The sequence below is a fragment of the Burkholderia sp. Leaf177 genome, from assembly GCF_001424345.1.
Lineage (GTDB): Bacteria > Pseudomonadota > Gammaproteobacteria > Burkholderiales > Burkholderiaceae > Caballeronia.
In genome coordinates this window covers 1-57671 of sequence record NZ_LMPF01000004.1, presented here as the reverse complement: position 1 = coordinate 57671, position 57671 = coordinate 1, and the positions used below count along the sequence as shown (strand labels likewise).

Annotated in this window: 51 protein-coding genes and 1 tRNA gene; 23 read left to right on the top strand and 29 right to left on the bottom strand. The window is 60.1% G+C overall.

Annotation, left to right across the window (positions count from 1 at the left end):
* The first annotated feature begins 78 nt into the window (after positions 1-78).
* From ASG35_RS07095 to ASG35_RS07080, 4 genes are all read left to right on the top strand, one after another.
* Complete coding sequence (locus ASG35_RS07095; RefSeq protein WP_056354752.1) at positions 79-1071, top strand: polyprenyl synthetase family protein; 993 nt, start codon at positions 79-81, stop codon at positions 1069-1071.
* Positions 1072-1102: 31 nt separating this feature from the next.
* Positions 1103-1179: transfer RNA gene (locus ASG35_RS07090), tRNA-Pro, on the top strand.
* A 156-nt stretch (positions 1180-1335) separates the two neighbouring features.
* On the top strand, positions 1336-1707 hold the full coding sequence (locus ASG35_RS07085) for a DoxX family protein (protein WP_156393032.1): 372 nt from the start codon (positions 1336-1338) through the stop codon (positions 1705-1707).
* A 15-nt stretch (positions 1708-1722) separates the two neighbouring features.
* On the top strand, positions 1723-2232 hold the full coding sequence (locus tag ASG35_RS07080; protein ID WP_056354749.1) for a M48 metallopeptidase family protein: 510 nt from the start codon (positions 1723-1725) through the stop codon (positions 2230-2232).
* Between the two features lie 3 nt (positions 2233-2235).
* Here ASG35_RS07080 and ASG35_RS07075 read toward each other — a convergent pair whose 3' ends face one another.
* Positions 2236-3777 carry a DHA2 family efflux MFS transporter permease subunit gene (locus tag ASG35_RS07075; RefSeq protein ID WP_056354746.1) on the bottom strand — a complete coding sequence of 514 codons (1542 nt, stop codon included), beginning with the start codon at positions 3775-3777 and terminating at the stop codon, positions 2236-2238.
* Between the two features lie 151 nt (positions 3778-3928).
* Here ASG35_RS07075 and ASG35_RS07070 point away from each other — a divergent pair, with 151 nt between their 5' ends.
* The gene (locus ASG35_RS07070; RefSeq protein ID WP_056354743.1) at positions 3929-4372 is read left to right on the top strand and encodes a MarR family winged helix-turn-helix transcriptional regulator; all 444 of its coding nucleotides are present in this window, start codon (positions 3929-3931) and stop codon (positions 4370-4372) included.
* A gap of 66 nt (positions 4373-4438) precedes the next feature.
* On the top strand, positions 4439-5722 hold the full coding sequence (gene cls, locus ASG35_RS07065) for a cardiolipin synthase (RefSeq protein ID WP_056354740.1): 1284 nt from the start codon (positions 4439-4441) through the stop codon (positions 5720-5722).
* A 1-nt stretch (position 5723) separates the two neighbouring features.
* Here the strand turns inward: cls and ASG35_RS07060 are convergent, their stop codons facing one another.
* A complete protein-coding gene (locus ASG35_RS07060; RefSeq protein WP_056354737.1) occupies positions 5724-6986 on the bottom strand; it encodes a CaiB/BaiF CoA transferase family protein in 1263 nt (420 codons plus the stop codon).
* 181 nt (positions 6987-7167) lie between these two features.
* Here ASG35_RS07060 and ASG35_RS07055 point away from each other — a divergent pair, with 181 nt between their 5' ends.
* Genes ASG35_RS07055 through ASG35_RS07040 form a run of 4 tightly spaced genes read left to right on the top strand, consistent with a single transcriptional unit; the run spans position 7168 to position 9466 of the window.
* A complete protein-coding gene (locus tag ASG35_RS07055) occupies positions 7168-7554 on the top strand; it encodes a COG4315 family predicted lipoprotein (RefSeq protein WP_235527477.1) in 387 nt (128 codons plus the stop codon).
* A 60-nt stretch (positions 7555-7614) separates the two neighbouring features.
* On the top strand, positions 7615-8133 hold the full coding sequence (locus tag ASG35_RS07050; protein WP_056354731.1) for a sigma-70 family RNA polymerase sigma factor: 519 nt from the start codon (positions 7615-7617) through the stop codon (positions 8131-8133).
* Positions 8130-8924 (top strand): anti-sigma factor family protein, encoded by a 795-nt coding sequence (locus ASG35_RS07045; RefSeq protein ID WP_056354727.1) that lies wholly within the window; start codon positions 8130-8132, stop codon positions 8922-8924. Before ASG35_RS07050 ends, ASG35_RS07045 begins: the two co-directional genes overlap by 4 nt.
* Entirely contained in the window at positions 8915-9466 is a 552-nt protein-coding gene (locus tag ASG35_RS07040; protein ID WP_056354724.1) for a YbhB/YbcL family Raf kinase inhibitor-like protein, read from the top strand. The genes ASG35_RS07045 and ASG35_RS07040 overlap by 10 nt, the downstream gene beginning before the upstream one ends.
* Before the next feature lie 24 nt (positions 9467-9490).
* Here ASG35_RS07040 and ASG35_RS07035 read toward each other — a convergent pair whose 3' ends face one another.
* The 3 genes from ASG35_RS07035 to ASG35_RS07025 form a co-directional block, all read right to left on the bottom strand.
* Positions 9491-10999, bottom strand: coding sequence for a glycosyltransferase family 2 protein (locus ASG35_RS07035; RefSeq protein WP_235527476.1), 1509 nt, complete (start codon positions 10997-10999; stop codon positions 9491-9493).
* On the bottom strand, positions 10999-11601 hold the full coding sequence (locus ASG35_RS07030) for a cytochrome b (RefSeq protein WP_056354721.1): 603 nt from the start codon (positions 11599-11601) through the stop codon (positions 10999-11001). Before ASG35_RS07030 ends, ASG35_RS07035 begins: the two co-directional genes overlap by 1 nt.
* A gap of 176 nt (positions 11602-11777) precedes the next feature.
* Positions 11778-12728 carry a LysR family transcriptional regulator gene (locus ASG35_RS07025; RefSeq protein WP_056354718.1) on the bottom strand — a complete coding sequence of 317 codons (951 nt, stop codon included), beginning with the start codon at positions 12726-12728 and terminating at the stop codon, positions 11778-11780.
* 121 nt (positions 12729-12849) lie between these two features.
* Between ASG35_RS07025 and ASG35_RS07020 the strand changes: the two genes are divergently transcribed.
* From ASG35_RS07020 to yacG, 10 genes are all read left to right on the top strand, one after another.
* Complete coding sequence (locus ASG35_RS07020) at positions 12850-14202, top strand: MFS transporter (RefSeq protein WP_056354716.1); 1353 nt, start codon at positions 12850-12852, stop codon at positions 14200-14202.
* Positions 14203-15213, top strand: a complete 1011-nt coding sequence (locus ASG35_RS07015) for a hypothetical protein (RefSeq protein WP_056354711.1) — start codon at positions 14203-14205, stop codon at positions 15211-15213.
* Positions 15214-15259: 46 nt separating this feature from the next.
* The gene (locus ASG35_RS07010; protein ID WP_082508266.1) at positions 15260-16918 is read left to right on the top strand and encodes a tannase/feruloyl esterase family alpha/beta hydrolase; all 1659 of its coding nucleotides are present in this window, start codon (positions 15260-15262) and stop codon (positions 16916-16918) included.
* Positions 16919-17041: 123 nt separating this feature from the next.
* Positions 17042-18331 (top strand): HlyC/CorC family transporter, encoded by a 1290-nt coding sequence (locus ASG35_RS07005; RefSeq protein WP_056354708.1) that lies wholly within the window; start codon positions 17042-17044, stop codon positions 18329-18331.
* A gap of 204 nt (positions 18332-18535) precedes the next feature.
* A complete protein-coding gene (locus ASG35_RS07000; protein WP_156393030.1) occupies positions 18536-19750 on the top strand; it encodes an ATPase, T2SS/T4P/T4SS family in 1215 nt (404 codons plus the stop codon).
* On the top strand, positions 19750-20949 hold the full coding sequence (locus tag ASG35_RS06995; protein ID WP_056354705.1) for a type II secretion system F family protein: 1200 nt from the start codon (positions 19750-19752) through the stop codon (positions 20947-20949). Before ASG35_RS07000 ends, ASG35_RS06995 begins: the two co-directional genes overlap by 1 nt.
* Positions 20950-20988: 39 nt before the next feature.
* On the top strand, positions 20989-21879 hold the full coding sequence (locus tag ASG35_RS06990) for a prepilin peptidase (protein ID WP_056354701.1): 891 nt from the start codon (positions 20989-20991) through the stop codon (positions 21877-21879).
* A 16-nt stretch (positions 21880-21895) separates the two neighbouring features.
* On the top strand, positions 21896-22519 hold the full coding sequence (gene coaE, locus ASG35_RS06985) for a dephospho-CoA kinase (protein WP_056354696.1): 624 nt from the start codon (positions 21896-21898) through the stop codon (positions 22517-22519).
* Between the two features lie 155 nt (positions 22520-22674).
* Positions 22675-23430, top strand: coding sequence for a cell division protein ZapD (gene zapD / locus ASG35_RS06980; RefSeq protein ID WP_056354694.1), 756 nt, complete (start codon positions 22675-22677; stop codon positions 23428-23430).
* Positions 23431-23488: 58 nt separating this feature from the next.
* On the top strand, positions 23489-23677 hold the full coding sequence (yacG, locus tag ASG35_RS30680; protein ID WP_062000319.1) for a DNA gyrase inhibitor YacG: 189 nt from the start codon (positions 23489-23491) through the stop codon (positions 23675-23677).
* A 9-nt stretch (positions 23678-23686) separates the two neighbouring features.
* Here the strand turns inward: yacG and ASG35_RS06975 are convergent, their stop codons facing one another.
* From ASG35_RS06975 to secA, 4 genes are all read right to left on the bottom strand, one after another.
* A complete protein-coding gene (locus ASG35_RS06975; protein ID WP_056354693.1) occupies positions 23687-24118 on the bottom strand; it encodes an NUDIX domain-containing protein in 432 nt (143 codons plus the stop codon).
* Positions 24115-24978, bottom strand: coding sequence for an ATP-binding protein (locus ASG35_RS06970; RefSeq protein ID WP_056354690.1), 864 nt, complete (start codon positions 24976-24978; stop codon positions 24115-24117). The genes ASG35_RS06975 and ASG35_RS06970 overlap by 4 nt, the downstream gene beginning before the upstream one ends.
* Positions 24979-24992: 14 nt before the next feature.
* A complete protein-coding gene (argJ, locus tag ASG35_RS06965) occupies positions 24993-26234 on the bottom strand; it encodes a bifunctional glutamate N-acetyltransferase/amino-acid acetyltransferase ArgJ (RefSeq protein ID WP_056354687.1) in 1242 nt (413 codons plus the stop codon).
* A gap of 192 nt (positions 26235-26426) precedes the next feature.
* Entirely contained in the window at positions 26427-29234 is a 2808-nt protein-coding gene (secA, locus tag ASG35_RS06960; protein ID WP_056354684.1) for a preprotein translocase subunit SecA, read from the bottom strand.
* A gap of 263 nt (positions 29235-29497) precedes the next feature.
* Here secA and ASG35_RS06955 point away from each other — a divergent pair, with 263 nt between their 5' ends.
* Entirely contained in the window at positions 29498-29989 is a 492-nt protein-coding gene (locus ASG35_RS06955; protein WP_056354681.1) for a DciA family protein, read from the top strand.
* 48 nt (positions 29990-30037) lie between these two features.
* Here ASG35_RS06955 and lpxC read toward each other — a convergent pair whose 3' ends face one another.
* The 18 genes from lpxC to coq7 all read right to left on the bottom strand — a co-directional run bounded on the left by lpxC (position 30038) and on the right by coq7 (position 50588).
* The gene (gene lpxC, locus ASG35_RS06950) at positions 30038-30955 is read right to left on the bottom strand and encodes a UDP-3-O-acyl-N-acetylglucosamine deacetylase (RefSeq protein ID WP_056354678.1); all 918 of its coding nucleotides are present in this window, start codon (positions 30953-30955) and stop codon (positions 30038-30040) included.
* Between the two features lie 351 nt (positions 30956-31306).
* Complete coding sequence (locus tag ASG35_RS06945) at positions 31307-31810, bottom strand: peroxiredoxin (protein WP_056354675.1); 504 nt, start codon at positions 31808-31810, stop codon at positions 31307-31309.
* Positions 31811-32066: 256 nt separating this feature from the next.
* Positions 32067-33260, bottom strand: coding sequence for a cell division protein FtsZ (gene ftsZ / locus ASG35_RS06940; protein WP_056354673.1), 1194 nt, complete (start codon positions 33258-33260; stop codon positions 32067-32069).
* A gap of 96 nt (positions 33261-33356) precedes the next feature.
* Positions 33357-34589, bottom strand: coding sequence for a cell division protein FtsA (ftsA, locus tag ASG35_RS06935; protein ID WP_031360698.1), 1233 nt, complete (start codon positions 34587-34589; stop codon positions 33357-33359).
* 26 nt (positions 34590-34615) lie between these two features.
* On the bottom strand, positions 34616-35368 hold the full coding sequence (locus ASG35_RS06930) for a cell division protein FtsQ/DivIB (RefSeq protein ID WP_056354670.1): 753 nt from the start codon (positions 35366-35368) through the stop codon (positions 34616-34618).
* A gap of 24 nt (positions 35369-35392) precedes the next feature.
* On the bottom strand, positions 35393-36340 hold the full coding sequence (locus ASG35_RS06925; protein ID WP_442854815.1) for a D-alanine--D-alanine ligase: 948 nt from the start codon (positions 36338-36340) through the stop codon (positions 35393-35395).
* Positions 36341-36348: 8 nt separating this feature from the next.
* Positions 36349-37761: a UDP-N-acetylmuramate--L-alanine ligase gene (gene murC, locus ASG35_RS06920; protein WP_056354663.1), complete on the bottom strand. Its 1413-nt coding sequence runs from the start codon at positions 37759-37761 to the stop codon at positions 36349-36351.
* A complete protein-coding gene (gene murG, locus ASG35_RS06915) occupies positions 37758-38903 on the bottom strand; it encodes an undecaprenyldiphospho-muramoylpentapeptide beta-N-acetylglucosaminyltransferase (RefSeq protein ID WP_056354662.1) in 1146 nt (381 codons plus the stop codon). The genes murC and murG overlap by 4 nt, the downstream gene beginning before the upstream one ends.
* The gene (gene ftsW / locus ASG35_RS06910; protein ID WP_056354657.1) at positions 38900-40228 is read right to left on the bottom strand and encodes a putative lipid II flippase FtsW; all 1329 of its coding nucleotides are present in this window, start codon (positions 40226-40228) and stop codon (positions 38900-38902) included. The genes murG and ftsW overlap by 4 nt, the downstream gene beginning before the upstream one ends.
* A complete protein-coding gene (gene murD / locus ASG35_RS06905) occupies positions 40225-41751 on the bottom strand; it encodes a UDP-N-acetylmuramoyl-L-alanine--D-glutamate ligase (protein ID WP_056354654.1) in 1527 nt (508 codons plus the stop codon). The genes ftsW and murD overlap by 4 nt, the downstream gene beginning before the upstream one ends.
* A 29-nt stretch (positions 41752-41780) precedes the next feature.
* Positions 41781-42950: a phospho-N-acetylmuramoyl-pentapeptide-transferase gene (mraY, locus tag ASG35_RS06900; RefSeq protein ID WP_056354651.1), complete on the bottom strand. Its 1170-nt coding sequence runs from the start codon at positions 42948-42950 to the stop codon at positions 41781-41783.
* Positions 42951-42965: 15 nt separating this feature from the next.
* Positions 42966-44378, bottom strand: a complete 1413-nt coding sequence (locus tag ASG35_RS06895) for a UDP-N-acetylmuramoyl-tripeptide--D-alanyl-D-alanine ligase (protein WP_056354649.1) — start codon at positions 44376-44378, stop codon at positions 42966-42968.
* The gene (locus ASG35_RS06890) at positions 44375-45913 is read right to left on the bottom strand and encodes a UDP-N-acetylmuramoyl-L-alanyl-D-glutamate--2,6-diaminopimelate ligase (protein ID WP_056354646.1); all 1539 of its coding nucleotides are present in this window, start codon (positions 45911-45913) and stop codon (positions 44375-44377) included. Before ASG35_RS06890 ends, ASG35_RS06895 begins: the two co-directional genes overlap by 4 nt.
* Positions 45910-47769, bottom strand: coding sequence for a peptidoglycan D,D-transpeptidase FtsI family protein (locus ASG35_RS06885; RefSeq protein ID WP_056354643.1), 1860 nt, complete (start codon positions 47767-47769; stop codon positions 45910-45912). Before ASG35_RS06885 ends, ASG35_RS06890 begins: the two co-directional genes overlap by 4 nt.
* Positions 47766-48110, bottom strand: a complete 345-nt coding sequence (gene ftsL / locus ASG35_RS06880; protein WP_056354641.1) for a cell division protein FtsL — start codon at positions 48108-48110, stop codon at positions 47766-47768. Before ftsL ends, ASG35_RS06885 begins: the two co-directional genes overlap by 4 nt.
* A complete protein-coding gene (rsmH, locus tag ASG35_RS06875) occupies positions 48107-49072 on the bottom strand; it encodes a 16S rRNA (cytosine(1402)-N(4))-methyltransferase RsmH (protein WP_082508265.1) in 966 nt (321 codons plus the stop codon). The genes ftsL and rsmH overlap by 4 nt, the downstream gene beginning before the upstream one ends.
* A 16-nt stretch (positions 49073-49088) precedes the next feature.
* Complete coding sequence (gene mraZ / locus ASG35_RS06870) at positions 49089-49517, bottom strand: division/cell wall cluster transcriptional repressor MraZ (protein WP_056354633.1); 429 nt, start codon at positions 49515-49517, stop codon at positions 49089-49091.
* Positions 49518-49928: 411 nt separating this feature from the next.
* Complete coding sequence (gene coq7 / locus ASG35_RS06865; RefSeq protein ID WP_056354631.1) at positions 49929-50588, bottom strand: 2-polyprenyl-3-methyl-6-methoxy-1,4-benzoquinone monooxygenase; 660 nt, start codon at positions 50586-50588, stop codon at positions 49929-49931.
* A 311-nt stretch (positions 50589-50899) separates the two neighbouring features.
* On the opposite strand from coq7, the gene ASG35_RS06860 reads away from it, so the two are divergent.
* Positions 50900-52054: a porin gene (locus ASG35_RS06860; RefSeq protein ID WP_056354628.1), complete on the top strand. Its 1155-nt coding sequence runs from the start codon at positions 50900-50902 to the stop codon at positions 52052-52054.
* Between the two features lie 156 nt (positions 52055-52210).
* On the opposite strand, the gene ASG35_RS06855 is transcribed toward ASG35_RS06860, so the two are convergent.
* Together ASG35_RS06855 and ASG35_RS06850 are read right to left on the bottom strand one after the other, a co-directional pair.
* The gene (locus ASG35_RS06855; RefSeq protein ID WP_056354625.1) at positions 52211-53884 is read right to left on the bottom strand and encodes a long-chain fatty acid--CoA ligase; all 1674 of its coding nucleotides are present in this window, start codon (positions 53882-53884) and stop codon (positions 52211-52213) included.
* Between the two features lie 156 nt (positions 53885-54040).
* Positions 54041-56122 carry a molybdopterin-containing oxidoreductase family protein gene (locus ASG35_RS06850; protein ID WP_056354623.1) on the bottom strand — a complete coding sequence of 694 codons (2082 nt, stop codon included), beginning with the start codon at positions 56120-56122 and terminating at the stop codon, positions 54041-54043.
* Between the two features lie 167 nt (positions 56123-56289).
* On the opposite strand from ASG35_RS06850, the gene ASG35_RS06845 reads away from it, so the two are divergent.
* Positions 56290-57483, top strand: a complete 1194-nt coding sequence (locus tag ASG35_RS06845) for a M20 aminoacylase family protein (RefSeq protein WP_056354619.1) — start codon at positions 56290-56292, stop codon at positions 57481-57483.
* Positions 57484-57671 lie beyond the last annotated feature (188 nt).

Sequence of the window (57671 nt, the reverse complement as noted above, 5' to 3'; positions counted from 1 at the left end):
GCCAAGGCGGGACGTCTATTAGAGGCGTCGATCGGCCGATTCGCCTTATAATTCGCGGCACTACCCTAATTGCCGATCATGTCGTCCACAGCCACTTCCTCCCCAAACGCCGCCAACGTGCTCGAGCCTATCGCCGAGGACATGCAGCAGGTCAATCGCGTCATCCGGCAGCGCCTGGCATCCGAAGTGATGCTGATCAACCAGATTTCCGAGTACATCATCGGGGCCGGCGGCAAACGGCTTCGTCCTGCGCTGCTGCTGCTGGTGTCGGGCGCTCTCGGAGACACAACCAGTCACCGGCACGAACTGGCCGCGGTCGTCGAGTTCATCCATACGGCGACCTTGCTGCATGACGACGTCGTCGACGAATCCGATCTCCGGCGCGGCCGCAAGACCGCGAACGCGCTGTTCGGCAATGCGGCGAGCGTGCTGGTCGGCGACTTCCTGTACTCGCGTTCGTTCGAGATGATGGTCGGCGTAGGCAAGATGCGCGTGATGGAAATCCTGTCGGTCGCGACCAATGTGATTTCCGAAGGCGAAGTGCTGCAACTGCTGAACATGCACGATCCGGATGTGGACGAAGCACGTTACATGCAGGTGATCCGCTACAAGACGGCGAAGCTTTTCGAGGCGGCGGCCCAACTCGGCGCCGTTCTTTCCGGATCAGATGCCAAGACGGAAGCCGCGGCTGCGGAATTCGGCCGGCGCATTGGCACGGCTTTCCAGATCATGGACGACTGGCTCGACTACACGGGCACGGCGGAATCCATGGGCAAAAATGCCGGCGACGATCTGCGCGAAGGCAAGCCCACTTTGCCGCTCATCTATTTGATGGAGCATGGAACCGCGGAACAGGCAGCGCTTGCACGGGAAGCCATCGAGCAAGGCGGAACCGATAAATTCGATACCATTTTCGAAGCCATCACCACGTCCGGCGCGCTTGATCACACGCTGAAATGCGCGCGTCAGGAAGCACAGGCGGCCGCGAACGCAATTTCTTCGTTTCCAGATTCCATTTTCAAAGAGAGCCTGCTAGAATTATGTTCTTACTCAACGGCGAGACAGTCCTGAAAAGGAAACGAACCGTTTCTGAGTGAACATTCGGGGTGTAGCTTAGCCTGGTAGAGCGCTACGTTCGGGACGTAGAGGCCGGAGGTTCGAATCCTCTCACCCCGACCAGAATTGATCAAAAAACCGCCCAGCTTGCTGGGCGGTTTTTTGTTTTGGGGCCGGTTTTTGCGTGCTGATTTCGCGTATTCGGGTGATTCCCTCTCTGCTCTTTCCTGCTTTCCTACCGGGTATGTCATGGGTTTATCGAGCATTGCACTGCCGTCAATGTCTATTACGCGACGCCTCGCGCTTGCGTTCGTGTTCCTCTGGTTCGCAATCGGCGGCGTCTGTCATTTCTTCTTCATGCCGCTGTTCGTGCAGATCGTGCCGTCGTTTGTGCCTGCGCCCATTCTCGCCGTGATTGTCAGCGGGATCTTCGAATTGCTCGGCGCCGCCGGAATCACGATCAGACGCACTCGCCATATGGCCGGAATCGGACTCGCGCTGTTGACCATCGCGGTGACGCCGGCCAACGTTTTCATGCTCCAGCATGCCGAGCGTTTTCCCGATATTCCCGTGTGGGCGCTCGTCGCTCGCTTGCCGCTTCAGCTTGCGTTGATCGCGTGTATCTTGTGGAGCACGCGTCGCACTCACTAAGTCATTGGTATCGCCATGCTTCCTCTCAAATACCTGAGCGCGTATCCGGAAACGCTTCAGGACAAGGTCCGCAAGCTCATTGCGGATGACAAACTCGGCATGTATCTGGCTGATCGATATCCGCTTCGGCATGCGGTGCAATCCGATCGCGCACTGTACGAATATACGACCGACCTGAAGCAGGAATTTCTTCGCGTGGCGCCGGCTATCGACAAAGTCATGTACGACGCCAAGCTCGATGTGCTGCGTCATGCGCTCGGCCTTCATACGGCGATATCGCGGGTGCAAGGCGGCAAGCTGAAAGCGAAGAAGGAGATTCGCGTGGCGTCGCTGTTCAAGGAAACGCCGCCGGAATTCTTGCGCATGATCGTCGTGCACGAACTCGCACATCTGAAGGAAAGCGATCACAACAAGGCGTTTTATCGGCTGTGCGAATTCATGCAGCCGGGGTATCACCAGATCGAGTTCGATCTGCGTGTGTACCTGACGCAGCGCGATATCGCGCGCGATTCGTCTATCGAGTAGTTCTTAATCGGCGGCCGCGTGCACGAGGGTTTCGCCCGGAACCGGACGCGCGGGACGGATGAGCATCACAAGCGGCACGACCAGCAAGGTCGCGACGAACATCAGCTTGAAGTCGTTCAGGTACGCAATCATCTGCGCCTGCTGGTTGATCGTCTGGTCCATGAGGGCGAGGCTCATCTGCGATCCGCTTTCGAGCATGGGTTGCATCGATGGATTGAAGACGTTCACGTTCGCCGCGAGATCCGCGTGCGCGACCTGCGTGCCGCGCGTCATCATGGTTTGCACAATCGAAATACCGATACTGCTGCCAATATTGCGCATCAGGCTGTAGGTCGCGGTGCCATCGGCGCGAAGTTCGGGCGTCAAGGTCGAGAACGTCAGCGCGCTCAGCGGCACGAAAACGAAACCGAGGCCAAAGCCCTGGATCACGCCCGGCCACACGATGTCGGACACCGACAGCACCAGCGTGTATTGCATCATCTGCCATAACGCGAATGCCGAGATCAGAAAACCGGCGAGCAGCAGAAGCCGTGCATCGGTGCGACGCAGCATGCGGCCCGCGATCAACATGGCGAACATCGTGCCCGCGCCGCTCGGAGCAGTGACGAGGCCAGTGGTCGCGACGGGATAGTTCATCAGGTTCTGCAGCATCGGCGGTAAAAGCGCGCGCGTGGCGTACATCACCGCGCCGATCACGAAGATGAAAAACACGCCGGTCGCGAAATTGCGGTCCTTCAAAAGCTCGTACTTGAAGAACGAGCGCTTGCCGGCCGTCGCCGTGTGCGCCAGGAAAAAGATGAAACTCAGCGCCGCGAGGATCGCCTCAATGCGTATTTCCAACGATCCAAACCAGTCGAGCTGTTCGCCGCGATCGAGCATCGCCTGGAATGCGCCGATCGCCAGGCCTAGAGTCGCGAAGCCGAATGCATCGAATTTCACGCCGTGCTTCGCGGCCCGCGCCGGCAGGAAAGTGAACACGCCAAACAACGCAAACGCGCCAATAGGCACATTGATGAAAAACACCCAACGCCAGTTATAGCTGTCGGTGAGCCATCCGCCGAGCGTTGGCCCGAGAATCGGCCCGACCATCACGCCCATGCCCCAGACGGCCATCGCCTGGCCTTGCTTTTCGCGCGGGTTGATATCGAGCAGGATGGATTGCGAAAGCGGCACGAGCGACGCGCCGAAAATGCCCTGCAGCAAACGCGACGCAACAATCTGCGCAAGCGTTTCCGACAGCCCGCACAACGCGGACGCAAGCGTGAAACCGCCGATCGATATGATCAGCAAGCGCTTTGTGCTGAGGCGATCGGAGAGCCAGCCGGTGAGCGGCGTGGCAATGGCGGCGGCAACAATGTAGGACGTCAGCACCCACGTGATCTCGTCCTGCGACGCCGACAGCGTGCCCTGCATATGCGGCAACGCAACGTTGGCGATGGTGCTGTCGAGCGTCTGGATCAGCGTGGCAAGCATGATCGAAACGGTCAGCATTGGCCGGTTGAGCGGCGCGGCTGCGGCGCTCAACGGCATTGATTCTGAGGACATTCAGGCGCCGGATGAGTGAATTTAATAGTAAGCATGCTTATTATAAACATGCTAACGATCGTCACAAGATGTCAATAACCCGGATAAACCCGTACGTCGCGGTACGTCTTCATTCACGGTAATTACGTGCATCTTTCGTATAATCCGTTGCATGGAAACGCATCTCGACAAGCGCTTTGGATTTCTGATTTCGGACGTGGGGCGCCTGTGCAGCAAGCGCTTCGACGAACTCGCGAAATCGTCCCTCGACCTCACGCGGGCACAATGCCGCGCGCTCGCGTATCTGTCCCATTTCGGCGATGTCAATCAGGCGCGCCTGGCCGATCTGCTCGAAGTCGCGCCCATATCGGCGGGCCGTTTGCTCGACCGCATGGAAGAAGGCGGCTGGATTGAACGCTTTTCCAATCCCGATGACCGCCGCGAACGCACGGTGCGTATGACCGCCAAAGCCGAAGGCGCGCTCGGCCGTGCGCGGCGAGTCGGCGATTCGGTTGCAACCGAAGCACTCGCCGGTCTCGACGCCGAAGAACGCGCGCAACTGATCTCCTTGCTGCGCCGCGTGCGCGTCAATCTCAGCACGATCGTGGACGAATAATCGCAGAAGGTCCGGCTCTTGCTACGAGGCGTGTCGAATCCCGCGCCGCCCTCTTTCGGATCCCACATGCTCCTTTTGGCCATACCGCTTACGGTTCTGATCACGCTGATTGTCGTGGTCATCCTGGCGAATTTCGTAAGCGGCGAGAAGAAGGTCGAACACAACATCGACCGGCTGTACGCAAGCGACGACCCGCAATTCATCCGCTCGATGAGCCTTCTGCTCGGGCCTCCGGTGACATCGGGGAACCGGTATCGCGTGCTGCTCAATGGCGACGAAATCTTTCCATCGATGCTCGAAGGCATCCGCTCCGCGAAAGAAACGATCACGTTCGAGACGTTCATCTACTGGTCGGGCGAGATCGGCGCGCAGTTTGCAGCGGCGTTATCGGAGAAAGCGCGGTCGGGCGTGGCCGTGCATGTCCTGCTCGACTGGGTCGGCTGCAAGAAGATGGACCACAAGTATCTGGAGCAATTGCGCCAAAGCGGCGCCGAGGTCATCCAGTATCACAAGCCGCATTGGACCGGACTTGGCCGCATGAACAACCGGACGCACCGGAAGCTGCTGATCATCGACGGACGTGTCGGATTCACTGGCGGCGTGGGAATTGCCGAGGAATGGACGGGCCACGCGCAAGACGAGAAGCATTGGCGCGATACCCATTTCCGCGTGGAAGGACCGGTTGTCGGGCACATGCAGGCCGTGTTCATGGACAACTGGATCAAGGCGACCGGCAACGTGCTGCACGGTCCGAAATATTTTCCCGATGTCAAACCGCTGCCCGAAGGCGAAGCGAGCAATGGCGTTGCGCACATGTTCAGCAGTTCGCCAACGCACGGCGCGGACGACATGGAGCTCATGTACCTGATGGCGATCACGGCGGCGTCCGAGCGGATCGATCTGGCGAGCGCTTATTTCGTGCCGGACGGTCTCGCGATCAACGCGCTGGTGGAAGCCGCCCGGCGCGGTGTGAAGGTGCGGATCGTGACGCCGGGCAAGCACATCGATACCCACACGGTGCGCGAAGCGTCACGCGCATGCTGGGGCGATCTGCTGGCGGCGGGCATCGAAATCCACGAATATCAGCCGACCATGTTTCACTGCAAGCTGCTGGTGGTGGATGAATATCTGGTATCGGTGGGATCGACGAATTTCGACAGCCGTTCGTTCAAGCTCAACGACGAAGCCAATCTCAACATCTACGATCGCGAGTTTGCAAGGCAGCAAAGCGCGATCTTCGACGCCGATATCAAAAAGTCGCAGCAAGTCACGTATCAGGACTGGCTGAATCGGCCCGCGCTGGAAAAGCTGATCGAGAAAGCCGTGCCTTTGCTCGACTGGCAGCTTTAAGCTATTCGCCGATCACGCCTGCCTTCAGAAGTTCGTCGATCCGGGCATCGGTCAGACCGAGGACATCGCGCAAAACAGTGTTCGTGTGTTCGCCGAGCATCGGCGGCGCCTGGTTATATTCAACCGGCGTAGCCGATAAACGCAGCGGACTCGCGACCGTCGGCGCCACGCCCGCAACCGGATGCGCAATTTCGCGCGTCGCTTGGCGATACACAGCCTGATCCGAACCAAACGCCTGCTCGATATCGTTGATCGGCCCGCATGGCACGCCGCACGCTTCGAGCGCCGAAACCCACGCATCGCGCGTGCGGGTCATGAACACGGCCGCCAGTTGCGGCAACAGTTCCGCGCGGTTCACGCTGCGCCCGCTGTTGGTGGCGAAGCGTGAATCGATAGCCAGTTCCGGCACGTTCATCGCCGTGCAGAGCGCACGGAACTGGCCGTCGTTGCCGCACGCGACGATCACGTGTCCGTCGCTCGCCGCGAACGTCTGATACGGCACGATATTCGGATGTGCATTGCCCATGCGCTTGGGCGCAACGCCGGTGGTGAGGTAGTTCATCGACTGATTGGCGAGCATGGCGAGCTGGGCGTCGAGCAACGCAATGTCGAGATGCTGGCCAAGGCCGCTCTTTTCGCGCTCCATCAAGGCCGCGAGAATGCCGGTGGTCGCATACATGCCGGCCATCAGGTCGGTCACGGCCACGCCGACTTTTTCCGGACCGCCGCCGGCCACGCTGTCGGGTTCGCCCGTGATGCTCATCAGGCCGCCCATGCCCTGGATCAGGAAGTCGTATCCCGCGCGTTGCGACAGCGGGCCATTTTGCCCAAATCCGGTTATCGAGCAATACACCAGTCGCGGATTCAGTTCCGAAAGACTCGTGTAATCCAGACCATATTTCTTCAGGCCGCCAACCTTGAAGTTCTCGACGACGACATCGCAGGATTTCGCGAACTCGCGGATGAGCGCGGCGCCTTCGGGCGAACTCATATCGATGGCAACCGACTGCTTGTTGCGATTCGCGCAGAGAAAATAGGCGCTCTCGGAGGTGTCGCGGCCATCGGCGTCGCGCAGGAACGGCGGGCCCCACGAGCGGGTATCGTCGCCCGTTCCCGGACGTTCGATCTTGAACACTTCCGCGCCGAGATCCGCGAGATTTTGCGTGCACCACGGCCCGGCCAGTACTCGCGATAGATCGAGCACACGGGTTCCATCGAGTGGACGCTTTCTCTCAGCCGACGACTTCTTGCTGTCCTGCACCATTGCACCTCGCCTTGTTTTCAGAGTTACGAGAACGTGTCGATTGTAGCGACGTCCGCGAATCACCCCACGGAAGAAGAAAACCCGGACGACCTTCGCAAACTGGACCAGAATATTCGCAGCCCGCCGGAATATTGCGCGGGCGGCGTTCGTTTATCCCGTAGACCGACAAATGGAAGAGACAATGAAAACGCGAAACCCGATGCTCGCCGCGGCGCTGGCCGCCACTTTCAGCCTGACCGCCCTGACCTCCTTAGCCGTCCACGCCGCGCCGCCCATGGCCGCAAACGGCATGTACACCGACTCGAAGGGCATGACGCTCTATACCTTCGACAAAGACACGGCTTCCGGTCCAAGCGCCTGCTCGGGCGGCTGCGCGCAGGCCTGGCCGGCGGCAATGGCCGATACGTCGGACAAGGCCCAAGGCGACTGGAGCGTCGTATCCACCGCCGACGGCGGCAAACAATGGGCTTACAAGGGCAAGCGCGTGTACACGTTCGCGAAAGACACCAAGGCGGGCGACGCCAAGGGGGAGAACTTCAAGGACGTCTGGCACACCGTGAAGCAATAAGGCAGGGACTGGCGCGAGTGAGACCACACATCGAAACTGATTATGTGAAGAGCCAGTGCGTTGAGCTTCGATACTGATCTCGTCGGGATTCTCCCGCAGTTGCGGCGTTATGCGCGCGCGCTGACGGGAGACCGCGCCTGGGCCGATGACCTCGTGCAGGACGTCACCGAGCGCGCCCTCGGCCGCTCGGGCGCGTTTCGCGTGGGCAGCAATCTGCGCGCGTGGCTGTTCACGATCATGCGCAATCTTTATATCGATCAATTGCGTGGCCGGCGCGATATTGCAGTCGACGATGAAACCGCGCCCTGGCGCCAGATGGCCGCGCCCGTTGGCGAAGTGGATGGACTCGTGCTGCGCGACGTGCAGCGCGCGTTATATTGCCTGCCTGTCGAGCAACGCGAAGTCATGCTGCTCGTCTGCGTGGAGGATATGAGTTATCAAGAGGCATCGGCGGTGCTGAACGTGCCGCCCGGGACGGTGATGTCGCGCCTGTCCCGCGCACGCGAACACATGCGCGTGATGCTCGGAGAGGAACCTGGCCGCAAATCGGCATCGTTGAAAATCGTGAGTGGCACATGACGAAACCCGAAAATCCGGATCGCCCGGAATCGAGCGCTTCAGCCGATGAGCTGCGGGCGCTGTCGGCGTTTATCGACGATGAAACAACGGACGCCGAGCGCACCGAAACCGCAGCGCGCATTGCCCGCGATCCGGCAAGCGCGGCGACGGTGGCGGCGTATCGCGCGCAGGACAACGCGTTGCGCGCACTCTTTGCCGGGACGCCGGATCAAGAACCGCAAGTGGTTGTGGTGCGGCCGCGGCGGCGTTATCTGATGGCGGCGAGCTGGCTGGTCGTGGGTATTGCGTGCGGATTCCTGATGCACATGATGTTGCCGATGATCGATCGCGACCGGCCCGCGCCCGTTTTCGCGCAGCGCGCGGATATTGCCTATGCCGTGTACGCGCCCGAGCAGCGGCACGCGGTCGAAGTCGCGGCGTCGCAGGAAGATCATCTGGTCACGTGGCTTTCGAAGCGGCTGAACCGGTCGCTGACCATTCCATCGCTGCACGAATACGGCTTCGAACTCGTCGGCGGCCGATTGCTGCCGGGCGAAGACGGACCGGCCGCGCAGTTCATGTATCAGAACGCCAGCGGCGAGCGGCTCACGCTTTACATGACAAGCAGCACGGGCAAACGACGCGAGGAATACGCGATTCGCATGCTGCGCGACGGCGCGCGGCGCACGTTCTACTGGACCACCGAGCAAGCGGGTTATGCGCTGTCGGGCCAGATTGGCGAGGCGAAGCTGCGCGCAATCACCTTCGATACATGCGCCGCGTTAGGCGGCGATCCTAAAAAATGGCAATGAAATTTCAGAAGATTCACGCGTTTGCGATGTGTGCGGCACTTGGCCTGAGCGCCGCCGCGCTCGCCGACGAACGCTTCACCCTCACTTCCCCCACGCTCTCCGATAACGCCACCCTCGATTCCCGTCACGCTGCGAGCGCGCAGGATTGCGGTGGCAAGAACGTCTCGTTGCCACTCGCCTGGAGCAACGTTCCTACGGGGACGAAGAGCTTCGCCGTGACCATCTACGATCCCGATGGCGCCAAGGGACTTGGCATTGTGCATTGGGTTATGTATGGAATCCCGGCTTCCGTGACCATGCTGGCAGAAGGCGGCCCGCCACCGGCGGGGAGTATCGGCGGGATTAACCGGACGGGGAAGGATGGCTATTACGGACCGTGTCCGCCGCGCGGCGATGCACCTCATCACTACGTGGTGCAAGCCTACGCGCTCGATATTGCCGGAGAGACGATGCCCGCCGCGCTCACCCGCGACACGTTGATTGCCGCGATGAAGGATCACGTGCTGGCGTCGTCGAGCATGGTGGTTCGGTACGCGCGTTGATCGGCGGGTTGATCAACTTGGAGTTCACGCTTCGTCGGCCGCGGCGAGTCCCGCTCGTGTCTGCACGCCCCACGCACGCGAGCGTCCCAGGAAATCGACCCAGCCAAGCGCCGCGCCCGTGTGGCGCAACAACTGGAACGTGAACGGCTCGACCATCGCCGATACAACCGCCATCCACAAGCTCGACCCGGCTGTGTCGCCGGTCCATCGGCGGTACAAATGCACGGTCCACAAGTGGAACGCGAAATCCAGCAGGATCTTCGCGCCGATCACGCTGAAAATCGGCAGGACCACCGCGCCACGCCGCTCCACGATAAACCCGATCAGCAGCGCAAACGCCGTCAGGCCATAGATGGGCTGCAGGGTATCGAACGCCTTGACGGGCAGCATCAACAGGCCGAGCTTGCCGTATCGGCGATTGCCGGTCATGTCGCGATTCCAGTACTGCGTCTGCAGGAAACCCGCAAACCAGCGGCGGCGCTGACGCATGAACCCGCTGAGCGAACTCGGCGCGTCCGTGATTGCGTGCGCGTTGCCGACCACGCGAACGTCCCAGTCGAGGCCGTGATCGACCGCGTGACGGCGCAACCGATGGATCAGCTCGTAATCCTCGACCAGACATTCGGCATCGAAACCGCCAACGGCGACCAGCGCATCGCGTCGAAACGATGCAAACGCGCCCGAGATCAAAAGCAGGCTGTCGGCGCGCATCCAGGCAAAACGCGAGATGAAATTGCGGATGTATTCGTAGGTCTGGAACCACTGGAAAAACCGCCCGCTCAACGTCTTGCTGCACACCGGCACCAGAATGCCCGCCGCCGCCACGAGATTCGGACGTGCCGCGAAGGCGCTGCGCATGGCGAGAATGGCGTCGTCGGCGAGGCGTGTATCGGCGTCGCAGGTCATCACAATCGGCGTGCCGATCTTTTCGATAGCCGCGTTCAGCGCCCGCGCTTTTCCGCCGTGCGCGACACGCAGCCAATATAGATTGGGATATAGCGTCGATGCCGCGCTCAACTCGCCTTCAACCTGCTTGATCAAACCGAAACGCTGCGTGAGAAGCTCGGCGGTGGCGTCGGTGGAACCGTCGTCCGCGATCACGATTTGCGCCGCGCTGTGCGTCTGGCCGAGCAACTTGGCAAGCGTGTTCGGCAATACGGCGGCTTCATTATGTGAAGCCACGATCACGCCAAGACCCGGCAAACCGTGTTCGAGTTGCTGACGGTCGAGCGGCTTGGGCCGCTTTACCAGCGTCCACGACTTGGCGCCGACGAACATCAGCAACAGTGTGTCGTAGACCACGTAAGCGATACCCGTCGACCAGGCAACCACGCCATGCAGAAAGAACGCGCGGGCGAAAAGCACTAGCCACAGTACGATCACGCTGCCATGAATCAGCACGCTTGCGAGCGTCACCGGACGCGGAGCGATGCGCGGCGATGCCTTCGCGAGCGCGGCTTCGAGCGGAGTTTGCGCCGATCGGGTCGCGTGTTTTGGCGCGAGCGCCGGCTCGGTCTCGAGCTCCATATCCATTACGGCACCATCCGCGAAATGACCGACTTCCGGTCGATCCATTGATGTTTGAGCGCGCCGCCAACATGCATTGCGAACAACGCGTACAGCGCGTAACCGAGCCACGCGTGCAATGCACCGAAGCGATCGTGCAGCGTTTCCTTCAACGCCGGATCGAGATTCATCACATAACCCACGCGCGGCCACGGAATCACGCCGAACAGATGCATGGGATGCGTGGCCGCGCCGCTCCACGCCGAATCGTGCAGCCAGCCGGACAACGGCAGGCCGATCATCAACAGGTACAAAAGGAAATGCGCGATATGCGCGGCGACGTGCTCCCACTTCGGAAACGTCCTCGGCAACGGCGGCGGCCGATGCGACACGCGCCACAAAATGCGCAGCAACACGAGCCCGAGGACCGTGATGCCGATTGACTTGTGGGTATCGACGATCGGCCGTATCCAGTTTTCCGGAAACGATTCCGCCGTCAGTCCCAGCACGACGTTGCAGATGATCAGCAATGCAACGAGCCAGTGCAGGACCATCGCGGTGCGCGTATAGCGCAGCGGCGTCTCGGCTTCTGGCGGTTGTCGCGTCGCGTTGGCGGCTTGCGTGGACATTGAAACTCCGTGCGGGAAATGAGGTGGATCGAGCTTTTTTGCGGTGGTCCACTACGTCTAGCGTTGCAGACCGACACACATCAAACGCGCCATCGCGCCCGTTTATTCCACCAATTCTGAGGGAAAACGCGGAGTTGCGTTCGTGCCCGATTTGATGAAAAGCCTTCCGTAATATTTCACTGCGTTTCAGCGCCGTATTCTTTCAGCACGAAATCAAGGACAGCCTGCGAAAACCGCGCCGCCGCCGGGTTCGCCGATTCCCGGTGCGTAACGAGATGAAGCGGCGCCGAAAACGCTTCGTCGCCAGCGACAGCGCAATACACGACGCTTTCCTGCTGGTATCGCTGCATGGATGCCGGCACGAGCGTGATGCCCGCCCCCGCCGCCACCAGATTGATCGCGCTCGACATTCGCGGCACTTCATTCACCACGTCCGGCTTGAAACCCGCCGCCTCGCACGCGCGGATAAAGTCGGCGTACATGCCGGGCGCGCCCGGACGCCGCACAAAGATGAAGAATTCACCGGCAAGCGCGTTCAGTGGAACCTGAGGTTGCTCATTCGATTTACGTTGGCGCTTATCTTTTGGACGCACGAGCAATGCATGTCCGGCCGGCAGCACGAGCACCATGCGCTCTTCGTGCAGCAGATCGAAACGCAACTCGGGCGGCGTCTCGATGGGTTTGCGCAGAAACGCGGCATCGATACGACCGCTCATCATCCGTTCGATGATCCCCGCCGCATTGATCTCGTTCAAGTCGATGGCAATGTCAGGATGCGTCGCGCGAAACTGGCGGATCGCGGCAGTCGCAAGCGGATGAAACGCCGCCGAACTCGTCAGCGCGATCCGCACCGATCCCAACTGCCCGTTCGCGACGCGGCGCGCGTTTGCAATGCCTTGATCGAGGGCGTCGAGCACGCCTTTGGCATCGACGGCAAAAGCCGCGCCCGCCGAGGTCAACTCAACTCCGCGCGGCAGCCGCGTGAACAATGCAAATCCAAGTTCGCGCTCCAGTTCCTGAATTTGCTGCGATAACGGCGGTTGCTGGATATGCAGCCGCGCCGCCGCGCGCGTGAACTGACGCTCTTCCGCGACGGTGAGGAAATACCGGAGATGACGCAGTTCCATCCAAAAACCTCACATATTCATTTCATATGGCAATGCCATCTCATATGTATTTTACATTTACCAACCCGTCTCATACTCTTCGGTTCAAATACAGGCAGAAGACAAAAGCTTCAGGAGACGTATGGAAACCACCTTTCCTTCAGGCTCAGCGGCGTTCCCGCCAACGTCCGCTTCGACGCTGAGCAAATCGCAGATTCGCCGCGCCGTGCTGGCATCGGTCATTGGCAATGGACTGGAATGGTTCGATTTCCTTATCTATGGATACTTCGCGAAGATCATTGCGCACGTGTTTTTTCCCGTTGGCAACACGGCGCTTTCGACCACGCTGACGCTCGGCACGTTCGCGGTCGGCTTTATCGTGCGGCCGCTCGGCGGGATTGCGATTGGCGCATATGCCGATCGCGTTGGCCGCAGGCGCACCCTTTCCATGCTGATTCTGCTGATGGCCGCGAGCACCTTGCTGATGGGGCTGACGCCGGGATATTCGACCATCGGTCTTGCCGCGCCGTTGCTTGTATTGCTCGCCCGCGTGCTGCAAGGTTTGTCCGTTGGCGGCGAATTCGCCACCGCCGCCGCGATGCTCACCGAGTACGCCCCGCGCGGCAAGAAGATGTTCTTCGGCAGCTTCCAGATGACCTCGCAGGCGGTCGCGCTCGTGTTGTCCTCGGCGTGCGGATATTTGCTGACGACAAACCTCGATCGTGCGTCGCTTGAATCGTGGGGCTGGCGCGTACCATTCCTCCTCGGCGCGCTGGTTGGACCCGTCGGCTTCTATATCCGGCACAAGGTCGCGGAATCGCCCGAGTTCGTCGAGCTGCGCGAACGGCTGGGTCATGCGCCGCGTCAGACCATCCGCGGCTTTTTCCGGCAACGCGGCGATGCGTCCTTGTGCGCGATGGGCGTGATCATCGTGGGCACGGCGACAAACTATTTGTGGCATACGTTCTTGCCGCTTTATGTGGAGCGCCAGTTGCATCTGCCGCTGAAAAACGCGTTGATGGGAACCGCGGTTTCCGGGCTGATTGCAATCGTCGGCTATCCGCTTGCCGGGAAACTCGCGGATCGCATCGGCGCGTTCAGGTTGTTTTTTCCGGTGACCATTGTGTGGATCGTGATCGCGTATCCATTGTTCGCGTGGGTGCTTGCGTCGCCTACGCCGGGACGCGTTTTTGCCGCGCAAATGGTCGCGACCGTCGTGCTCAGCCTGATGTCCGGTCCGCATCCCGGCATGCTGACGCAGCTTTTTCCCACCGCAACCCGCTCGACCGGCGTGGCGCTCTCGTACAACATCGCGGTCACGTTGTTCGGCGGCCTCGCGCCGTTGACCGTTTCCACGCTGATCACTTTGACCGGATCGAACATCGTTCCGGCGTACTACCTGATTTTTGCCGGCGTGGTATCGCTCGCGCTGGTCGGGCTGACCCGCTCCGGGCAGCGCCTGCGCCGCGATCCCGAAGCAGTCGCGGCGGATTAAATGACCCTTTTCGATAAACCCCGTAACGAGCAGCCGGTCAGCGCCGTCGGCAACGAATGGTTGCGCGTTTCCACGGCGCGCGGAAACGGTGTGGTGCCGTTTTATCGTTCGATGGATGAACGCGATGCGGCAAATGTTTCGCGCATCGTGATCCTGTTGCACGGCCGTTTGCGCGACGCCGATGCCTATTTGCTCTCCGCTCAAAACGCGCTGGCGGCCGCGCAAACGGATCCCGCCAACACGTTGTTGCTCGTGCCGCAGTTTCTCGCAATCGCGGATATCGGCGCGCACGGATTGGCCGCTGACACGCTGCATTGGGAATGGACATCGTGGATGGGCGGCGACGACGCGGTCGGTCCCGCACCGATCAGTTCCTTCGATGTCCTGGATGCGTTCATCGAACAATTTGCGGATCGGGCGCGTTATCCGGCTTTGCGCGACGTAGTCATTGCCGGGCATTCGGGTGGCGCGCAGGTCGCACACCGGTACGCGATCGTCGGCGCGGGTTGTAATGCGCCCAACGTGCATTGCCGATACGTGATCGCAAATCCATCGTCCTATGTGTACTTCGATTCGATGCGCCCCGATGCGCAAGGCGTCTTGCACCCCGCCGATACCGAAAAATGCCCCGCCGTGGACGACTGGAAATATGGAATCCATAAAGCGCCTCGCTATGCCGAGCGAGCGCAATTCGAAACGCTCGAACAACGCTACGCTGCCGCCGACGTGATCTATCTTCTCGGCCAGAAGGATTGCGATCCACGTCACGACGCACTCGACATTTCGTGCGCCGCAACCGCACAAGGCCCACACAGGTTGGCGCGCGGGCGTTCGTATTTTGCGTATCTCAAGGCACGGCACCCGGCGCTGGCGCATCAGTGCCGGGAAGTGCCTGACGTCGGGCACAACGGCGCCGCGATGCTCGGCTCGCACGAAGGCGTACGGGCGTTGTTCGGCGTGGAAAGGGCGACTCACGTTTTATCTCCATCCACAGCCGGCGCGACCGACTAAACAGATTTTGCAAGGCAGCAGTTCATAAACATTCGGAGACAGCATCATGAAAACCTATATGGCCGCTTGCGGCTTATCTCTTCTCGCCGCCGCGCTTTCTGGTTGCGGCGGGTCGTCGTCATCAGATTCAGGCGGCACGCCGCCTGCCGTTACAGCGGCCGCCGCTTGCTCAGCACTCGGCGGGATGAAAATTGCCGCGGCGTCCATCGGTGCGCCCAGCAACGGCGCCACCGTGGCAAGCGCAACGCTGGTGGCGGCAACGGCTACGTCGGGCGAGTATTGCCAGGTGAACGGCACGATCGCTCCCGTCGATACGACCGCGCCCAACATCAACTTCGAAGTCAACTTGCCAACCGCCTGGAACAACAAGGCGCTGCAGTACGGCGGCGGCGGCTTCGACGGCACGCTCATCACCGGACTTGCTGCACTGGACATGGCGCCCGCAGGTTCGTCGACACCACTCGCCCGCGGCTACGTCACCTTCGGCGATGACTCCGGTCACCAAAGCAAAAGCATCACCGATGGTTCGTTCGCAGCCAACGACGAAGCGCTCGCCAACTACGGCGGCCTGACATTGAAGAAAACGCACGATGTCGCCATGCTTTTGCTCAAGGCCCGCTATAACACTGCGCCGACCAAAACCTACTTCTTCGGCAGCTCCACCGGCGGCCGCGACGGCCTCACCGTTATCCAGCGATGGCCGGCCGACTATGACGGGATCGTCGTCAACCGCCCCGCGCTCAACTACACCGGCTTGCGGTTATCGAACGTCGTGCTCGGCCGGGCGCTTTACCTGAACGGCGGCGCAGGCTGGCTCGACGTCAAGAAGACCGTGCTACTGCGAAACGCCGTGACCAAAGCCTGCGATACGCTCGATGGCGTGGCCGACGGCATCATCTCTAACGTGGCCGCCTGCAAGCTGCAAGCGCCGGCGGTTCTGGCAGCCGTGCGCTGTGCCGATGGCAAAGACACCGGCGACACCTGTCTTTCGGACGCGCAAATCGCAACCGTCAACACGATTGCTGCGCCCTTGGTGCTGCCCTATCCGCTTGCAAACGGCGTCACACGCTACGCGGGCTACAACATTCTTGCCGGATCCGTGTTTGCAGGTCAGTACACCACCCGCGATTTCGGCACATCTCCAACGCCGTCAAACCCCGCCGGCAAGAACGACGCAAACCAGTGGGTAACTGGCGATCAATGGGTCAAGTACTTCATCACGCGCATTCCGACCATCAATTCGCTCACCTTCGATCCTTTAAATCCAGGCACGTACCAGACGCAGGTCCAGCAGGTTTCCGCCGAAAGCGATGCCACCAATCCGGATCTCTCGGCGTTCATTGCAAAGGGCGGCAAGGCGATCATCACCCACGGTCTCGCCGATGAAATCGTCAGCACCGATTCGTCCGTCGATTACTACAACGCCCTTGTGCAGAAGTTCGGCCAGTCTTCCGTCGATAACTTCGCGCGTTTCTACCTGATGCCCGGCGTCGGGCATGGCACCGGCCCGTTCCTGCCACAAGTCGATTCGCTCGGCGCGCTCGAACAGTGGGTGGAGAACGGCACGGCCCCAGGCACGCTGACAATGACGGACTCCACGCCCGCAACGCTCGGGCGCACGCGGCCGCTCTGCCGTTATCCGACATGGCCGAAATTCACCAGCGGCGATGTCAATTCGGCGGGAAGCTTCACCTGTAGCCAGTAATAAATTAGCAACTGAGAGGGAGGACAGGCCGCCGTACGGCCGTCCGAAAGCTGTGGCCCGCAAGAGAAACGATCGTTTTGGCCTCTGCTATAGTCTTTCCCATCCTCCCTCTCTGAATCTCGCGTGGACCACATTCCCTTATGGGCGCAAATTTGCGCCATTTTTCTGCTGCTGTTTTTCTCCGCTTTTTTCTCGATTTCCGAAACATCGATGATGGCGCTCAATCGCCATCGACTCAAACACCTCGCCAACCAAGGTTCGCTGCGCGCCCGCGTCACGCAGGGACTGCTTGCCAAGACTGACCAGTTGCTGAGCGTGATCCTGATTGGCAACAATCTGATCAACACGATCATTTCGGCGCTCACCACCTCCATTGCGCTGCGCACGTTCGGTCACGACAACATCGTGCTGTCGGTAGCAACCGGAATAGTGGCGTTCCTCATTATTGTGTTCGCGGAAATTGCGCCGAAGATTGTCGGCGCGACGTATCCGGAAAAAGTCGCGCTGCCGGCGAGCCTGATTCTTTCGCCGCTGATGCGCGTGGCACGGCCGCTCGTCTGGTTCGTCAACCTGTTTGCAAACGGCGTGTTGCGTGTGCTGCGTATCAACACGAAAGGCGGCCGCGACCAGCGGCTTTCCACTGAGGAATTGCGCACCGTCGTGCTGGAATCCGGCAACTTCATGCCGACCAAGCACCGGAGCATTTTGCTGAACCTGTTCGACCTCGAAAACATCACGGTCGACGACGTGATGATTCCGCGCCGCCGGATCGAGTCGCTCGATTTCGATGCTCCTTTCGACACGATCCTTCATCAGCTCGAAACCTGTTACCACAACAAACTGGTCGTGTATCAAGGCGACATAGATCGCGTGCTGGGTGTGCTGCACGTGAGAAAAACGCTGTCGGCGTTGCATAACCAGGAGTTCGAGCGCGAGACCTTGCGCGAACTGCTGGCCGAACCGTATTTCGTTCCGGCCGGAACGCCTGTGTTTCAGCAGTTGCAGTTTTTCCAGGAAAGCCGCCATCGGATAGCGATCGTGGTGAACGAATACGGCGAATTGCAGGGACTCGTCACGCCCGAAGACATCATTGAAGAACTGATTGGCGAGTTCACGACCACCATTCCGCGCGGCGCCGGTTCGAGCGCCGGCTGGAACGACGAAGGCGAGTGCATCGTGGCCGGCAGCATGCCGCTGCGCGAACTGAACCGCTGGCTGAAGCTGACACTTCCCACGGACGGCCCGAAAACACTGAACGGGCTGATTCTCGAAACCTTGGAAGAGATCCCCGATGGCGACGTAAGCGTTCGCATTGCGGGCGTGCATTTCGAGGTGATGCGCAGCGATGATCAGGCCATTCGTACGGTAAAAATCTTCAGTCCGAAGGGTGTGCTGCCGAAGAAACAAAAATAAGAACAAAGGCGGTGTCATAGGTGTGTGGCGCATCGGTTTCGGGTTGCATCAGCTTGCCCCGTTTTTCACCATTTGCGTCGCCGGCTGCATCACGTTAGCCATTCGGTCTAGTTTTTTGCATCTGCGAGCGTTAGCCATTCGGTCTAGTTTTAACCGATGGCGCATCAGGCCATGATCGGGACATACCGTTCACCGAGCCACGCCATGCCATCTACCCTGCCCGCCACGTTTTCCAGACCGCCGCCGCAATTCGTCGCCCGGCCAGTTGAGGCTATCGCCGAGGCGGACAGTGCGCCCGCGGTTGCGTTGCTCACCGATACCCTGCGCGAAGCCGCGGCACGCGGCGCTTCGGATATTCACGTTGAACCGGGCGAACACGAATGGCGAATCCGATTGCGCATCGACGGCGCGCTGCACACGTATCTCACACCGCCGCCACATTTGCGCGACGCCTTCACCACGCGCATCAAAGTGCTCGCGCGAATGGACATTGCAGAGCGGCGCGTGCCACAAGACGGGCGCTTGCGGCTGCCGCTCGCGAATGGAAATCCGGAGGATTACCGGGTCAATTCCCTGCCGGTGCTGTTCGGTGAAAAACTGGTTTTGCGCCGGCTGGATTCGTTGCCCAAGGATCTGTCGTTGGCAGCGCTCGGGCTTTCGGGCGTGCAACAAGAGGCAATCAAGGCCGCTATCCACGCGCCGCACGGACTCGTGCTCGTCACCGGGCCGACCGGCAGCGGCAAAACGGTGTCGTTGTATTGCTTCTTGCAGATGCTCAACGCCGAGTCGCGCAATGTCTGCTCGGTCGAAGATCCGGCAGAGATCCAGCTTGCGGGCATCAACCAGGTCAGCGTGCGCGACAAAGCCGGGCTGACCTTCGCGGTCGCGCTGCGCGCGTTCATGCGGCAGGATCCGGACGTGATCATGGTGGGCGAAATTCGCGATGCCGAAACCGCTGATGTCGCCGTGAAAGCCGCGCAAACCGGGCATCTGGTGCTTTCGACGCTGCATACCAACGACGCGCCCGCTGCCATCGCGCGGCTGATCGATATCGGCATTGCGCCGTACAACCTCGCGTCGGCGCTCAAGCTTGTCACGGCGCAACGACTCGTGCGGCGGCTTTGCGAAGCGTGCCGCGTGCCGTCGGAGCTGGAACTGGCGCCGGGTTTCCGGCCGTACGAACCGTCCGGCTGTGCAGCGTGTCACGGCATTGGTTATCGCGGGCGCGTTGGCGTGCATCAACTGATGCCAGTCTCCGATGCGTTGCGCGAACTCATCGTCGCTCGCGCCGCTACCCACGCGATTACGCGCCAAGCACAAAGCGAAGGCATGCCAAGCCTGCGCGACGCTGCGTTCGCCCGGGTACGCGAAGGCGTGACCAGCGTGGCAGAAGCGGCCGGCGCGACGGAGGTCAGCTAATGCATCTCGCCGATACACGCTTCAACTGGCGCGGCATCGACGCCAATGGCTCCAACAAGCGCGGCAAGACCATAGCCACGGACGTCGCGGCCGCACGCGCAGCGCTCAAACGCGATGGCATAACGGTGCTTGAACTCACAGGAAAGGGGCCAGCGCCCTCACCCAAAGCCAAGGCCACGGACGTCACCCTTTTCACCCGGCAACTAGCCGGCCTGCTGCGCGCCGGACTTCCGCTCGCGCCATGCCTCGATCTCATCGCGCAGACGCCTTCGCGCGGCGGCTTGCCTCGGATCGTGGCATCGGTCGCGCACGACATCACGCAAGGCGTCGCGTTTTCGGAAGCGCTGGCGCGTCATCCAGCATGCTTTAACGCGCTGTACTGCCAGCTCGTTTCCGTCGGCGAACTGGCCGGCGCGCTTCCAACCGTGCTCGCCCGTCTTGCTGAGGATCGCGAACGGGCCGGCGCTCAGCGGGCGAAACTGCGCGCCGCGCTCACGTATCCGGTCGTCGTGCTGCTGCTGTCTCTTGCCATTACTGCAGGATTGCTGATCGGCGTAGTGCCGACTTTCAAGAGCATCTTCGATGGTTTCGGCGCGAAGCTGCCCGCGCCCACGCTGTTCGTGCTGGCGTTATCAGATGGTGTCGCCCGATGGAGCGTACCGTTCGGGCTCTTCTGCGTGGTGTCGGCGGTCGCGTTCAAGCGATTACTTCACCGCGTGCCTTCCGCTCGCCATGCATTCGATCGCACCATCCTGAAGTTGCCGCTCGCGGGCTCGCTGCTGCGCGCACTGGCCGTCGCCAGGTGGAGCCGCGCGCTCGGCACGTTGCTGGCGGCGGGAACACCGTTATCGGACGCCTTCGATTCGTTGTCGAAGGCCACGGGCAATCGTATCTTCGATACCGCTACCGTCGAGATCGCCGGACGCCTTCGACGCGGCGAACGTCTCGCCGCGGCAATGCGCGCGGTGGGCTGCTTCCCGCCGGACGTCGTGCAGCCGATTGCGGTCGCCGAAGAGTCCGGGTCACTGGACGCAATGCTGCTCGATCTGGCTACACTGGGCGACCGTCAGGTCGACGAACAAACCAGCGCCTTCGCGAGCTTGTGCGAACCAGTGGTAATCGTAGTGCTCGGCGCACTGGTAGGCGGCCTCGTCGTGGCGATGTATCTTCCAATCGTGCAGCTCGGGAATGTGGTGTAGGTGGTGTAGGATCGCAGCCGAATTCAACCCAGGAGAGTCATGCATCCCTTGTATCAGGCGGAGTTTTCAGGCCGCTATCTCGACGCTTACGGTTACGCTTTCGGCACCCTGCCGCTCGCGGCGCAGTACGGCTTCGCGATCGTCTTCGGGCTCGTGATCGGCAGTTTTCTGACGGTGGTCGTGCATCGTTTGCCGATCATGCTGGAGCGTGCATGGCAGGCGGAAACTGCTGATGAAAAAACGCCGTCGGCGGACCGCTACAACTTGGCCGTTCCACGAAGCGCATGCCCACATTGCGGCCACGTGCTGCGTGCTTGGGAAAACATTCCGGTCGTGAGCTACGTGTTGCTGCGCGGCCGCTGTGCCAAATGCCACGCCCGGGTTAGCGCACGCTATCCGCTGACCGAGCTCGGAACAGCGCTGTTCGCCGCGCTATCGCTTTTTGCGTTCGGCCCGACATGGATTGCGCTCGTGGCATTCGGCCTGTGCGCCACGCTGCTCGCCATGAGCCTGATCGACTTCGATACCCGCTATCTGCCCGATTCGCTCACTTTGCCGCTGCTGTGGGCCGGTTTGATCGTCAATCTCGGCGATACCGCTTTCGTCCCGCTGCACGAAGCGGTCATCGGAGCAATCGCGGGATATGTGTTCCTGTGGTGCGTGTACTGGCTATTTAAAATCGTTCGCGGCGTTGAAGGAATGGGCTACGGCGATTTCAAGCTTCTCGCCGCACTCGGTGCATGGCTGGGTTGGGAGGCGCTTCCACAGATCGTGCTGGTTTCCGCGCTTGCAGGCGCGATTTTTGGGCTGGTGGCCACTGGCATCGGCAAGATGCGTTTCGAGGAACCGCTGCCGTTCGGGCCATTTCTTGCAGCAGGCGGTGTGATCACGCTTTTCTTCGGCACGCCGTTTTATACGCTGTTTGGATAAAGAGGAGAGACACACGATGTTCAGCATCGGCCTGACGGGCGGAATCGGCAGCGGCAAGACGACCGTGGCGGATATGTTTGCGGCGCGCGGCGTAACGGTCATCGACGCTGATTTGATCGCGCATCAGATCACGGCTCCGGGCGGCATCGCCATGCCGCTTATCGAAAGCGCGTTCGGCCCTGAGTTCGTCACGTCCGAGGGCGCCATGGATCGCGCGAAAATGCGCGCACGTGTATTCGCCGATCCCGCCGCCAAAGCGCAACTCGAAGCCATCACGCATCCGCTGATCCGCGCCGAAAGCGAACGGCAACGTAGCGAAGCGCTGAGCGTGTATCACATCGTGGTAGTGCCATTGCTGATCGAGGCCGGGGAGCGGGCCAGCAAGGTCGATCGCATCCTCGTGGTCGATTGCCCCGTTGAAACGCAGATTGAACGTGTAATCCAGCGCAATGGCTTCGAGCGCGAGCAGGTTCTCGCCATCATCGCTCGTCAGGCAACACGCGAAGCGCGCCTCGCCGCTGCCGATGATGTCGTCATCAACGACTCAGTCGCAACACTGGAAAAGTTGCAGCGGGAGGTCGATGTTCTGCATGCGCAATACACCAAAATGGCCGGCGCCCGCAGCAAACCGCGTACCTAACAAGTGCGCGCAACGCGTTCGAACGCGGCACGATCGGCGCTGAAAATGCGCGTCAGATGTGATTAAACGTGGAGATTTGCCTGGGGTTTGATGCGGCATTAGAATGTCCTCACTTTCCGCATCGAAACTTTCGACCAACGCCGAGGCGAGCGCGCTTGATCCTTTACGAGTACCCCTTCAACGAGCGAATCAGGACGCTGCTGCGTCTCGAAGATCTTTTCGAGCGCTTCACCTTCTTTCTGACTCAAGAAGACCCGCGCGAACACCACGCCGCACTGACCACGCTGTTCGAGATTGCCGAAGTGGCTGGCCGTACGGACCTGAAAGCCGATCTGATGAAGGAACTGGAACGGCAACGCCAGACGCTCGCGCCGTTTCGGGGAAACCCGGGGATCGAGCAAGAGGCGCTGGAGTCTGTGCTCGGCGAGATTGAGCAAACGCTCGCAGGACTTGGGCAAATGCAGGGCAAGACCGGCCAGCATCTTGCAGACAACGAGTGGCTTGCAAGCATTCGCAGCCGGACGATCATTCCGGGTGGAACGTGCCGCTTCGACCTGCCGTCGTATTTCGCCTGGCAGCAATGCTCGGCAGAGCAACGGCGCGGCGATATCGCGAAATGGGTCACGCCCATGCTGCCGTTGCGCGACGCCGCCACCATCGTGTTGCGGCTTGCACGGGAATCCGGTCAGGCGTCGAAAGTGATGGCAATGCAGGGCAGCTACCAGCAGATGCTGTCCGGCCGGACATATCAGTTGATGCAGGTTCGCGTGCCCTCGGATACGCGCCTGATTCCCGAGGCGAGCGCGAACAAATACATGCTTTGGGTGCGTTTCACGGTGCAGGACGGCGACTTAAGACCACGCGCCGTCGATGCAGACATTCCGTTCCACCTGACACTGTGCAGTCTTTAAATCGGGCTAAAAAACCCTTATTTACTGAGCTCAACCTTTATCAGATCCGCACTGCCGAATGACTACCATCGTTAAATGCCCGACTTGCGCGAAGGATGTACGCTGGGTCCCGGAAAGCCGGTTTCGCCCGTTTTGTTCAGACCGATGCAAACAGATTGATCTTGGTGCGTGGGCAACCGAGAAGTACAAGATTGGCGGCGGTCAGCAGGACACGCCGCCAGACGACGACCATAGCGGTCTTAACTAAAAATCTGCCTTAAACCGCTTCTGCCGCAAGCCATTCGAGTACCGGAATGGCTGCGGGCAGCAACGGTGTTACATCGGCGGGGAGATGTTGCCAGGCAAGCGCCTGACCTTCCCGTCCAGCCGGTTCACCTTCCCAAGCCGTCACCTTGCAGAAATAAAGCCGCACGTACGCATGCGGATAATCGTGCTCAAGCGTCCGCCAGCGCTCGCAAGCAGTTACGTCGATACCCAATTCCTCGTGCAACTCCCGCACGAGCGCCGCTTCCACACTTTCGCCTGCCTCAAGCTTCCCGCCTGGAAACTCCCAGTAACCCTCGTACGGTTTGCCTTCCGGGCGTTGTGCGAGCAAATACCGTCCGTCCGGCTGCACGAGCACGCCAACTGCGACATCGGTCATCTTGCGCCCGTCAGGCGCCGTGGTCGGAAGCGGCGCCGCGCTCATGCCTTGCGGCCTGAATAGTCGCGCGCAAATTGCCAGGCCACGCGCCCAGAACGGGAGCCGCGCTCCAGCGCCCAAACCAGCGCGTCGCCACGAGCGTTCGCAATCTCCGATTCCTGGCAGCCGAAATGCTTCAACCAGTGTCCGACGATCGTCAAATAATCGTCCTGCTTGAACGGGTAGAAACTCACCCAGAGCCCGAATCGCTCCGACAGCGAAATCTTCTCTTCAACCACTTCGCCCGGATGAATCTCGCCATCCGACGTGTGTTTGTAGGTCTCGTTGTCGCTCATGTATTCGGGCAACAAATGGCGGCGATTCGACGTCGCATAGATCAGCACATTGTCCGACTGGGCCGAAATCGAGCCGTCGAGCGCCACTTTCAGCGCCTTGTAACCCGACTCGCCGTCTTCGAACGAGAGGTCATCGCAGAAAACGATAAACCGCTCCGGCCGCGTGGAAATCAGATCGACGATGTCGCCGAGATCGTGCAAATCGTCTTTATCGACTTCGATCAGACGCAAACCTTCCGACGCATACGCGTTCAAACACGCCTTGATCAGCGACGATTTGCCGGTCCCGCGCGCGCCCGTCAGCAACACATTGTTCGCCGGCGCCTTGCGCACGAATTGCCGGGTGTTCTGCTCGATCAACTGCTTCTGACGTTCGATATTGCAAAGGTCATCGAGTGAAAGCGCCGACAGATTCGGCACCGGCTGCAAGAACCCGCGACCTTGACGCTTGCGCCAACGAAACGCCACCGCCTTGTCCCAATCGATTTCAGGCGCGGCCGGCGGCAACATCCCTTCAACGCGCGCGAGGACAGCTTCGGCGCGCGTCAGAAATTGTTCGAGTTTATCCATGGAAAAGTTTGGGTTCAGGAGCGATAGTCGGCGTTGATGCTGACGTAATCGTGCGAAAGGTCGCACGTCCAGATGGTGGCGTTGGCCTCACCGCGGCCGAGCAAGACGCGAATCGCGATCTCGCTTTTCTTCATCACGCGCTGGCCGTCTTCCTCGCGATATTCCGGATTCCGGCCGCCCTTTTTCGCGACGAGGACATCGTCGAGATACAGGTCGATCTTGTTCACGTCCAGGTCGGTCACGCCGGCATAACCGATAGCCGCCAAAATCCGGCCGAGGTTCGGATCCGATGCGTAAAACGCGGTCTTGACCAGCGGCGAGTGACCGATAGCGTACGCGATCTGCCTGCATTCCGCTTCGCTCGTGCCGCCTTCGACCGTCACCGTCATGAACTTCGTCGCGCCTTCGCCGTCGCGCACGATCAACTGCGCGAGCTCTTGCGCCACGGATGTCACCGCATCGCGCAACGCGGCATAAGCCGCTGAATCCGTGGAATCGATCAAAGGCAACGTCGACTTGCCCGAAGCGATCACGATGAAGGAGTCGTTCGTGGAAGTATCGCCGTCGATGGTGATGCAGTTGAACGAGCGATCCGCAACATGCTTGATCAGCGTGTCGAGCACGGGCTGAGAGACGGCGGCATCGCAGGCGAGAAAACCGAGCATGGTCGCCATGTTCGGCCTGATCATGCCCGCGCCCTTGCTGATACCCGATAGCGTGATCGTGTGGCCGTCGATCTGAACCTGACGCGATGCCGCTTTGGGCAGCGTATCGGTCGTCATGATGGTTTGCGCCGCGTCGAACCAGTGAGCCGGTTTCTGATTGGCGATCGCCGCCGGCAATCCAGCTTTTAACCGGTCGATAGGCAACGGCTCAAGGATCACGCCCGTTGAAAACGGCAGGATCTGCGCGGCGTCGAAACCCAGCAACGCGGCCAGCGCCGAACACGTTTCGCGCGTATGCGCCATGCCCGGCTCGCCCGTTCCGGCGTTTGCGTTACCGGTATTCACGACCAGCGCGCGAATGCTTTTTCCACCTGCGCGCACGGCGTCGAGATGTTCGCGGCACACGGTCACGGGCGCAGCGCAAAAGCGGTTCAGGGTGAACACGCCGCCAACCGTCGCGCCTTCATCGATCTGCACGACGAGCAAATCCTTGCGATTCGGTTTTCGGATATTCGCCTCGGCCCAGCCTAGCGTGACGCCGGCGACGGGATGCAGGTTGGCGGGATCGATCGAGGGAAAATTGACGGCCATGTTCGCGACTCGCTGAAAGTGGCGAGTGCCGTAGCGCATAAAGCGCAACGACACGAAAGATGAATGAAACGGCGCCTGAATCTATTAAAACGGGCGCCGCGAAACGTAAAACCAATCTGCCAAAGACAAACGACGCATCACTGCGTCGCCTGTCCTGGATGCTTCAACGTGCCAAAGCGTGTAGATCGCCGATTATGCGAGCTTGCCGTGACAGTTTTTGTACTTCTTCCCGCTGCCGCACGGGCACGGGTCGTTGCGGCCGACCTTCGGCACGTCATCGGCGGAAACGTGAGTCGCGACCGTTGTGTCGTCGCCGTAAGCCATTGCCTGATTGACCATTTGAGCGGTTGCGTCGGCGGCAACCGCCGCAGCCGCGCCGCCACCGTCGAAGTCGGCGTGCTGGAACGACACGTTTTCCAGATGGCTGCCCTTTTCTTCGTACTGCTCGGCGGCTTCTTCAAGCTGTTCCGGCGACTGGATCTGCACGTTCATCACAACGCGCGTGACTTCCTGTTTCACCGAATCCAGCATGGCGGCGAACAATTCGAACGCTTCGCGCTTGTATTCCTGCTTTGGATTCTTTTGCGCATAACCGCGCAAATGGATGCCCTGACGCAGGTGATCGAGCGCGGCAAGATGCTCGCGCCAACGGCTGTCGAGCGTCTGCAGCATGATCGAACGCTCGAACGCGCTGAACGATTCGCGCCCGACCAGCGCCACTTTGGCCTCGTAAGCTTCGTCGGCGGCGGCGACCACGGCTTCGAGAATTTCGTCGGCATCGATAGAATTCGACTCGTTGATCATCTCCTGAACCGCGAGGTCGAGCGACCAGTCGTTGCGCAGCGCTTCCTCGAGTTCCGGCGCGCTCCATTGCTCTTCAATGCTTCCCGCGGGCACGTACGTGCGCGTCACTTCCGTGATCACGCTCTGGCGCATGGCGGTGATCGTCTCGGCAACATCCGTTGCTTCGAGCAGTTCGTTGCGCTGCTGATAAATCACCTTGCGCTGATCGTTCGATACATCGTCGTATTCGAGCAATTGCTTGCGGATATCGAAGTTACGCGCTTCGACCTTGCGCTGCGCCGATTCGATGGAACGCGTGACGATGCCCGCCTCGATCGCCTCGCCTTCCGGCATCTTCAGGCGATCCATGATGGAACGCACGCGATCGCCGGCGAAAATACGCAAAAGCGGATCGTCCAGCGACAAATAGAACCGTGACGAACCCGGATCGCCCTGACGTCCGGCACGGCCGCGCAACTGATTGTCGATACGACGCGATTCATGGCGTTCCGTACCGACAATATGCAATCCGCCCGCTGCCTTCACGCGGTCATGCAGCGCTTGCCATTCGTCTTCGAGCGCCTTGATGCGGCGTTGTTTCTCGTCTTCCGCCAAAGATTCGTCGGCGATGATGAACGACGACTGCTTCTCGACGTTCCCGCCTAGCACAATGTCCGTACCGCGACCGGCCATGTTCGTGGCAATCGTCACGGCGCTCGGACGTCCCGCTTCGGCAACGATCGCGGCTTCGCGCGCGTGCTGCTTGGCGTTCAGCACTTCGTGCTTGAGCCCGGCTTGCGTCAGCAATCCCGAAAGCAACTCCGACGCTTCAATCGACGTGGTACCGACCAGCACCGGCTGTCCGCGCTCGACGCAATCGCGAATGTCGCGGGTGACGGCGTCGTAGCGTTCCTTTGCGGTCTTGTAGATCTGATCCTGCTTGTCGATCCGCTTCGGCGGACGGTTCGTCGGGATCACGACGGTTTCGAGACCGTAGATCTCGTTAAATTCGTACGCTTCCGTATCCGCCGTTCCGGTCATGCCGGACAGCTTGGAATACATGCGGAAAAAATTCTGGAACGTGATCGAAGCAAGCGTCTGGTTCTCGTTTTGAATCTTGACGTGTTCCTTCGCTTCCACGGCCTGATGCAAACCGTCCGACCAGCGGCGACCGGTCATCATGCGGCCCGTGAACTCGTCCACGATCACGACTTCATTGCCCTGAACCACGTAATGCTGGTCGCGGAAGAACAGCGTGTGCGCGCGCAACGCGGCGTACACGTGGTGCATCAGCGTGATGTTTTGCGGCGCGTAAAGGCTTTCGCCTTCGCCAATCAGGCCCCATTCGGCCAGAAGCCGTTCGGCTTTTTCGTGACCTTGTTCGGTCAGGAACACTTGGCGCGCTTTTTCATCGAGCGTGTAGTCGCCCGCTTTTTCGACGCCCGTGCCATCCGCTTTTTCTTCGCCGATCTGCTGCTCGAGCAGCGGCGGCAGCGCATTCATGCGCACATAAAGTTCAGTGTGATCTTCGGCCTGGCCGGAAATGATCAGCGGCGTACGCGCTTCGTCGATAAGAATCGAGTCCACTTCGTCGACGACCGCAAAATTCAGCGGCCGCTGCACGCGCGCCTGCGGCTCGTAGACCATGTTGTCACGCAGATAGTCGAAGCCGAACTCGTTATTGGTGCCGTATGTAATGTCCGCGGCGTAGGCTTCCTGCTTCTGCGCGTGCTCCATTTGCGACAGGTTGATGCCCCACGACAACCCGAGGAAGTTGTAGAGCTTGCCCATCCATTCGGCGTCGCGTTGTGCCAGGTAATCGTTCACCGTCACCACGTGGACGCCGCGTCCCGAAAGCGCATTCAGATATGCAGCCAGCGTGGCGACGAGCGTCTTGCCCTCACCCGTGCGCATTTCCGCGATCTTGCCGTAGTGCAACACCATGCCGCCGATAAGCTGGACGTCGAAGTGACGCATTTTCAGCACGCGCTTGCTGGCCTCGCGGCATACCGCGAACGCCTCGGGCAGCAACCGGTCGAGCGATTCACCGCTCGCCACGCGCTGCCGGAATTCGTCCGTCTTGGCGCGCAGTTGCTTGTCCGTGTACTGCTCGATCGTGGGCTCGAAAGCATTGATCGCCGCAACGGTCTTTTGGTATTGCTTGACTAGGCGCTGGTTGCGACTGCCAAAAAACTTTTGGAGGAAACCGGTGGTCATCGGATCAGTGTCTGCGTCGCGGTATTGGCTTGGAGCGCGCTGGGTGCGCCCCAGTCCGGGGAACCTCGGCGGCTTCAGTCCATGGTGAAATCGAATCGGGGATTTTAGCACGCGCCCCCGCTGGAGCCTGTGCCGCCATCTTTTGTGATAAAGCAATTTAGCGTGTTGTGCATGACGTGTTGACATGCAAAGCCCGCCGCCGAGCCGCACGGTTCGCAGCGTTACAATCACCGCATCGCCGCCAGCCCTGATTGACACAAAAAATGAGCCGTTTTCCGCCGAATTCAAGGCCGCCGCAGCGCTTTGATCCGCGCAAGCCCCAGGCGTTGTCCGACGTCCTTGGCCGCACCAGTGAGTTTCTCGCTTTGCGCACGGGCGTGGAACAGGTGACGGCGCTCCAGCGGGATCTGACAGCATTGTTGCCGGATTATCTCGGCGCCAATGTAGAACCAGGGTTTATCAAGGACGGTGTGCTTTCGCTTTTCGCCGGACATAACGCGCTGGCCGCGCGTCTGCGACACATCGAACCACGACTTTTGGTGGATTTGCAGCAACGCGGCTGGGCCGTCAATGCGCTGAAAATCCGTGTTCGCCCCCAAGCGATGAAAGAAGTCATTCCGCCGAAACAAGCGCGCATGTCGGCGGCCGGGGCGGACGCGCTTCAGGTGCTGGCTGAAACGCTCGAACCTTCGCCGCTTAGAGATGCGCTCGCAAAAATGGCCGCGCGACATCAGGCGAAAGCACAAAAAAAATGAGCGGCGCTCGAAAGCCGCCGCTCATTTCCACATTATTTCTCTGACTAATTACGCAAAAGCTGTTTGAGTATCGAAAGCGAAACCGCGAGGCGCCGCTTGCTTGTCTTCAAACGTTACGATCTCGTACGCGTCTTCGTGCGCCAGCAATTCACGCAACAGCATGTTATTCATTGCGTGACCGCCTTTATATGCCGCGTAAGACGCCAGCAACGGATGGCCGACAACGTAAAGGTCACCGATTGCATCCAGCATCTTGTGCTTTACGAATTCGTCTTCATAACGCAAACCATCGTTATTCAGGATGCGATATTCGTCCAGAACAATGGCGTTATCCATACTGCCGCCGCGCGCCAGGCCGAGCTCGCGCATCATTTCAACTTCATGCGCAAAACCAAACGTCCGTGCGCGGGCGATATCCCGAACATATGACGTATGCGCAAAATCAACTTCCAGTGCCTGGCCGGTTTTATCGACGGCTGGATGGCGGAAATCAATGGTGAATTTCAGTTTGAAGCCGAAATACGGATCGAGACGAGCGAACTTGTCGCCGTCGCGGATTTCAACCGGCTTCGTCACCTTTATAAATTTCTTGGCCGCGTTCTGCTCTTCAATACCCGCCGATTGAATCAGAAACACGAATGAAGCAGCGCTGCCGTCCATGATCGGGATTTCTTCAGCCGTGACATCGACGTAAAGATTGTCGATACCCAAACCCGCGCAAGCCGACATCAAATGCTCGATGGTCGAAACGCGCGCGCCGTCCTTCTGAAGAACAGAAGCCAGGCGCGTATCGCCAATCGCCAATGCCGACGCCGGAATATCGACCGGAACGGGCAAGTCGATACGCGCAAAAACGATCCCGGTGTTCGCCGGTGCGGGCCGAAGCGTCAAATCCACCTTGCGGCCAGAGTGCAGGCCAATCCCGACAGTTTTGACGATGGTTTTAATGGTTCGCTGCTTCAACATGATTTTTTTCGCTTCGATTGTGACTCTCGATTGAGAGAATCAATCGTGAATTTGTATTCAATAGCGCGAAGTATACTCCAATCCCTTCGCGTCGTCCCGAGCGGGAACGTTGCAACTTGTTTCTCCCCGTTACTGGCTCGGCTCGGCACGCGAAAACCAAATTCACGCGAAAGCAAATAGGGTCGGGCCGATACCCGGAATGGAGGCATTCCCGGACATCGGCGCCGCGTTACGGCTTTGTTGCGACTTCGTTATGCAGAAATGTGAAAGGCACGCGATGGCGTCATTTCTTGTTGCGGCAATGCAACAAACGCCGGGCGTTCAACCACAGCACAACATAGATGAAACACGTCAGCCCAACGTCGCGAGGACGCTTTCAGCGTCGCTGACTTCAAACTTGCCGGGTGCTTCGACGTTCAGCGTCTTGACCACGCTGTTGTCGACCACCATGGCGTAGCGCTGGGAGCGAATTCCCATGCCACGCTCCGACAGATCCTGATCGAGGCCGAGTGCTCGAGTAAAACGCGCGCTGCCGTCGGCGATCATCTTCACCTTGCCCGAGGCTTGAAGATCGCGTCCCCACGCGCTCATCACGAACGCGTCGTTGACGGAGACACACCAGATTTCATCGATACCCGCCGCGGCCAGTTTCTCCGCATTGTCGATAAACCCCGGCACGTGCCTGGCGGAACAGGTGGGCGTGAACGCGCCGGGCAATCCGAAGATCACCACGCGCTTGCCCGCCGTCCGCTCGCGCACCGAGAAACCATTCGGTCCCACGGCGCAGCCTTCCGTCGCCACGTCGATAAATTCGTAGAGGCGTTCGTCCGGCAGCGTTTCACCTGTCTTGATCATTGATCGGCCTTTCACTGAATCAGTGCTGAACACGCCAGCGATTTAAACTTTTCCTGCCCGAGGAAGCTTGTTGCGCCGCTGCTTCACGTATCGATCTCATCCCAATATAGACGATGATGAACGTTATCGAAGGGGTCACGCCGCCACAGTCCAGCATCCAGAAGACGCGGCCTGAAAACGAACGCAGAACAACTCATCTCCTCGACCTTTTGCCTTTGGGCGCTTACATCAGAACGCTGTGCCCCGGCAAAACGCATCAGTCGGCTTGCTTGCGCAAAAACGCCGGAATGTCATACGTATCCACACCCTTTTCCTGCAGCGCCTGCACGTGCGAAGCCGCGGTTTCACGCGACGAACGCCATACAGCCGGCGTGTCCAGCGCGCCGTAATCCGTGCCGTTCGACTGCTGCGGCGCGTAGCTGTGCTGTGCGTGCGCAATCGGTGCGTTGTCCGTGCCGGTACGCAGCAGGGTCATCGGTGCAGCTTGTTGTTTCTTCGCCGCGCGGCCAAGGCCCGTTGCCACAACCGTCACGCGCAATGCGTCGCCCATGGCGTCGTCGTACACCGCGCCGAAGATCACGGTCGCGTCTTCTGCTGCGTACGACTTGATCGTGTTCATCACTTCACGCGTTTCCGACAAACGCAGCGAACGGCTCGACGTGATGTTCACCAGCACGCCACGTGCTCCCGACAGATCCACGCCTTCCAGCAGCGGACTTGCAACCGCTTGTTCTGCCGCGAGACGCGCGCGATCGACGCCGGCAACCGTCGCCGTGCCCATCATTGCCTTGCCTTGCTCGCCCATCACCGTCTTCACGTCTTCGAAGTCGACGTTGACCAGCCCGTCGACGTTGATGATTTCCGCGATGCCGGCAACAGCGTTGTTCAATACGTCGTCAGCGCACTGGAAGCACTTGTCCATCTCGGCGTCGTCGCCCATCACCTCGAACAGCTTGTCGTTCAGAACGACGATCAGCGAGTCGACGTGATCCTCCAGTTGCTGCGATCCGGCTTCAGCCACGCGCATGCGGCGGCCACCTTCAAATTCGAACGGCTTGCTGACTACACCAACAGTGAGAATGCCCATTTCCTTCGCGATCTGAGCCACGACCGGAGCCGCGCCCGTACCCGTACCGCCACCCATGCCCGCGGTGATGAACACCATGTGCGCGCCGCGCAATGCGTCGGCGATACGCTCGCGCGCATCTTCCGCTGCGGCCCGGCCCATGTCCGGCTTGGCGCCAGCTCCAAGACCGGTGTTGCCCAACTGGATCACCGACGTTGCGCGCGAACGCGCGAGCGCCTGCGCGTCCGTATTCATCACGATGAAATCCACGCCCTGCACGCCGCGGTTGATCATGTGCTGTACTGCATTACCGCCTGCGCCACCAACACCCACGACCTTGATGATCGTTCCGTTGGTTTCCGTTTCCAGCATTTCGAAATCCATATTGCCTCCGTCAAGAATGAAAATCGGCGTTATTCGGCAAAAGATCGGGCAACCTCTTGTCGCGCGCCAGCCGCCGGCACCAGCGCGAATTCGTATTTAAAAATTCCCAAGGAACCAGTCTTTCATGCGTCCCAAAACCTGTCCCATCGATCCGGACTGCACAGCGACCTTGCGGCCGCGCATGCGTTGTGAACGGCCTTCGACGAGCAAACCCATCGCGGTGGAATAACGCGGATTGCGAACCACGTCCGCGAGACCGCCCGCGTATTCCGGCACGCCGATGCGCACCGGCTTCAGGAAAATGTCTTCGCCGAGTTCGACCATGCCGGGCATCATCGACGCGCCGCCGGTCAACACCACGCCGCTGCTGAGCAATTCTTCGTAGCCCGACTCGCGCACCACTTGTTGCACGAGCGAGAACAGTTCTTCCACGCGCGGTTCGACAACCGCCGCCAATGCCTGACGCGACAACGTGCGCGGACCGCGCTCGCCGAGTCCCGGCACTTCGATCATTTCGTCCGGATCGGCGAGCGCCTGCTTCGCGATCCCGTAGCTCACCTTGATGTCTTCGGCATCCGGTGTGGGCGTGCGCAAGGCCATGGCCACGTCGCTCGTGATCTGGTCTCCGGCGATAGGAATCACTGCCGTATGACGAATCGCGCCTTCGCTGAAAATGGCGATGTCCGTGGTCCCGCCGCCGATATCGACGAGCACCACGCCCAGTTCCTTTTCGTCTTCCGTCAGCACCGCCAGCGACGAAGCCAGCGGCTGCAGAATCAGGTCGTTCACTTCGAGCCCGCAGCGGCGTACGCATTTCACGATGTTCTGCGCCGCGCTCACCGCGCCCGTTACGATATGCACCTTCACTTCCAGCCGGATGCCGCTCATGCCGATCGGCTCGCGCACATCTTCCTGACCGTCGATGATGAATTCCTGCGTCAGGATATGCAGCACTTGCTGATCGGTCGGGATGTTGATCGCCTTGGCCGTTTCGATCACGCGCGCCACGTCGGTCTGCGTGACTTCCTTGTCCTTGATCGCGACCATGCCGCTCGAATTGAAGCTGCGAATGTGGCTGCCGGCAATGCCGGTGAACACGTTCGTGATCTTGCAATCGGCCATCAATTCGGCTTCTTCGAGCGCGCGCTGGATCGACTGGACGGTCGCCTCGATATTGACGACAACGCCCTTCTTCAATCCCTTCGAGTCGCTCTGTCCGAGCCCGATCACCTCGTAGTGGCCTTCGCCTTTCAACTCGGCGACGATCGCCACCACCTTCGACGTCCCGATGTCGAGGGCGACCAGCAAGTCTTTGTAGTCTTTGCTCATAGCGTGCTCATTGCCTGTGTTGTCTCTTACTTCTTCGCTTTGTCGCTGTCGCTGATGAAGCGCATGCCGGCGGCCTTGATTGCGAAGCCGTTCGGATAGCGCAAATCCGCGTACTCGATGTCATTTCCCCACCGCCCCGTCACCGACGTCCACGCAGCCACGAACCTTTTGCTGCGATCGAACAACGTGTCCTGATTGCGCTCGCGCCCCAATTCGATCTGCGTACCGTTCGAAAGCTTCACTGTCCACGCATATCGCGGCGACAAGATGACTTCTTCCGGATGCGCGTCGAGCGGCGCAAACCACTTCGTGAAATCGTGATACCGCGCAACGACTTCCTTCGCCGATCCATCCGGCCCTTCGAACGCAGGCAGGTCGTCGTCGAGTTCGCCTTGGTTCGCCGTGAACAGATCGCCGTCCACGCTCACCAGTTGATCCGTGCCCCACGTGCCGAGCGGCTTGAATTCTTCCAGCGTCACCGCCAGCGCGTTCGGCCATACTCGACGCACGCTCGCGTGACGCACCCACGGCATTTGTTCGAACGCGGCGCGCGCTGCGTCCAGATCCACGGTGAAGAAGTTGCCCTTCAAATGTCCGACCACGCTTGCGCGCACTGTTGGTGAATTGATGTGCAACGTGTCGCCATCGATCTGAATCTCGCGCAGACGAAACTCCGGCCGCTGGATCGCCCAGTAACCGGCGGCACCGAGCAGCACAAACACGAGCAATACGTGCAGTGCGTTGGCCGTGAGGTTCATCTGGCGAGCGTTATTCCACATGTTCTATACGTTCCAAATCCCGTCTCAATCCTGCAATGTCAGCGACAACACCTTCACCACCAGTTCCGTGTAGCTGATCCCGACCGCGCGCGCCGCTTTCGGCGGCAGCGAGTGATCGGTCATGCCCGGCGCCGTATTCACTTCCAGGAAATACGGATTGCCGTCGGCGTCCATCATGAAATCGGCGCGGCCCCAATCGGTGCAGCCGAGCACATCGAACGCGCGGCGTGAAAGCTGTTTCATGCGCGCTTCGTCGGCAGGCGTCAGGCCGCAGGGAATCGGATACTGCGTGTCGTCGGCGATGTACTTTGCGTTGTAGTCGTAGAACTCGCCGGCCGGCACGATCTTGATGATCGGCAAGTCCAGGTCGCCCGCGATACAGCACGTGTATTCGCCGCCGCCTTCAATGCTTTTTTCAACGAGCACGATCTTGTCGAACTTCGCCGCTTCGATCAGCGCCGGCACCAGCGCTTCCGCGCTCTTCACCTTGATCACCGCGACGCTCGACCCTTCGCTCGCTGGCTTTACGAACAACGGCAAGCCGAGCTTCGCAATGCTTCTTTGCGCTGCGTCTTCGTAATCGTCGCCGCGCAGCACGACTTCGAATGGCGGCGTGGGCACGCCCGTTTGCTGCCACACGAGCTTGGTGCGGAATTTATCGAGGCCGAGCGCCGAACCCAGCACGCCGCTGCCCGTGTACTTGATGCCGTAGAAATCGAGCGCGCCCTGCAACTGGCCGTTCTCGCCATACCCGCCATGCAACGCGATAAACACGCGCGCAAATCCTTCGGATTTCAGCTCGGCGAGCGGCCGTTCAGCGGGATCGAATGGATGCGCGTCGATACCCGCATCGCGCAATCCTTGCAGCACCAGACGCCCCGAATTCAGCGATACCTCGCGTTCGGCCGTTTCCCCGCCAAGCAGCACGGCGACTTTGCCGAACACCTTCGGGTCGATTGCGGATGAGCTCACGTTACTTGTCATTTCAAAACCTTCGAATCCTGAACTTGTGCGGTCAGCCGGCCGCACACGCCGCCGATAGAACCCGCGCCCATCGTTATCACTACGTCGCCGTTGCGTGTCAGCGTGGCGATCGCGTCCGGCATCTCATCCACGGTTTCCACGAACACCGGTTCTACTTTTCCCGCGACGCGAATGGCGCGAGCGAGCGCGCGGCCATCGGCGGCGACGATCGGCGCTTCGCCTGCTGCATACACTTCGGTGAGCACGAGGGCATCGACGGTCGACAACACGCGCACGAAATCTTCGAAGCAATCGCGCGTACGCGTGAAGCGATGCGGCTGGAACGCGAGCACGAGGCGTCGATCAGGAAATGCGCCGCGCGCCGCTGCAACCGTTGCCGCCATTTCGACCGGGTGATGACCGTAGTCATCGATCAACGTGTACGCGCCGCCATCCGCCGACTTCACCTTCACTTCGCCATAGCGCTGAAAACGCCGGCCTACGCCCGTGAATTCCTGCAATGCCCTTTGGATATCGGCATCGGCGACTTCAAGTTCAGTCGCAATTGCGATTGCCGCCAACGCGTTCTGCACGTTGTGCGTGCCCGGGAGATTCAACACGATATCGAGCGGCTTCGCGTCTTCGCGTAGCGTCGTGAAATGCATCTTGCCGTCGCGCGCTTGCACGTTCACCGCGCGCACTTGCGCTTCGGCGCCGAGGCCGTAACGGATGATCGGCTTCGAGACGAACGGCAGGATTTCACGCACGTTCGGATCGTCCACGCACAGCACGGCGATTCCGTAGAACGGCAAGCGATGCGTGAACTCGATGAACGCCTGCTTGAGCCGCGCGAAGTCGTGGCCGTACGTGTCCATGTGATCGGCATCGATGTTCGTGATGACTTCGATCACCGGGAAAAGATTGAGGAACGATGCGTCCGATTCATCGGCTTCAGCCACGATGAAATCGCCCGTTCCCAGCCGCGCGTTCGCACCCGCGCTGATCAAACGGCCGCCGATCACGAACGTGGGATCGAGACCGCCCGCGGCCAGCACGCTTGCGACCAGCGACGTGGTCGTGGTCTTGCCGTGCGTGCCGGCAATCGCGATGCCCTGCTTCAGCCGCATCAATTCCGCGAGCATCACGGCGCGCGGCACGATAGGAATTCGCCGATGACGCGCGGCCAGCACTTCGGGGTTATCGGAGCGAACAGCGGTCGATACGACCACGGCATTCGCGCCATCGATATTCTCTTCGCGATGCCCGATCGCCACGCGCGCACCCAGCGTGGTCAATCGATCGGTCACGCCATTGCTCGCCAGGTCCGAGCCGCTGACCTGGTAACCGAGGTTGAGCAGCACCTCGGCAATCCCGCTCATTCCCGCGCCGCCGATGCCGACGAAGTGAATGTGTTTGACGATATGTTTCATGGCTGGATTTCCTTCGGCGCTTGTATCAGCGCGCTCAAGCCGGCTACATCGGCGCAGACCCGGCCGACGCGTTCAGTTGCATCGGGTTTCGCCAGGGCGCGAGCTTTCACCGCCATCTGGCTGAGCGTCTCGCGGGTCTGAGCGCGCAACCAGCCGGCAAGCTTTTCCGCCGACAAATCGCGCTGTTGTATCAAGTGCGCCGCGCCCTCGTTGGCGAGAAATGCGGCGTTGGTTGTCTGATGGTCATCGACGGCGAAGGGGAACGGCACGAACAACGCCGCCACGCCCACCGCTGCGATTTCCGATACGGTCATCGCGCCCGAACGGCAGATCACGAGATCGGCCGCGGCATAGGCGCTCGCCATATCGTCGATGAACGGCACGAGTCGCACGTCTTCGTCCGACGTCAAACCCGCTGCCGCGTAATTCGTCTTCAACGCATCGATGTGCTTCGCGCCCGCCTGATGCACGACGTGCGGACGCGTCGCCGGATCGAGCAATGCGAGCGCTTTCGGTACGGTTTCATTCAAAGCGGCTGCACCCAGACTGCCTCCGACGACCAGAACATTGAGACGCGCGTCAGGCTTCACATTGCGCGCGGCGTAGCGTTCTTTGGGTGACAGAGTCTCGGCAAGTTCCGCACGAATTGGATTTCCGGTCCATTCGGCATTCGGCAGCGCATTCGGGAACGCGACCAGCACGCGCTTGGCGATATGCGCAAGCACCTTGTTCGCAAGCCCCGCGATGGAATTCTGCTCGTGCAGCACGAGCGGCGTGCCACTCAACTTCGACATCAAACCTGCCGGGAACGTGATGTATCCGCCCATGCCGAGCACTACGTCAGGCTTCACGGTGCGCAACGCGCGCAAGCTTTGCGAACACGCGCGCAGCAGGTTCACGGGCAGCATCAGCTTCGTCTTGAGACCCTTGCCGCGCACGCCGCCGAAGCGCACGTATTCCATTGCAATGCCGTGCTTCGGCACGAGCGTCGCTTCCATGCCCGCCGCGTTGCCGAGCCACACCACACGCCAGCCGCGCGCCTGCATCCAGTGAGCGACCGCGAGCCCCGGGAACACGTGTCCTCCGGTGCCGCCGGCCATCACCATCAGCGTGCCTGCGCGATTCGACGCGGATGCCGTCATACCTTGCCTCCCCGCATCAGCACGCGATTCTCGTAGTCCACGCGCATCAGCACGGCGAGCGCAACGCAGTTCAGCAAGATGCCCGAACCGCCGTAACTCACGAGCGGTAACGTCAGACCTTTGGTTGGCAACAGCCCGAGATTCACGCCCATGTTGATGAACGTCTGCGCACCGAACCACAAGCCGATGCCCTTCGCCATCAAACCCGCAAACGTGCGATCGAGCGCAAGCGCCTGGCGGCCGATTTCGAACGCGCGGCGCACGATCCAGTAGAACAGCAGGATCACGACGATCACGCCGACAAACCCAAGCTCTTCGCCGATCACCGCGAGGATGAAGTCGGTATGCGCTTCAGGAAGGTAGTTGAGCTTTTCCACGCTGCCGCCCAAACCTACGCCGAACCATTCGCCGCGGCCGAAGGCAATCAGCGAGTGCGTCAATTGGTAGGCCTTGCCCTGCGCGTATCGGTCGTCCCACGGATCGAGGTACGCGAAGATCCGCTCGCGACGCCACGGCGATGCCCACACGAGCAACGCGAACGTGCCGACCGCAGTGGCAACCAGTCCGCCGAACAGCTTCGCGTTCACGCCGCCGAGGAACAGCACGCCCATCGCAATGCAGGCGATCACCATGAACGCGCCCATGTCCGGTTCGAGCAGCAACAACGCGCCGACGAAGCCGACGGCGACTGCCATCGGCAAGAAGCCGCGGCCGATGCTGTGCATGAACTCTTGCTTGCGCACCGTGTAGTTCGCCGCGTAGATGGTCACGGCGAGCTTCATGATTTCCGATGGCTGCATGTTCGTGATGCCGAGCGGAATCCAGCGGCGCGCGCCGTTCACGCCCTTGCCGATGTGTGGAATCAGCACGATCACCAGCAGGAACAATGAAGCCAGGAAAAACTTGGCCGCATACTTGTCCCAGGTTGAAACGGGAATCTTGAACGCGATGATCGACGCGACGACAGCCGTTGCGATCGATACAAGATGGCGCACGAGGAAAAAGTAATCGCGGTATTGCGCGTACTTGGGCGAATCCGGCATGGCGATGGACGCCGAATACACCATGACAATGCCAAGCCCGAGCAAAGCGATGGTGACCCACAACAGCGAATAATCGTAGTCGAGCATGCGCGAGCGGGCCGGCTTAACGCCGTTGACCGCGCTTGAAATGCCGCTGGCTTTTTCTGCCACGCGAGCGCCGAGACCGCCGAGCGCACCCACGCCGGCCACGCGCGATGCACGTCCGCCAAGCGACGCACTGTCGTTCGCAACCGCGTTGCGTTGTCCTGTCAGCTTCGAGCCAAAACGTTCGGACCAGCTCATAGCATCACCCCCCGGTCTGCAGCAATATCAGCCACCGCTTGCCGGAAAACATCCGCGCGATGTGCATAGTTCTTGAACATGTCGAAGCTCGCGCACGCCGGCGACAACAACACGGCGTCGCCGGGCTGGGCGAGTTGCGCGGCCGCTTGCGTCGCGGCTTCGAGTGTTACGTGGTCGTGCAACGGCACGTCCGTGTTAGCGAGCGCTGCACGAATACGCGGTGCATCACGCCCGATCAGCATCACGGCGCGGCACCAGCGTTCGACCGGCGCTTCGAGCGGCGAAAAGTCCTGGCCTTTTCCATCGCCACCGGCAATCAGCACCGACTTCTGCGCGAGACCATCCAGCGCCGCGACAGTCGCGCCCACGTTCGTGCCCTTGCTGTCATCGACGAAATCGACGCCGTCGATCTGCCCGATCACTTCCACGCGATGCGGCTCGCCCTTGTACTCACGCAAGCCGTGCAGCAACGACGCCAGCGGCAAGTCCACCGCGCGCGCCAACGCCAGCGCAGCCAGCGCATTTGCCGCGTTGTGCAGGCCGCGAACGCGCAATGCATCGACGGGCATCAGGCGCTTCGAATACACGTTCGGCTCCGCGGCGACATCGCTTTTACGGCGACGCGTGGGCGTGGGTTCATCGCTGAGATCGCGGTCGTGGCCTTGCGCCAGCCACGCAATGCCGTTTTCGCGCAGCAAACCGAAGTCACCCAGACGCACCGGTTCGTTGAGCCCGAACGTCACGAGCTTCGCCGCAATTCCCGAAGCCGGAAGCCCGGATGCCAGCTTCATGGTCCGCGCGTCATCACGATTCAACACGCGAACCGTCTTCTCACCAAAGATGCGGCCCTTCGCAGCGGCATACGCGTCGAGCCCGCCGTGCCAGTCCAGATGGTCCTGCGTAATGTTCAGCACGGCAGCAGCGTCCGGCGCGAACGAGTGTGCCGTCTCAAGCTGAAAACTCGACAGCTCCAGCACCCAGACATCGGGCAACGCGGTGTTGTCGATTGCTTCGCTGAGCTTGTCCAGCATGGCCGGGCTGATGTTTCCCGCCACCGCCACGGTCTTGCCGGCACGCTCGCACAACAACCCCGTCATGGCGGTTGTCGTGGTCTTGCCGTTGGTGCCCGTAATGGCAATCACCTTCGGCGTGTAGCCGTTCGCGCCAAGCGACTTCAACGCTTGCGCGAACAATTCCAGCTCGCCCCACACTGGGACGCCGCGTTCCCGCGCGGCGTCGAGGAGCGGCCTCAAATCATCAGCCAGAGGCGACAGTCCCGGGCTGATTGCAACAATTTCGATCCCGCCATCGAGCAGCGCCGGCGTGAACGCACCGCCGACAAATTCCGCATCGATGCCATGCACAGCAAGTTCCGACAGATTCGGCGGCGTGGCGCGGGTATCGGCCACGCGCAGACGGCACCCGTGACGCGCGCACCAGCGCGTCATTGCGAGGCCGGATTCACCGAGCCCAAGCACGAGCACCATCGGACTTTGCCGATCGAAGAACTTCTCGCCAAACATCGCTTTACCTTTTTCCCGGACAACTAAAATCAACGCAGCTTCAGCGTCGACAAACCAAACAGACACAACATCAGCGTGATGATCCAGAAGCGCACGACGACCTGCGTTTCCTTCCATCCCGACAACTCGAAATGGTGATGCAGCGGCGCCATCTTGAAGATGCGCCGCCCTTCGCCGAAGCGTTTTTTCGTGTACTTGAAATAGGTCACTTGCATCATCACGGAAAGCGTTTCCGCGACGAACACGCCGCCCATGATGAACAGCACGACTTCCTGCCGCACGATCACTGCGATGGTGCCAAGCGCGCCGCCGAGTGCAAGCGCGCCGACGTCGCCCATGAAGACCTGCGCGGGATGCGTGTTGTACCAGAGAAACGCGAGTCCGGCGCCGCCCATCGCAGAACAAAAGATAAGTAATTCGCCAGCGCCAGGAATGTGTGGGAACAGCAGGTATTTCGAGTACACCGAGCTGCCCATCACATAGGCGAACGCGCCGAGCGATGCACCGACCAGAACCACCGGCATGATCACGAGACCGTCGAGGCCATCAGTGAGATTCACGGCGTTGCTCGACCCGACGATCACGAGATACGTCATGGCGATGAAACCCCACGTGCCAAGCGGATAGCTGATCGATTTGAGAAACGGCAGCATCAGGTCGGCGCGCGCGGGCAAGCCCATCGACAAACCGCTTCGCACCCACGCCATGAACAGGTCGAATACGCGCGCGTTGTTCGCCTCGGACACGCTGAAAGCGAGATACACGGCGGCGAACAAGCCAATCGCCGATTGCCAGAAATACTTCTCGCGCGACGACATGCCGCGCGGGTCTTTGTGCACGACCTTGCGGTAATCATCGACCCAGCCGATCACGCCGTAACCGAACGTGACGAGCATCACGATCCACACAAATCGATTGGCCAGATCAGCCCACAGCAAAGTCGAAAACGCGATGCCCAGCAGAATCAACACGCCACCCATGGTCGGCGTGCCCGACTTCACCAGATGCGTTTGCGGACCGTTCGTGCGCACGGCCTGACCGACCTTCAGCTGCGTCAATTTGCGGATCACCCACGGACCGCACACGAGACCGACGAACAACGCCGTGATCGTCGCGCCGACTGCGCGGAACGTGAGATAGGTAAACACGCGCAGAAAACTGGCGTCATTCTGAAGCCATTGCGCGAGTGCGAGTAGCATGCTGGTCCTTCTTCTTCAGTGCGCAGCGGGCGTAGCGCCCGCTGCGGGTTGGTGTGGACTCGTCACGGCGTCCACCACGCGCTCCATCTGCATGAAGCGCGAGCCTTTCACGAGAAACGTGGCGGCGGGTCCGAAGCCCGCGCCGGTGAGTGCTGCAATGAGTGAGGAAATATCGGGGAAATGCTGGCCTGCCGCGCCGAATGCTTTCGCGGCGTCAATGCTTGCGTCGCCGAGTGCGAAGAGCGCATCGATTCCCTGTTGCGCCGCATACGCGCCGACTTCACGATGAAACGCCGGACCCTGATCGCCGACTTCGCCCATGTCGCCCATCACGAGCACACGCGGCGAAGCTTGCGAAGCAAGCACGTCGATGGCCGCGCGCATGGAATCGGGATTCGAGTTGTATGTATCGTCGATAACCGTCGCGCCTTCAATTGACTTCACCGCCGCGCGCTTCACTTGCAAACGGCCTTTCACCGGCTCGAACGCTTCGAGCCCGCGCTTGATGGCATCGAGTGAAACATTTGCGGCGAGCGCCGCCGCCGTTGCCGCTAGAGCGTTACGCGCGTTGTGATCGCCGAGGACTTGCAATGCGACGTCCGTTGCGCCTTCCGGCGTTGCGATATGCAGCGTTGCGCCCGCCAGCTTGCCGGTTACCGCTGCATCGGTTTGCGACGCGTCCGTGTGCAAGGCGAAATCCAGGATCGGATTGCCCGTGGCGGCGACGCGCCAGATGCTGGCGTATTTGTCATCGGCGGGGAAAACGGCCGTTCCGCTCGCGCCGAGCGCGTGAATCACGGACGCGTGTTCGAGCGCGACCGCTTCGACCGTTGCCATGAATTCCTGGTGCTCGCGCTGCGCGTTGTTCACAACGGCGACCGTCGGCGCGGCAATCTTGCCGAGCGTTTCGGTTTCGCCCGGATGATTCATGCCGAGTTCGATCACGGCCAGCTTATGGGTTTCGTTCAGACGGAACAGCGTCAACGGCAAACCAATGTCGTTGTTGAAATTTCCCGCCGTCGCAAGCCGCGCGCTTTCACCTACGGCCGCCGCGAAAATCGACGAGATCATTTCCTTGACCGTCGTTTTTCCGTTGCTGCCGGTGACTGCAATCAGCGGAATCGTGAAGCGTTTGCGCCAGCCATGCGCGAGCGCACCGAGCGCAACGCGCGTGTCCCTTACCTTGATGGCTGGCGTTGCAAAGTCATCGGGCAAACGCGAGGCGAGCACGGCAGTTGCGCCGCGTTGGGCGACTTGCGGCAAGAAATTGTGGGCATCGAAACGGTCGCCCTTGATCGCAATAAACAGATCGCCCGGACCGGCCGTGCGGCTGTCCGTGGAGACACGATCGAACGCGATGTTTTCATCGCCTATGACAATCGCGCCGGGAATCTCGAGCGCTGCGTCGCGCAATGTAAATAGCGTCATTCACCACCTCCGCGCGCTTGCGTGGCGCGAGCGGCGAGGGCCAGGCGCGCATGATCCTGATCGGAAAACGCGCGCTTCTTGCCCATGATTTCCTGCGTGGCTTCGTGGCCTTTTCCAGCCAGCACAACCACGTCCTCACGAGCCGCGGTACGCACCGCCTGCAGAATCGCGCTCGCGCGGTCCTCGATGCGGCGCGCCTTGCTCGCGTCCTGAAAGCCTGCAGCAATCTGATCGATGATCGCGAGCGGATCCTCGCTGCGCGGGTTATCGCTTGTGATCACCACATGATCTGCATTCTTCTCCGCGATACCGCCCATCAGCGGACGCTTGGTCGCATCGCGATCGCCGCCGCAACCGAACATGCAGATCAGCTGACCGCCGCGTGCTTGTGCGATCGGACGCAGCGCTTCGAGCGTTTTTTCGAGCGCGTCCGGCGTGTGCGCATAGTCGATCACGACAAGCGGCTCGTCGTTCTGCAAGCGGCCGCCGAGGCGCTGCATGCGGCCATTCACCGGTTCGAGCTTCGCTATCTGCGCGAGCGCGGCATCGAAAGGAACATGCGCGGCCAGCAATGCACCCAGAACGCCGAGCAAATTGCTGACATTGAATTCGCCGAGCGTCGCGACTTCCACGTCGGCATTGCCCCAATCGGAACTCACGTGAAACGCCGTGCCCGTCGCGGTTGCGCGAACGCGGCTTGCGATCAGCGATGCATCGGCTTTCACGTTCGACGCGTCCAATGAACCTTCAACGCCATACGCAATCGTTCGCGTGCGACCGTGACATGCGGCGATCAGACGTTGACCGGCTGCATCGTCGCGATTGACGACAGCGGCTTTCAGCGCCGGCCACGCGAACAGCTTCGCCTTCGCGCCTTCGTACGCGGCGAACGTGCCGTGATAATCGAGGTGGTCCTGCGTGAGATTCGTGAAGATGGCGATGTCGAACTTCGTGCCGTTCGCGCGCCCCTGATGCAGCGCGTGCGACGACACTTCAATGGCAACGCCCTTCGCGCCTTCCGCCTTGAACTGCGCGAATGTGCGTTGCAATTGCGGCGCGTCGGGCGTGGTGAAACCCGAATGCACGAGCTTGCCCGGCATGCCGCTGCCCAGCGTGCCGATCACGGCGGTGGGCGTTCCCAACGCGGAAAGCGCCGATGCAAGCCATTGGCTGCACGACGTCTTGCCGTTCGTTCCGGTCACGCCCACAACGAGCATGGAATCAGTCGGCTCGCCATACCATGCCGATGCTATCGGTCCGGCCAGTTCGTTCAACGCCTTGACGGCAAATGAACGCGATGCATCCGGTTTGCCCGAGAAGTTTTCCGGCTGATACAGCACGGCAGCGGCGCCGTTTTTCCAGGCAGCATCGATATGCGGACGGCTGTCGGCACCATCGACGGCATAGGCGAAAAACACGTCGCCGGGTTTAAGCGAACGCGAGTCGGCATGCAACTGCGCACCGGCATCGGCGTGCGCGCGCAACCATTCGACCGCCTTCGCGATCTGCGCTTGTTGCTTGATCAAGTCGCTCATCGAACGACTCCCGGATGCGTTTTCGTATTCGCCGATACCTTCAGCTTCTTCGGCAGATTCGCGGTCGTCGCGTTCGGCTTCTTGATGTCGGTTGCGGGCGTGCCGGACGCGGGATCGTCGGAGACGACCATCTGCTTCACGGCCATGTCCGGCGGAACGTTCAGCGAACGCAACGTATCCCCGACGATAGCCGAGAACACCGGTCCCGAAACCTGACCGCCGAAGTGACTGCCGGCCGTGGGTTCATCGACGGAAACGGCCACCACGATGCGCGGATTCGGCATTGGACCCATGCCGACGAACGACGCGCGGTACTTGGATTTATCGTAGCCGCGGCCCGCGTGTTTATACGCCGTACCCGACTTCCCGCCCACGCGATAACCCGGCACGGCCGCATCCGGCGACGTGCCGCCCTTCGCCGTCACGGTCTCGAGCATGGCGCGCACTTCACGCGCGGTGGTCGGCGCGAACACTTGAGGACCGGTCACGGCTGAATCACCAGGCGTGCGGAAAATCGAGACCGGCAACACTTGCCCGTCATGCGCAATCGCAGTGTAGGCGCGTGCCAGCTGGAAGAGCGAAGCCGACAAGCCATAGCCATACGACATGGTCGCCTGTTCGATCCGGCGCCAGCTTTTCCACGGCCGCAGACGTCCGGACACCGCGCCCGGGAATCCCACCTTCGGCGCTTGCCCGAGCCCGATGCTCGTGTACATGTTCCACATCTCTTCGGGCTTCAGCTGCATTGCAATCTTGGTCGCGCCGATGTTGCTCGATTTCTGGATCACGCCGCCAACGGTGAGCGTGCCGAAGCCCGAGTCGTCGGTGATGCGCGCGCCGTCGAGCACGAACTGACCGTTGCCCGTTTCGACCAGCGTATTCGGCGTCACGCGATGCAGATCGAGCGCCAGCGATACCGTGAACGGCTTCATGATCGAGCCCGGCTCGAACGTGTCCGTCATGATCCGGTTGCGCAATTGCTCGCCGGTCATGCGCGAGCGGTCGTTCGGGTTGTAGGTCGGATAGTTGACGAGCGCGAGCACCTCGCCCGTCTTCACGTCGATAACAATAGCCGCGCCCGCTTTCGCCTTGAATTTCTCGACGGCCGCTTTCAGGTTCGTATAAGCGATGTACTGGATCTTGCTGTCGATCGACAGATCCACGTCTTCGCCGTTGTGCGGCACGACTTGTTCATCGACGTCCTCGACGATGTGCCCCATCCGGTCCTTGATCACGCGGCGCATGCCCGGCGTTCCGGCCAGAATGCCCTGATCGCCGAGTTCGACGCCTTCCTGACCTTTGTCTTCAATATTAGTGAAGCCGATCAGATGCGCCGTGATCTCGCCTTCCGGATAAAAGCGCTTGTATTCGCCACGCGTGTAGATGCCCGGAATATCCAGCGCCGCGACTTTCTGCGCGACTTCCATGGGCACTTGGCGCTTCACGTAGACGAAGGTTTTATCCATCGACAACTTGGAGCGCAATTCCTTCGGCGACATTTCGAGCAGCGTGGAAAGCTGGCCGAGCTTGTCCGCGCCGAGATCGTCGGGAACCGCTTCGGGAATTGCCCAGATTGCCTTTACGGGAAGGCTGGTCGCAAGCACGAGGCCGTTGCGGTCCTTGATCTGGCCACGCGTGGCCGGCAGTTCGAGCGTGCGCTGATAGCGGCTTTCGCCTTGTTTCTTGAAGAACGCGTTGCCCGGACCCTGGATCCAGAACGCGCGCCCGGCGAGCGCTACAAACGCCATGAACAACAGGAACACGACGAGCTTCGAGCGCCACATCGGGAGGCGCACGGAGAGAATGGGATTTGGCGTGAAGGCGACGCCCTTGTTCTTCTTTGGCGTGGGTTTCATCGTTTCACCCCGCGTGCGGGAGGCGCCGACGCCGGCACGGGCGCAGGCAACGGCGCATCTGTCGCCTTCGATGTTGCCGGGTCATAGTTCAGATATTGCGTGCGGCCCGTCGTGACGGGCTGCATTTTCAGGGACGTAATGGCCAACTGCTCGATACGCGATGTTTTAGACAACGCGCTCTGCTGATATTGAAGCTGTGAAAAATCCTGCTGCAGTTGACGCTCTTGCGATTGCGCCCGCTGCACATTGATAAAGATCTGCCGCTGCTTGTTCGACGCGCTCACCGCCGACAACGCGCAGCCCAGCACGACGATCAGCAGGAAGATATTCAGACGGTTCATGGCGCCGTCTGCTCAGTGACGCGCTCGGCGATCCGCATGACTGCGGAGCGGGCGCGCGGGTTCGCCGCAACTTCGGCTTCGGAAGCAAATACACGGCCGAGCAACTTGAGCGGTGGCGTGGGAATGTCGGCGGCACGAATGGGCAGTCGGCGATCGATCGCAGGCCCGCTCGCGTGGGCCTGCATGAAACGCTTGACGATCCGGTCCTCGAGCGAATGAAAGCTGATCACGACGAGGCGCCCCCCTTGCTCCAACAACGCCAATGCTGCGTCCAGAACTACTTGCAGCTCCGCAAGCTCTTGATTGATGTGAATCCGTATAGCCTGAAAGGTGCGGGTTGCCGGATCCTTGCCCTTCTCACGGGTTTTGACGACGTGACCCACGATTTGGGCAAGCTCGCCCGTGCTGACGAGAGGCCCAAGACGGTCGGACTCTGCCCGGCGAGCAACAAGCGCCTTTGCAATCTGAAAAGCAAACCGTTCTTCCCCATAATCTCTGATCACCTCCGTCAATTCCTGCACCGTTGCCCGCGCCAGCCAGTCCGCTGCGGATTCGCCGCGGCTCGGGTCCATCCGCATGTCGAGCGGGCCATCGGCCCTGAAACTGAAGCCGCGATCCGGATCGTCCACTTGAGGCGACGAAACACCCAGATCCAGCAACACGCCCGACACTTTCCCCACTCCTCGCTCGGCTGCGGCATCGGCTAACGAGGCGAAACTCTCATGCACGATCGAAAACCGCGAATCCTGAATCTGTTCTGCCGTGGCGATAGCCAGCGGGTCTTTGTCGAAAGCGATCAGCCGTCCGGCTTCACTCAGCTTCGTCAGCACGAGCCGGCTATGACCGCCTCGCCCGAACGTGCCATCTATATAAGTACCGTCCGCGCGCGTAATCAGCGCATTGACCGCTTCATCCAGCAGCACCGTGCGATGCTGCAACTCGTTTTTCATCGCAGGGGCCATGTTCTTTAGCTCTGCGTCAAAACGTGAAATTCTTCAGCGCGTCGGGCATACCTTGCGCCATTGCTGCCTTTTCCTTCTCGGCGTAAGTCGCCGCGTCCCACACTTCCAGGTAATTACCCATTCCAAGCAACGTCACTTCTTTGGCGAGCGTGGCCGCAGCCCGCAATTCCGGCGAAACCAGCACGCGCCCGGCGCTGTCGAGTTCGACATCCATGGCATTGCCGAGATAGATGCGGCGAATCCAGATTGCGTCCATGGGGAGTGCAGCGATTTTCGAACGGAAGATTTCCCACTCCGGGCGAGGAAAGAGCAACAGGCATCCATCCGGGCTCTTGGTGAGCGTGACCCGGCCTTCTGCCTGTCCTTGCAGCGCGTCGCGATAGCGAGATGGGACGGACATCCGTCCTTTCGCATCGAGCGATAACGCTGAAGCCCCTTGGAACACTCGCCCTCTCCTCTCGGCACCCAGTGGCGCGCAGCGAACTTTGTTGGAATATTGCCTGAAAGTGCGTGCTGACTCACACAAAAATACACTTTCTCACACCATTTCCCACTGTAGAGGAACGGATTTCGCCGGTCAATACGATCCGCCATTTTTTGACTAAATTTGTTTGCTAGAACAATGACTTAGCGCAGACCGCTACAGTAGGCTGAATTCTCGAAAACCGTTATGAATGAATGAGGTAGTGATGAATGTGAAGGTAGTACGTGAATTGATGCGGGAGAGTGGGAGGAATTTCGATGCGCAAAAGCGTTGAACTTAGGAATTACGGGCCAGATGGAGCGCAGATCGGAGCAGAAGGTTGAAAACGCCTTTCGAGCAAAACGTCGAAAGGCGATAAAGCAAACACGTTGATTAAATATAGTACGCCGTGCGCGTCATGACTTTGGATGTTGCGCGCATCAGCGCCCGCACCGGGAACGGCAATTCGATCCCACCCGCTTCGGTTGCGGCGACGGCATGCGCGGCTTCATCGACACGCATTTGATCCACGATAGCGCGCGATGCGTAATCGCTGGCCGGCAAACTCGTCATGTGGCTGTCCAGGTGCTTCTCGACTTGCCGCTCGGTTTCGGCCATGAAGCCGAGACTCACGCGATCGCCAAACCGCCCGGCGAGAAAACCCAGCGCCAGCGAACCCGTGTACCACAATGGGTTGAGCAAGCTCGGCCTCGAATCGAGATCGCGCAGACGCTGCGCCGTCCACGCAAGGTGATCTTCTTCTTCGCGTGCTGCGTCCTCGAAGCCACGCTTCAACGACGTAGAGCTGGTCGCCAGTTTCTGCGCCTGATACAGCGCCTGCGCGCAGACCTCGCCGACATGGTTCACACGCATCAATCCTGCTGAATGCGCCTTCTCTTCCGCCGTCAGAGCGGTCTCCGCGGGATGCTCGATCGCATCGGTTGCATCGACATATGCAGCTTGCGGCTCGGGAACCGGACGGGACATCCGGGAAACGCCGGTCATCGACCGGAGTCCACGATCGAACTCAGAGATCAGTTCATCGAGTGTCATTTCAAAACTCCTGTTTCGATCTCCTGAGCGATTCGGGACCGCACGGAGTCGATCAACTTGCGAAAAACGTACTCTTGGAAAGCCGTAACTAGGGCAAATACGGGTCGCAAAACGCCGTAAGGCCTTGATTTTAGCGCATGTTGCGTAAACGTCACACGAGGGAAAGGGAGGGGCGGCTTTTCCTTTGTTGCTAAAAAGCTCTTTGTTACATTACGTTCAACTTCAATTTTGAAGTACCCGGCGGGGACGTCAACACACTGGCGCTAGAACAGTGACCTCGCCAAACAGTTTCAACCCTTTGGAGATCATCAATGAAAAAGTCGCTTCTCGCTCTGGCTGCGTTGGGTACGTTTGCTGGTGCCGCGCATGCTCAGAGCAGCGTGACGCTGTACGGCATTATCGATGCCGGTTTTGTTTATAACAACAATTCGGCAGGTCAAAAGTTGTATGCGACCAGCTCCGGCAACCTGCAAGGCAGCCGTTGGGGCCTGCGTGGCACGGAAGATCTGGGTGGCGGCCTGAAGGCACTGTTCGTGTTGGAAAACGGCTTCAACCCGTACACCGGCCGTCTTAACCAAGGTGGCGACGAGTTCGGCCGTCAGGCTTACGTTGGTATCAAGTCGGACCAGTTCGGTGCAGTTACCCTTGGTCGTCAGTACGACTCCGTTGTGGACTACACGGGCGCGTATGAAGTCGGCAGCCAGTGGGGCACGTTCTACGGCGCGCACCCGGGTGACCTGGACAACTTGAACAACTCGAACCGCGTGAACAACGCAGTCAAGTACACGAGCGCAAACTACGCCGGTATCACGTTCGGCGGTTTGTACAGCCTCGGCGGCGTGGCTGGTCAGTTCAACCGCAACCAGATCTGGTCGGGCGGTATTGGCTATACGCAAGGTCCGTTGACGTTGGGCGCAGGTTACGTGAACGTCAAGAACCCGAACTTCTCGTTCTTCGGCAATAACGCAACGTCGAACGCTGCAACGTCGAACATGACCGGCTCGCGCGTGTATTCGGGCTACGCAACGGCGAAGACGCAACAGATCATCTCCGCAGGCGGCGCGTACACGTTCGGCCCGGCGACTGTCGGCGCAACGTACAGCAACACGCAGTTCAAGGATCTGGGTCAAACCGGCGTGACGGGCGCAGGCCAGGTCACGAACGGCAGCGCCAAGTTCCACAACGCCGAAGTGAACTTCAAGTATCAGCTGACGCCGGCATTCCTGCTGGGCGCTGCATACGACTACACGAAGGGTTATGGCGTGAACGACGCGAAGTACCATCAAGGCGTGATCGGCGCGGATTACTTCCTGTCGAAGCGTACGGACGTCTACGTCGATGGCGTGTACCAGCACGCAAGCGGCACGGACTCGGTCGGCAAGGCAGTTGCGCAAATCAACGGTCTGTCGGCATCGACGACGTCGAATCAAGTTGCGGCTATCGTCGGTATCCGCCACAAGTTCTAATAAGTCGTAATAAAACAGTTGTCTTGAAAGGCGCCTTCGGGCGCCTTTTTTTATTCGGCGACTCTCTCCGCAGTCTTCGGAGGACGAAAAAAAACCTCCGCGTCTTTCGATGCAGAGGTTTCGTCTTAATACGCGGTATTCGCAGGCCTGGAAGCCTCAAGCGTTGCCGTCGCGCAACTCCCGACGCAAAATCTTGCCGACATTGCTCTTTGGCAACTCGGTCCGGAATTCGATCACGCGCGGCCGCTTGTAGCCGGTCAGCCGCTCCTTGCAGTAGGCGATGACATCGGCCTCGGTCAGATGCGGGTCCCGCCGCACGACGAATAGTTTCACCGCTTCACCCGATGCCGCGTCCTTCACACCCACTGCGGCGACTTCGAAAACGCCAGGAAGCTTGGCCACGACATCTTCGATCTCGTTCGGATACACGTTGAAACCCGACACCAGAATCATGTCCTTCTTCCGGTCGACGATCTTCACGTATCCGAGTTCATCCATCACGCCGACATCGCCCGATTTGAAGAAGCCGTCGGGCGTCATCACCTTCGCGGTTTCATCGGGACGATTCCAGTAGCCCGCCATCACTTGCGGTCCACGTATGCAGACTTCGCCGGGCTGGCCGAGCGGCACTTCGTTATTGTCGTCGTCGCGAATGGAAATTTCCGTCGATGGAAACGGCAAACCAATCGTACCGGTGTATTCCGTTGCGGTCACGGGATTGCACGTCACGCATGGGGACGTTTCGGACAATCCATACCCTTCGATAATCGGCGAGCCCGTGATCTCGAACCAGCGTTTCGCCACGGCTTCCTGCACCGCCATGCCGCCGCCATTCGCCGCGATCAATTTGGAGAAGTCGAGCTTCGCGAATTCCGGGTTGTTCAGCAACGCGTTGTAGAGCGTGTTGACAGCGGGGAACGTATTGATGGGAAAGCCTTTGAGCTCCTTGATCGTGCCGGCGATATCGCGCGGATTCGGGATCAGGATGCCCAAGCCGCCCGTTCGAATGGTCAGGAATCCGCAAACGGTCAGCGCGAAGATGTGATAAAGCGGCAGCGCCACGACGCTGATGAACTGATCGATATCAGGCCGGTTCCTGCGCCCTGGTTCGAGCCAGACTTCCGACTGCAACACGTTCGCGATCAAGTTCCGATGCAGCAACATCGCACCCTTCGCCACGCCGGTCGTGCCGCCGGTGTACTGCAGAAACGCGATATCGTTCGGTCCTTGACTGACCGGCTTGAGCGTTTCGCTCGCGCCTTGTCGAAGCGCGGTGTTGAAGCTCACATGGCCGGGAAGATTCCACGTCGGCACGAGTTTCTTCACGCGACGCACGACGAAGTTGACGATCATGCCCTTCACGCCCATCAGGTCGCCCATCGCGGCGACCACGACATGTTCAATCGCGGTGTTCTTCACGACCGCCTGCACGGTATGCGCGAAGTTTTCGAGAACGACGATGGCTTGTGCGCCGGAATCCCGCAGCTGGTGTTCGAGTTCGCGTGGCGTGTAAAGCGGATTCACATTCACCACGACATACCCCGCGCGCAATATCGCCGCGATCGCGACAGGATATTGCAGCACGTTCGGCATCATGATCGCGATGCGCGCGCCCGGCTTCAGACCGCGTGACTGGAACCAGGCAGCGAGCCGGGTTGAAAGGGTATCGAGTTCGCCATACGTGATCGCCTTGCCCATGCAAACAAACGCGCGCTTGCTGCGGTTTTCGCGAAAGCTCTCCCGAAGCAGATCGGAAAGCGAGTTGTAGCGGGTTGGATCGATTTCCTCGGGCACGCCTGCCGGATAGGACTTCAGCCAGATTTTTTCCATACGGCGTCTCCTTTGTATGATTTTAGAATGGTCGTGCGAAAATTGTCTCTTGCGCATCGTAGCGGCTGGATCACTTTCCGACAACCGGGTTAGACGCCAGCTTCCAAACCGTCCGGCACGTGTCGTTCCCTTTCCCCGCCTGACTTTCCGCCCGATCTAGCAGGCTGCCTCGACCTCCACGAGACAGTCATAAAATGTCGCAGAGCCGCCGAGGTCGGTCAGCGCCTGGCTCGTAACCTGATTCGCATTGCAGCCGTCCGGCGCGAGCTTTTTCCACCAGATCGACAAACCCACCACCACGCCCTCGCGCGCCCGATCCGTGATGCGAACCCGCGCTTGCATCGATCCGCGATCGTTGAAGATCCGCACCATTTCGCCGTTGGTGATCTGGCGGGTGTGGGCATCGGCTGGATGGATGTCCAGATGTGGCTCACCTTCGGTCGAACGGAGACTTTCGACGTTGACGAAGCTGCTGTTGAGGAAGTTCCGGGCTGGCGGCGAGATCATCGCGAGCGGATATCGCGCAGCCAATTCCGGTGCGTGTGCGGCCGATTCATACGGCGGCAAATAGTCGGGAACCGGTTCGAGTCCGGCGCGCTCGAGACGCTCGCTGAAGAACTCACATTTCCCCGATGGCGTGCGGAATCCGCCCTCCGCGAATGGCGCATCCGGAAGCTTGAGTTGCGCCCATCCGCTTGTTTTCAGCGTTTCCCACGTCACGCCTGCGAGCGCGGCATCGCTCCATTTGAATGCCTTCGATGCCACCTCGTCATCGCTTTCGAACAACGCGGGATGTGTCAGACCCATCGCTTTCGCCAGGCCGCGGAAAATCTCCGTGTTCGCGCGTGACTCGCCCACCGGCGCGATCGCCGGCAAGTTCGCCATTACATGCGTGTGGCCGTAGGACTTGTGGGCATCGAGATGTTCAAGTTGCGTGGTCGCGGGGAAAATCAGGTCCGCGTAATCGGCGGTATCGGTCTGGAAATGCTCGAGCACGATGGTGAACAGATCTTCACGCGCGAAACCCGCCGCGACCTTCGCCGAATCCGGTGCAACGGCGACCGGGTTCGAGTTGTAGACAATCATCGCTTCAATCTTCGGACCGAACGTGGCGTCGCCGGCATGCAGAAGCGCATCGCCGATAGCGTTCATATTCACGATGCGCGGTAATTTCGATGGCCAGCCCGGCAGCAAGTCGGGCCGTTCTAGCGCGTTGACGTCTACGGGCGCCCAATTCGACGATGAAAGCAACAAGCCGCCCGACCGTTCTCGCCACGCACCGGTCAGCGATGGCAAGCAGGCAATCGCACGAACCGCGTTGCCGCCGCCGCGCACGCGCTGCATGCCATAGTTGAGACGTATGGATGCCTTCTTTGTCGCGCCAAACGCGCGGGCGAGATCGATCACGACTTGCGCTTCGATCCCGCAAATCTCGGCCACACGTGACGGCGGATAGTCACGCGCGCGAGCCTCCAGTTGATCGAAACCCAAGGTATGCGCCGCGATGTACTCGCGATCAAGCAGTCCATCGCCGATCAGCACGTTAATCATGCCGAGCGCGAGCGCGCCATCTGTTCCGGGCTTCAGCGCAATGTGCTGATGGCACTTTTCTGCCGTAAGCGATCGATACGGATCGATTGCAATCAGCCGCGCCCCGCGCCGCTTGGCTTCCTGCGCGCGCGTCCAGAAATGCAGATTCGATGCGATCGGATTCGATCCCCAGATCAGGATCAGCTCGCTTTCCTCGAAGTACTCGGTATGCATGCCGAGACTTCCGCCATACGTGTAACGCAAACCCGCGGCGCCGGCGGCCGCACAGATCGTCCGATCCAGCCGGGACGCACCCAGCGCATTGAAGAAACGCGCCGCGATGCTTTCGCCTTGCACAAGGCCCATCGTGCCCGCATAGCTGTACGGCATGATCGCTTCGGGCGCGCGGGCGGCAATTTCGCCTAGCCGATCGGCAGCGAGTTTCAGCGCTTCATCCCAGCCGATCGCTTCGAAACGACCTTCCCCTTTGCGGCCGACGCGACGCAAGGGCGTAAGCAGCCGGTCCTTGTGATGCGTGCGCTCTGCATACCGCGTCACTTTCGTGCAAAGCACGCCTTGCGTTGGCGGATGATCGGGGTCGCCGGAAATCTTGATCGCGCGGCCGTCCTTTACCGTGACGCGCATTGCGCACGTGTCGGGGCAATCGTGCGGACATACGGCGCGGACGAATTCGGCGGGAGCGTTCATGGAAGATCCGTTGGAGGCTGGCGATATCCGCCAGAAGAGACAATTTTATTACGGTTGGCCGAAGCTCACTGCCTCGAACATCGATAAATAATCGCGGGCGTAGAATGGAACAACTAACGCGGATCACAGCGCGTGCAACGTTAATTGTTCAGACAGGGGCTTGTTTCATGAATCTGATTCCAGAAATCGAAGCATCACACGAAGAAATCAAAGCTTTGCGCCGAACGATCCACGCAAACCCGGAACTACGTTACGAAGAAGTGGGTACCGCAAAACTGGTCGCAGAAAATCTCGAGCGATGGGGGCTGGAGGTTTATCGTGGAATGGGAAAGACCGGCGTTGTCGGCGTATTGAAGCGCGGCTCCAGTTCGAGAAGTATTGGCCTGCGCGCCGACATGGATGCCTTGCCAATCACGGAACTGAACACATTCGGCCATAAATCGCAGAACGCTGGACGCATGCATGCTTGCGGTCACGATGGCCATACGGCAATGCTACTCGGCGCCGCCAAACATCTGGCTAAGCATGGCAAATTCGATGGCACCATCGTTTTCATTTTCCAGCCTGCGGAAGAAGGCGGCGCTGGCGCTAAAGCAATGATCAAGGACGGTTTGTTTGAACAGTTTCCCGTCGATGCCGTGTTCGGCGTTCACAACTGGCCGGGCATGAATGCAGGTACGTTCGGCGTGACAGAAGGCCCGTTGATGGCGTCGAGCAATGAGTTTCGCGTCACCGTCAAAGGGATTGGATCGCACGCAGCGTTACCGCACAACGGCCACGATCCGATTTTCGCCGCGATGCAAATTGCCAACGGACTGCAGGGAATCATCACGCGGAGCAAGAAGCCTATCGATACCGCCGTTTTGTCGATCACGCAAATTCATGCGGGTGACGCGGTCAATGTTGTCCCCGACGATGCGTGGCTTGGCGGCACGGTAAGAACATTTACTGTCGAAACGCTGGATCTGATAGAACGGCGTATGAAGACGATCGTTGAATCTACAGCACAGGCGTACGAGTGCGAAGGCGTGCTCGAGTTTTATCGAAATTACCCGCCTACGATCAATGACCCTGAACAGGCGCGATTCGCAGTTTCGGTAATGGAGGATGTTGTGGGTGCGCAGAACGTGAATGCATCAGTGGAACCCACGATGGGCGCCGAAGATTTCTCGTTCATGCTGCTTGCAAAGCCTGGTTGCTACGCTTTTTTGGGCAACGGTGAAGGAGAGCACCGGGAGTCGGGACACGGCGCGGGTCCGTGCATGCTTCACAACGCAAGCTACGATTTCAACGATGAGTTGTTATCGGTTGGTTCGACTTACTTCGTGAAACTTGCTGATAGGTTTTTAGCAGCTCGCTGATGTCAGCCGGTTTCAAGCCAATGCAAGGGTTGGTGTCACACACACCCCTTCTTCTAAAGATCGAGGTAGGCAGTCTGTTCGATAATTTGGACCCGTAAACGCAAAAAACCCCACTTTTCGGGTGGGGTTTTGAGCGACTGCGATGGAATGCAGAGGAATGGGGGAGCCTGACGATTACCTACTTTCAC

Bases quoted from the DNA above. Each gene is read 5' to 3' on its own strand.
- ASG35_RS07095 (WP_056354752.1), top strand. From the start codon at position 79: ATGTCGTCCACAGCCACTTCCTCCCCAAACGCCGCCAACGTGCTCGAG.
- ASG35_RS07085 (WP_156393032.1), top strand. From the start codon at position 1,336: ATGTCTATTACGCGACGCCTCGCGCTTGCGTTCGTGTTCCTCTGGTTC.
- ASG35_RS07080 (WP_056354749.1), top strand. From the start codon at position 1,723: ATGCTTCCTCTCAAATACCTGAGCGCGTATCCGGAAACGCTTCAGGAC.
- ASG35_RS07075 (WP_056354746.1), bottom strand. From the start codon at position 3,777: ATGTCCTCAGAATCAATGCCGTTGAGCGCCGCAGCCGCGCCGCTCAAC.
- ASG35_RS07070 (WP_056354743.1), top strand. From the start codon at position 3,929: ATGGAAACGCATCTCGACAAGCGCTTTGGATTTCTGATTTCGGACGTG.
- cls (WP_056354740.1), top strand. From the start codon at position 4,439: ATGCTCCTTTTGGCCATACCGCTTACGGTTCTGATCACGCTGATTGTC.
- ASG35_RS07060 (WP_056354737.1), bottom strand. From the start codon at position 6,986: ATGGTGCAGGACAGCAAGAAGTCGTCGGCTGAGAGAAAGCGTCCACTC.
- ASG35_RS07055 (WP_235527477.1), top strand. From the start codon at position 7,168: ATGAAAACGCGAAACCCGATGCTCGCCGCGGCGCTGGCCGCCACTTTC.
- ASG35_RS07045 (WP_056354727.1), top strand. From the start codon at position 8,130: ATGACGAAACCCGAAAATCCGGATCGCCCGGAATCGAGCGCTTCAGCC.
- ASG35_RS07040 (WP_056354724.1), top strand. From the start codon at position 8,915: ATGGCAATGAAATTTCAGAAGATTCACGCGTTTGCGATGTGTGCGGCA.
- ASG35_RS07035 (WP_235527476.1), bottom strand. From the start codon at position 10,999: ATGGATATGGAGCTCGAGACCGAGCCGGCGCTCGCGCCAAAACACGCG.
- ASG35_RS07030 (WP_056354721.1), bottom strand. From the start codon at position 11,601: ATGTCCACGCAAGCCGCCAACGCGACGCGACAACCGCCAGAAGCCGAG.
- ASG35_RS07025 (WP_056354718.1), bottom strand. From the start codon at position 12,728: ATGGAACTGCGTCATCTCCGGTATTTCCTCACCGTCGCGGAAGAGCGT.
- ASG35_RS07020 (WP_056354716.1), top strand. From the start codon at position 12,850: ATGGAAACCACCTTTCCTTCAGGCTCAGCGGCGTTCCCGCCAACGTCC.
- ASG35_RS07015 (WP_056354711.1), top strand. From the start codon at position 14,203: ATGACCCTTTTCGATAAACCCCGTAACGAGCAGCCGGTCAGCGCCGTC.
- ASG35_RS07010 (WP_082508266.1), top strand. From the start codon at position 15,260: ATGAAAACCTATATGGCCGCTTGCGGCTTATCTCTTCTCGCCGCCGCG.
- ASG35_RS07000 (WP_156393030.1), top strand. From the start codon at position 18,536: ATGCCATCTACCCTGCCCGCCACGTTTTCCAGACCGCCGCCGCAATTC.
- ASG35_RS06995 (WP_056354705.1), top strand. From the start codon at position 19,750: ATGCATCTCGCCGATACACGCTTCAACTGGCGCGGCATCGACGCCAAT.
- ASG35_RS06990 (WP_056354701.1), top strand. From the start codon at position 20,989: ATGCATCCCTTGTATCAGGCGGAGTTTTCAGGCCGCTATCTCGACGCT.
- coaE (WP_056354696.1), top strand. From the start codon at position 21,896: ATGTTCAGCATCGGCCTGACGGGCGGAATCGGCAGCGGCAAGACGACC.
- yacG (WP_062000319.1), top strand. From the start codon at position 23,489: ATGACTACCATCGTTAAATGCCCGACTTGCGCGAAGGATGTACGCTGG.
- ASG35_RS06975 (WP_056354693.1), bottom strand. From the start codon at position 24,118: ATGAGCGCGGCGCCGCTTCCGACCACGGCGCCTGACGGGCGCAAGATG.
- ASG35_RS06970 (WP_056354690.1), bottom strand. From the start codon at position 24,978: ATGGATAAACTCGAACAATTTCTGACGCGCGCCGAAGCTGTCCTCGCG.
- argJ (WP_056354687.1), bottom strand. From the start codon at position 26,234: ATGGCCGTCAATTTTCCCTCGATCGATCCCGCCAACCTGCATCCCGTC.
- secA (WP_056354684.1), bottom strand. From the start codon at position 29,234: ATGACCACCGGTTTCCTCCAAAAGTTTTTTGGCAGTCGCAACCAGCGC.
- ASG35_RS06955 (WP_056354681.1), top strand. From the start codon at position 29,498: ATGAGCCGTTTTCCGCCGAATTCAAGGCCGCCGCAGCGCTTTGATCCG.
- lpxC (WP_056354678.1), bottom strand. From the start codon at position 30,955: ATGTTGAAGCAGCGAACCATTAAAACCATCGTCAAAACTGTCGGGATT.
- ASG35_RS06945 (WP_056354675.1), bottom strand. From the start codon at position 31,810: ATGATCAAGACAGGTGAAACGCTGCCGGACGAACGCCTCTACGAATTT.
- ftsZ (WP_056354673.1), bottom strand. From the start codon at position 33,260: ATGGATTTCGAAATGCTGGAAACGGAAACCAACGGAACGATCATCAAG.
- ftsA (WP_031360698.1), bottom strand. From the start codon at position 34,589: ATGAGCAAAGACTACAAAGACTTGCTGGTCGCCCTCGACATCGGGACG.
- ASG35_RS06930 (WP_056354670.1), bottom strand. From the start codon at position 35,368: ATGTGGAATAACGCTCGCCAGATGAACCTCACGGCCAACGCACTGCAC.
- murC (WP_056354663.1), bottom strand. From the start codon at position 37,761: ATGAAACATATCGTCAAACACATTCACTTCGTCGGCATCGGCGGCGCG.
- murG (WP_056354662.1), bottom strand. From the start codon at position 38,903: ATGACGGCATCCGCGTCGAATCGCGCAGGCACGCTGATGGTGATGGCC.
- ftsW (WP_056354657.1), bottom strand. From the start codon at position 40,228: ATGAGCTGGTCCGAACGTTTTGGCTCGAAGCTGACAGGACAACGCAAC.
- murD (WP_056354654.1), bottom strand. From the start codon at position 41,751: ATGTTTGGCGAGAAGTTCTTCGATCGGCAAAGTCCGATGGTGCTCGTG.
- mraY (WP_056354651.1), bottom strand. From the start codon at position 42,950: ATGCTACTCGCACTCGCGCAATGGCTTCAGAATGACGCCAGTTTTCTG.
- ASG35_RS06895 (WP_056354649.1), bottom strand. From the start codon at position 44,378: ATGACGCTATTTACATTGCGCGACGCAGCGCTCGAGATTCCCGGCGCG.
- ASG35_RS06890 (WP_056354646.1), bottom strand. From the start codon at position 45,913: ATGAGCGACTTGATCAAGCAACAAGCGCAGATCGCGAAGGCGGTCGAA.
- ASG35_RS06885 (WP_056354643.1), bottom strand. From the start codon at position 47,769: ATGAAACCCACGCCAAAGAAGAACAAGGGCGTCGCCTTCACGCCAAAT.
- ftsL (WP_056354641.1), bottom strand. From the start codon at position 48,110: ATGAACCGTCTGAATATCTTCCTGCTGATCGTCGTGCTGGGCTGCGCG.
- rsmH (WP_082508265.1), bottom strand. From the start codon at position 49,072: ATGGCCCCTGCGATGAAAAACGAGTTGCAGCATCGCACGGTGCTGCTG.
- coq7 (WP_056354631.1), bottom strand. From the start codon at position 50,588: ATGACACTCGATGAACTGATCTCTGAGTTCGATCGTGGACTCCGGTCG.
- ASG35_RS06860 (WP_056354628.1), top strand. From the start codon at position 50,900: ATGAAAAAGTCGCTTCTCGCTCTGGCTGCGTTGGGTACGTTTGCTGGT.
- ASG35_RS06855 (WP_056354625.1), bottom strand. From the start codon at position 53,884: ATGGAAAAAATCTGGCTGAAGTCCTATCCGGCAGGCGTGCCCGAGGAA.
- ASG35_RS06850 (WP_056354623.1), bottom strand. From the start codon at position 56,122: ATGAACGCTCCCGCCGAATTCGTCCGCGCCGTATGTCCGCACGATTGC.
- ASG35_RS06845 (WP_056354619.1), top strand. From the start codon at position 56,290: ATGAATCTGATTCCAGAAATCGAAGCATCACACGAAGAAATCAAAGCT.